General features: G+C 69.5%; 44 protein-coding genes, 1 rRNA gene and 2 pseudogenes (1 of these 47 running past the window's edge). 17 read left to right on the top strand and 30 right to left on the bottom strand.

Annotated elements, in window-relative coordinates:
* Both BMZ83_RS10430 and BMZ83_RS10425 read right to left on the bottom strand, forming a co-directional pair.
* A 16S ribosomal RNA gene (locus BMZ83_RS10430) occupies positions 1–456 on the bottom strand; the annotation flags it as partial.
* A 594-nt stretch (positions 457–1,050) separates the two neighbouring features.
* On the bottom strand, positions 1,051–1,356 hold the full coding sequence (locus BMZ83_RS10425) for a non-histone chromosomal MC1 family protein (protein WP_074878369.1): 306 nt from the start codon (positions 1,354–1,356) through the stop codon (positions 1,051–1,053).
* A 213-nt stretch (positions 1,357–1,569) separates the two neighbouring features.
* Here BMZ83_RS10425 and BMZ83_RS10420 point away from each other — a divergent pair, with 213 nt between their 5' ends.
* Positions 1,570–1,767 carry a SymE family type I addiction module toxin gene (locus BMZ83_RS10420; protein ID WP_049981376.1) on the top strand — a complete coding sequence of 66 codons (198 nt, stop codon included), beginning with the start codon at positions 1,570–1,572 and terminating at the stop codon, positions 1,765–1,767.
* Positions 1,768–1,771: 4 nt separating this feature from the next.
* Complete coding sequence (locus tag BMZ83_RS10415; protein ID WP_074878367.1) at positions 1,772–2,827, top strand: quinone-dependent dihydroorotate dehydrogenase; 1,056 nt, start codon at positions 1,772–1,774, stop codon at positions 2,825–2,827.
* A gap of 17 nt (positions 2,828–2,844) precedes the next feature.
* Here the strand turns inward: BMZ83_RS10415 and BMZ83_RS10410 are convergent, their stop codons facing one another.
* The 7 genes and pseudogenes from BMZ83_RS10410 to BMZ83_RS10385 form a co-directional block, all read right to left on the bottom strand.
* On the bottom strand, positions 2,845–5,523 hold the full coding sequence (locus tag BMZ83_RS10410) for a valine--tRNA ligase (RefSeq protein WP_074878364.1): 2,679 nt from the start codon (positions 5,521–5,523) through the stop codon (positions 2,845–2,847).
* Positions 5,524–5,589: 66 nt separating this feature from the next.
* Positions 5,590–6,858: pseudogene (gene pheT / locus BMZ83_RS10405) on the bottom strand (phenylalanine--tRNA ligase subunit beta); the annotation flags it as partial.
* A 98-nt stretch (positions 6,859–6,956) separates the two neighbouring features.
* Positions 6,957–7,404: pseudogene (locus BMZ83_RS17455) on the bottom strand (phenylalanine--tRNA ligase subunit beta); the annotation flags it as partial.
* Positions 7,404–8,909 (bottom strand): phenylalanine--tRNA ligase subunit alpha, encoded by a 1,506-nt coding sequence (gene pheS / locus BMZ83_RS10400; RefSeq protein ID WP_074878392.1) that lies wholly within the window; start codon positions 8,907–8,909, stop codon positions 7,404–7,406. The gene pheS and the pseudogene BMZ83_RS17455, both read right to left, overlap by 1 nt.
* A gap of 754 nt (positions 8,910–9,663) precedes the next feature.
* Positions 9,664–11,265 carry a tryptophan--tRNA ligase gene (locus tag BMZ83_RS10395; RefSeq protein WP_074878359.1) on the bottom strand — a complete coding sequence of 534 codons (1,602 nt, stop codon included), beginning with the start codon at positions 11,263–11,265 and terminating at the stop codon, positions 9,664–9,666.
* 13 nt (positions 11,266–11,278) lie between these two features.
* Entirely contained in the window at positions 11,279–12,316 is a 1,038-nt protein-coding gene (gene endA / locus BMZ83_RS10390) for a tRNA-intron lyase (protein WP_074878357.1), read from the bottom strand.
* Between the two features lie 89 nt (positions 12,317–12,405).
* On the bottom strand, positions 12,406–13,194 hold the full coding sequence (locus BMZ83_RS10385; RefSeq protein ID WP_074878356.1) for a PDDEXK family nuclease: 789 nt from the start codon (positions 13,192–13,194) through the stop codon (positions 12,406–12,408).
* Positions 13,195–13,254: 60 nt separating this feature from the next.
* Between BMZ83_RS10385 and BMZ83_RS10380 the strand changes: the two genes are divergently transcribed.
* Positions 13,255–13,902, top strand: a complete 648-nt coding sequence (locus tag BMZ83_RS10380; protein ID WP_074878354.1) for an HAD family hydrolase — start codon at positions 13,255–13,257, stop codon at positions 13,900–13,902.
* On the opposite strand, the gene msrA is transcribed toward BMZ83_RS10380, so the two are convergent.
* On the bottom strand, positions 13,903–14,436 hold the full coding sequence (gene msrA, locus BMZ83_RS10375) for a peptide-methionine (S)-S-oxide reductase MsrA (protein WP_074878351.1): 534 nt from the start codon (positions 14,434–14,436) through the stop codon (positions 13,903–13,905).
* 173 nt (positions 14,437–14,609) lie between these two features.
* Between msrA and BMZ83_RS10370 the strand changes: the two genes are divergently transcribed.
* A complete protein-coding gene (locus BMZ83_RS10370) occupies positions 14,610–14,861 on the top strand; it encodes a hypothetical protein (protein ID WP_074878350.1) in 252 nt (83 codons plus the stop codon).
* A gap of 45 nt (positions 14,862–14,906) precedes the next feature.
* Entirely contained in the window at positions 14,907–15,782 is an 876-nt protein-coding gene (locus BMZ83_RS10365; RefSeq protein ID WP_074878348.1) for a homoserine kinase, read from the top strand.
* Positions 15,783–15,785: 3 nt separating this feature from the next.
* Here the strand turns inward: BMZ83_RS10365 and pyrF are convergent, their stop codons facing one another.
* The 3 genes from pyrF to BMZ83_RS10350 are packed head-to-tail and all read right to left on the bottom strand — an operon-like array spanning position 15,786 to position 17,172.
* Positions 15,786–16,646: an orotidine-5'-phosphate decarboxylase gene (pyrF, locus tag BMZ83_RS10360; RefSeq protein ID WP_074878346.1), complete on the bottom strand. Its 861-nt coding sequence runs from the start codon at positions 16,644–16,646 to the stop codon at positions 15,786–15,788.
* Positions 16,647–16,690: 44 nt separating this feature from the next.
* On the bottom strand, positions 16,691–16,930 hold the full coding sequence (locus tag BMZ83_RS10355) for a hypothetical protein (RefSeq protein WP_074878343.1): 240 nt from the start codon (positions 16,928–16,930) through the stop codon (positions 16,691–16,693).
* Positions 16,927–17,172, bottom strand: a complete 246-nt coding sequence (locus BMZ83_RS10350) for a hypothetical protein (RefSeq protein WP_074878340.1) — start codon at positions 17,170–17,172, stop codon at positions 16,927–16,929. Before BMZ83_RS10350 ends, BMZ83_RS10355 begins: the two co-directional genes overlap by 4 nt.
* A gap of 240 nt (positions 17,173–17,412) precedes the next feature.
* Between BMZ83_RS10350 and BMZ83_RS10345 the strand changes: the two genes are divergently transcribed.
* Positions 17,413–17,832: an SHOCT domain-containing protein gene (locus BMZ83_RS10345; protein ID WP_074878338.1), complete on the top strand. Its 420-nt coding sequence runs from the start codon at positions 17,413–17,415 to the stop codon at positions 17,830–17,832.
* Between the two features lie 28 nt (positions 17,833–17,860).
* On the opposite strand, the gene BMZ83_RS10340 is transcribed toward BMZ83_RS10345, so the two are convergent.
* Positions 17,861–19,405: an amidohydrolase gene (locus BMZ83_RS10340; protein WP_074878336.1), complete on the bottom strand. Its 1,545-nt coding sequence runs from the start codon at positions 19,403–19,405 to the stop codon at positions 17,861–17,863.
* Between the two features lie 115 nt (positions 19,406–19,520).
* Between BMZ83_RS10340 and hmgA the strand changes: the two genes are divergently transcribed.
* Positions 19,521–20,753 carry a hydroxymethylglutaryl-CoA reductase (NADPH) gene (gene hmgA, locus BMZ83_RS10335; RefSeq protein WP_074878334.1) on the top strand — a complete coding sequence of 411 codons (1,233 nt, stop codon included), beginning with the start codon at positions 19,521–19,523 and terminating at the stop codon, positions 20,751–20,753.
* Between the two features lie 17 nt (positions 20,754–20,770).
* Here hmgA and BMZ83_RS10330 read toward each other — a convergent pair whose 3' ends face one another.
* Positions 20,771–21,286, bottom strand: a complete 516-nt coding sequence (locus BMZ83_RS10330; RefSeq protein ID WP_074878332.1) for a DUF5817 domain-containing protein — start codon at positions 21,284–21,286, stop codon at positions 20,771–20,773.
* 119 nt (positions 21,287–21,405) lie between these two features.
* On the opposite strand from BMZ83_RS10330, the gene BMZ83_RS10325 reads away from it, so the two are divergent.
* Entirely contained in the window at positions 21,406–22,269 is an 864-nt protein-coding gene (locus tag BMZ83_RS10325; protein WP_074878330.1) for an NAD-dependent epimerase/dehydratase family protein, read from the top strand.
* A gap of 49 nt (positions 22,270–22,318) precedes the next feature.
* Positions 22,319–22,660 carry a cupin domain-containing protein gene (locus tag BMZ83_RS10320; protein WP_074878328.1) on the top strand — a complete coding sequence of 114 codons (342 nt, stop codon included), beginning with the start codon at positions 22,319–22,321 and terminating at the stop codon, positions 22,658–22,660.
* A gap of 111 nt (positions 22,661–22,771) precedes the next feature.
* Here the strand turns inward: BMZ83_RS10320 and icd are convergent, their stop codons facing one another.
* The gene (gene icd / locus BMZ83_RS10315) at positions 22,772–24,043 is read right to left on the bottom strand and encodes an NADP-dependent isocitrate dehydrogenase (protein ID WP_074878326.1); all 1,272 of its coding nucleotides are present in this window, start codon (positions 24,041–24,043) and stop codon (positions 22,772–22,774) included.
* Between the two features lie 129 nt (positions 24,044–24,172).
* Between icd and BMZ83_RS10310 the strand changes: the two genes are divergently transcribed.
* Together BMZ83_RS10310 and map are read left to right on the top strand one after the other, a co-directional pair.
* Positions 24,173–25,021: an isoaspartyl peptidase/L-asparaginase gene (locus BMZ83_RS10310; protein ID WP_074878324.1), complete on the top strand. Its 849-nt coding sequence runs from the start codon at positions 24,173–24,175 to the stop codon at positions 25,019–25,021.
* 129 nt (positions 25,022–25,150) lie between these two features.
* Positions 25,151–26,056: a type II methionyl aminopeptidase gene (gene map / locus BMZ83_RS10305; RefSeq protein ID WP_074878322.1), complete on the top strand. Its 906-nt coding sequence runs from the start codon at positions 25,151–25,153 to the stop codon at positions 26,054–26,056.
* A gap of 109 nt (positions 26,057–26,165) precedes the next feature.
* Here map and BMZ83_RS10300 read toward each other — a convergent pair whose 3' ends face one another.
* The 6 genes from BMZ83_RS10300 to BMZ83_RS10280 all read right to left on the bottom strand — a co-directional run bounded on the left by BMZ83_RS10300 (position 26,166) and on the right by BMZ83_RS10280 (position 32,325).
* The gene (locus BMZ83_RS10300) at positions 26,166–26,366 is read right to left on the bottom strand and encodes a DUF7835 family putative zinc beta-ribbon protein (RefSeq protein WP_074878320.1); all 201 of its coding nucleotides are present in this window, start codon (positions 26,364–26,366) and stop codon (positions 26,166–26,168) included.
* A gap of 201 nt (positions 26,367–26,567) precedes the next feature.
* Positions 26,568–28,757, bottom strand: coding sequence for an ATP-dependent DNA helicase (locus tag BMZ83_RS10295; protein WP_074878318.1), 2,190 nt, complete (start codon positions 28,755–28,757; stop codon positions 26,568–26,570).
* 126 nt (positions 28,758–28,883) lie between these two features.
* Positions 28,884–29,009 carry a hypothetical protein gene (locus BMZ83_RS17360; RefSeq protein ID WP_255458114.1) on the bottom strand — a complete coding sequence of 42 codons (126 nt, stop codon included), beginning with the start codon at positions 29,007–29,009 and terminating at the stop codon, positions 28,884–28,886.
* A gap of 48 nt (positions 29,010–29,057) precedes the next feature.
* Positions 29,058–29,672, bottom strand: coding sequence for a dolichol kinase (locus BMZ83_RS10290; protein WP_074878315.1), 615 nt, complete (start codon positions 29,670–29,672; stop codon positions 29,058–29,060).
* Entirely contained in the window at positions 29,672–31,468 is a 1,797-nt protein-coding gene (gene glyS, locus BMZ83_RS10285; protein WP_074878313.1) for a glycine--tRNA ligase, read from the bottom strand. Before glyS ends, BMZ83_RS10290 begins: the two co-directional genes overlap by 1 nt.
* Positions 31,468–32,325 (bottom strand): CBS domain-containing protein, encoded by an 858-nt coding sequence (locus BMZ83_RS10280; protein WP_074878311.1) that lies wholly within the window; start codon positions 32,323–32,325, stop codon positions 31,468–31,470. Before BMZ83_RS10280 ends, glyS begins: the two co-directional genes overlap by 1 nt.
* Positions 32,326–32,530: 205 nt before the next feature.
* Between BMZ83_RS10280 and BMZ83_RS16880 the strand changes: the two genes are divergently transcribed.
* From BMZ83_RS16880 to BMZ83_RS10270, 3 genes are all read left to right on the top strand, one after another.
* Positions 32,531–32,674 carry a DUF7556 family protein gene (locus BMZ83_RS16880; RefSeq protein ID WP_166623263.1) on the top strand — a complete coding sequence of 48 codons (144 nt, stop codon included), beginning with the start codon at positions 32,531–32,533 and terminating at the stop codon, positions 32,672–32,674.
* Between the two features lie 111 nt (positions 32,675–32,785).
* Positions 32,786–33,205: a PPC domain-containing DNA-binding protein gene (locus BMZ83_RS10275; RefSeq protein ID WP_074878308.1), complete on the top strand. Its 420-nt coding sequence runs from the start codon at positions 32,786–32,788 to the stop codon at positions 33,203–33,205.
* A gap of 25 nt (positions 33,206–33,230) precedes the next feature.
* The gene (locus BMZ83_RS10270; RefSeq protein ID WP_074878306.1) at positions 33,231–36,848 is read left to right on the top strand and encodes a DNA polymerase II large subunit; all 3,618 of its coding nucleotides are present in this window, start codon (positions 33,231–33,233) and stop codon (positions 36,846–36,848) included.
* Between the two features lie 3 nt (positions 36,849–36,851).
* On the opposite strand, the gene BMZ83_RS10265 is transcribed toward BMZ83_RS10270, so the two are convergent.
* From BMZ83_RS10265 to BMZ83_RS10240, 6 genes are all read right to left on the bottom strand, one after another.
* Positions 36,852–37,097, bottom strand: a complete 246-nt coding sequence (locus BMZ83_RS10265) for a hypothetical protein (RefSeq protein ID WP_074878304.1) — start codon at positions 37,095–37,097, stop codon at positions 36,852–36,854.
* A gap of 133 nt (positions 37,098–37,230) precedes the next feature.
* Positions 37,231–38,790, bottom strand: a complete 1,560-nt coding sequence (locus tag BMZ83_RS10260; RefSeq protein ID WP_074878302.1) for a sulfatase — start codon at positions 38,788–38,790, stop codon at positions 37,231–37,233.
* Positions 38,791–38,871: 81 nt separating this feature from the next.
* Complete coding sequence (locus BMZ83_RS10255; protein WP_074878300.1) at positions 38,872–39,996, bottom strand: NAD(P)/FAD-dependent oxidoreductase; 1,125 nt, start codon at positions 39,994–39,996, stop codon at positions 38,872–38,874.
* A gap of 69 nt (positions 39,997–40,065) precedes the next feature.
* Entirely contained in the window at positions 40,066–40,698 is a 633-nt protein-coding gene (locus BMZ83_RS10250) for an IMPACT family protein (RefSeq protein ID WP_074878298.1), read from the bottom strand.
* Positions 40,699–41,199 (bottom strand): amino acid-binding protein, encoded by a 501-nt coding sequence (locus tag BMZ83_RS10245; protein WP_074878296.1) that lies wholly within the window; start codon positions 41,197–41,199, stop codon positions 40,699–40,701.
* Between the two features lie 33 nt (positions 41,200–41,232).
* Positions 41,233–41,601, bottom strand: coding sequence for a hypothetical protein (locus BMZ83_RS10240; RefSeq protein ID WP_074878294.1), 369 nt, complete (start codon positions 41,599–41,601; stop codon positions 41,233–41,235).
* 145 nt (positions 41,602–41,746) lie between these two features.
* On the opposite strand from BMZ83_RS10240, the gene BMZ83_RS10235 reads away from it, so the two are divergent.
* Complete coding sequence (locus BMZ83_RS10235) at positions 41,747–42,289, top strand: hypothetical protein (protein ID WP_074878292.1); 543 nt, start codon at positions 41,747–41,749, stop codon at positions 42,287–42,289.
* On the opposite strand, the gene hisB is transcribed toward BMZ83_RS10235, so the two are convergent.
* The gene (gene hisB, locus BMZ83_RS10230) at positions 42,286–42,873 is read right to left on the bottom strand and encodes an imidazoleglycerol-phosphate dehydratase HisB (RefSeq protein ID WP_074878290.1); all 588 of its coding nucleotides are present in this window, start codon (positions 42,871–42,873) and stop codon (positions 42,286–42,288) included. The two genes, BMZ83_RS10235 and hisB, sit on opposite strands and share 4 nt — an antisense overlap.
* 48 nt (positions 42,874–42,921) lie before the next feature.
* The gene (hisA, locus tag BMZ83_RS10225) at positions 42,922–43,650 is read right to left on the bottom strand and encodes a 1-(5-phosphoribosyl)-5-[(5-phosphoribosylamino)methylideneamino]imidazole-4-carboxamide isomerase (RefSeq protein WP_074878288.1); all 729 of its coding nucleotides are present in this window, start codon (positions 43,648–43,650) and stop codon (positions 42,922–42,924) included.
* Between the two features lie 124 nt (positions 43,651–43,774).
* Between hisA and BMZ83_RS10220 the strand changes: the two genes are divergently transcribed.
* A complete protein-coding gene (locus tag BMZ83_RS10220; RefSeq protein ID WP_074878286.1) occupies positions 43,775–45,493 on the top strand; it encodes a DNA-directed DNA polymerase II small subunit in 1,719 nt (572 codons plus the stop codon).
* 81 nt (positions 45,494–45,574) lie between these two features.
* Positions 45,575–45,974, top strand: the 5' portion of a protein-coding gene (gene upp, locus BMZ83_RS10215; protein WP_074878284.1) for a uracil phosphoribosyltransferase. It continues 281 nt past the right edge of the window; the window shows 400 of its 681 coding nt (coding positions 1–400); its start codon is at positions 45,575–45,577; the stop codon falls past the right edge of the window.

The following is a 45,974-nucleotide window of genomic DNA, read 5'->3' as shown; positions in this document are numbered from 1 at the left end:
GGCACCGGTCTTGCCCAGCTCTTGTTCCTGAACCTCCCTACGGTTCAGAAAAGAAAGGGCGATATGCCCTTTCACTCGGGGTCCCCTTATCGCACTGGCGTGCAGTGTAAAGGTTTCGCGCCTGCTGCGCCCCGTAGGGCCCGGAATCTTGTCTCAGATTCCGTCTCCGGGCTCTTGCTCTCACAACCCGTACCGATTATCGGCACGGTGGGCCGTTACCCCACCGTCTACCTAATCGGCCGCAGCCACATCCTACAGCGCCGGAGCGTTTGAGCGTCGACGTGTTCAAACGGTCAACGCGTATCGAGTGTTAGCCTCAGTTTCCCGAGGTTGTTCTCGTCTGTAGGGTAGTTTGGCCACGTGTTACTGAGCTATACGCCGCGGGTCTAACCCGCGCGACTAGCATGGCTAAATCGGACCCCGATAGCAATGACCTCCGGCAGGATCAACCGGAATGTGTACGTGCATCTGCACGTGGGTGGCGGGTCGGATCACAGTACGTGATCGTTACCATCTGGTCTTGCGTATCGGTTACCGTTCGCTGCCCGCCGGCCGAACCGGGGGACACCGAACTACCAAGGCTCGCATCAGATACCGTCCTGCGGCGGACCACGGGGGCGGAATCCTCATCCGTCGCGGACAGCGGAAATCCGGGTCGTCCCCAGGGTGAATCCCGCTGCCCTCTGCGTATTACTTCCGAACGCCCGTATTCACTTAAGGGCGTCGGATCGTACCGGGCTCGCGCCGAGCGAGTCCGGGTGTCACCGGGGGCGACCGCCCCGGCGACCTTCGCATTCCATTCGATGGGTGTCGAGTACTTAACCCCGTCGGAGTATCGACGCTACGTCATGCGGTTTCACGCGGAGTGTTCACACGGGCACGTCGTCGACGACGCAGCCGCTCTCGAGCGGAAGATACTGCGCGGCAGGAGGGCGGCCGATCATCCCACGCTCGCACTCGGGGTCGGGCCGCGTGGTACCGCGCGTCGGATCGGTCCGACGCGGGGCGTCATACACCTGTCGAATCGACGGACGGCGACGGCGCCGTCGTCTACTCGTCGAGGTGCTCGATCCCCTGCTTGGAGACGTTCGCCTCGGTGATGACCTCGGGCATCCAGTCGGGTTTGTTCTCGGGCGCCTCCTCTTCCCAGGCCCACCCCTCGTAGATGTGCACCTTGTCGGTCCCCTTCTCCCGGAGTTCGATCGGGACGCGCTCGGCCGCACTCTCGGAGTCCGCCGGCTCGAGCCGCCGAGCGGCCTTCAGCGCCGCCTGTCGCGGCGTGTTGCCCGAGAACACGCTGTCCTCGCCATCGTCGTCCCGAAGCGCGAAGTTTCGCTTACCGTCTTCTCGTACCATGGTTTCTCTCCATGCGGGTGGTGAACAGGGTTCGATATAAAAATATCGGGGCAAACGACCCTCCTGAGCGCCAACTTTATATACTGCCGATTTAAGTTCTGTTTAATCATCTCGAAAACTAACCGCAATCCACCCGACAGAGGCTCGGGCGCGCCGCAGCCGGAGACAAACACTTTAGTACCGTCTGAAGCCAAACGGAGATAGACAGACCAGATGGTCCGCAAGAAGAAGCTCAGCCCGAGCGGGGCCAAAGACGAGAACGGCGAGTACCACAACGTCCACGTGAACCTCCACGAGGACGAGCTCGAGGTCGCCGGCATGGAGATCGGCGAGGAGGTGTTCGTACGCGTCCGGGACGGGAAGATCATCATTCAGTCCGCGGACGCCGACGACGTGGAACACGACTTCTAGGACCATGGACCTCTACGCCGCCGGGAAACCGCTCCTGTTCGCGCTGCCGGCGGAGACAGCCCACACGGTCGTGAGCCGCGGGCTCGAAGCCGTCCAGGGAACGCCAGTCGAGGACGCCCTCCGGGACCGCTACGTCGTCGACGACGACCGCCTCGCGACGGAGGCGTTCGGCCTGCGCTTCCCGAACCCCGTCGGCGTCGCCGCCGGGTTCGACAAGAACGCACGGATCCCGCGCAGCCTCGCCGCGCTCGGGTTCGGACACGTCGAGGTCGGCGGCGTCACCGCGGAGGCCCAGCCGGGCAACTCCCGCCCGCGGCTGTTCCGCCTCCGGCCCGACCGCGCGCTGATCAACCGCATGGGATTCAACAACGAGGGGGCCGACGCCGTCGGCGCGCGGCTCGACGACACCGCGCTCCCGCACGTCCCGGTCGGCGTCAACATCGGGAAGTCGAAGTCGACGCCGCTGGACGAGGCACCCGCCGACTACCGCTACACGTACGAGCGCGTCGCGGACGCGGGCGACTACTTCGTCATCAACGTCTCCAGCCCCAACACCCCCGGCCTGCGATCGCTCCAGAACCGCGACTCGCTGGCGGCCATCATCGACGAGCTCCAGGACGCCGGCGCCGCCCCGCTGCTCGTCAAGCTCTCCCCGGACCTCCCCGGCCCGGCGGTCGAGGACTCCCTCGATCTCGTGGCCGAGAAGGGGCTCGACGGCGTCATCGTCACCAACACTACCACCGAGCGCCCGGAGAGCCTCACGTCGCCCAATCAGGCGGAGCCGGGGGGCCTCTCGGGCGACCCCATCGAGGAGCGCTCGACCGGCCTCGTCGGCTTCGTCGCCGAGCGGACCGACGTCCCGGTCGTCGGCGTCGGCGGCGTCAGTGACGCCGAGGGGGCCTACCGGAAGCTCCGCGCGGGCGCGAGCGTCGTCCAACTCTACACGGGCCTCGTCTACGAGGGGCCGTCGCTGGCCCGCGAGATCAACGAGGGGCTGCTCGACCTCTTAGAACGGGACGGCTTCGACGACGTGTCGGAGGCCGTCGGCGCCGACCTGTAGAAACCGGGGTTTCGCGACTACGCCTGCACGATCACGAGCGCGCCGTCGGCCTCGAGCATCTCGCCCTCGCCGGTGTACTGGCGCTCGCGCTCGACGCTGAACTCCTCGGCCGACAGCTCGTGGCCCGCGACGAGGAGTCGGTCGCCCTCGATCTCGTACTCGCCGCTCTCGATGCCGGCCTCGATGTCGGGCACGTCGGCGCCGTACTCCGGCCCGACGACCGAGTAGTCGAGGTCGATCCCCGTAACGACCGACTCGATCTCCGGTTCCTCCTCGAGCGTCTCGAGGGTCCCGACGTGCATCACGTTCCGAACGTCGTTCTCGAACCCGTCGATCTCCCCGTAGACGGCGACCGTGTCGAGTTCGGCGTTCAGCGGGAGCTGGCGCTCGCTCTTGTAGCGCCGGAGCGCGCCGACGACCGCCATCGCCGTCTCGCCGGCGTCGTGGTCGGCGTCGATGCCCGTGGGTTCGGGCCACGAGGTCCGGTGGACGCTCTCGAAGCCGGCGCCCTCGCTGTACATCTCCTGCCAGATCTCCTCGGTGATGTGGGAGAGCACCGGCGCGAACAGCTGCAGGAACCGTCGGTGGGCGACCGTCAGCGTGTACTTCGCGGACTCGTCGTCCTCCTCCCGGACGCGCTGTTTCGCGATCTCGAGGTAGTCGTCACAGAACGTCCCCCAGAAGAAGCTCCGCAGGCTGTCCCGGGCCTTCGAGAACTCCCGGTTCGCGAGCTTCTCCCGGACGAACTCGGCCTCGGCGTCGAGTTCGGCCAGCAGCCAGCGGTCGAGCGCCGAGAGGTCGGACTCGTCGACGTCCGGCGCCGTCTCCGGAGTCAGCGAGTCGACCAGCTTCGAGGCGTTCCAGAGCTTCTGGAGCAGCTTCTCGCCGGCGCGCAGCCCCTTCTCCTGGTACGGCAGGTCGTCGCCGATCGAACTCCCGGCGGCCCAGAACCGCGCGGCGTCGACGGGGAACTGCGATTTGACCTCCTGGGGCGAGACGACGTTCCCCTTCGACTTGGACATCTTCTTGCGGTTCTCGTCGAGCACCATCCCGTTGATCATCACCGAGTCGAAGGGGACCTCGCCGGTGTGCTCGTAGCACTTCACGACCGTGTGGAACAGCCAGAAGCTGATGATGTCGTGGCCCTGGGGCCGGAGGTCCATCGGGAACAGTTCGGGGTTCTCCATCGTGAACTCCCCCGCGTCCTCGTCCCAGTCCCAGCCGGCGTTGATCAGCGGCGTCAGGCTGGAGGTCGCCCACGTGTCGAACACGTCGTCCTCCGGGACGAACTCGCCGTGTCCGCACTCGGGACAGGCGTCGACGGGCGGCTCGTCCGAGAGCGGATCGACCGGCAGGTCGGCCTTCTCGGCCATGACCGCCTCGTCGCAGTCATCGCAGTACCACACCGGGAACGGGATCCCCGAGGAGCGCTGTCGGGAGATACACCAGTCCCACTGGAGCCCCTCGATCCAGTGTTTGTACCGCGAGAACATCTTCTCGGGGTACCAGTCCATCTCCCGGCCGGCCTCGAGGTACTCGTCGGTGCTGTCGAGCATCTCGACGTACCACTGGTCCGCGACGAGGAACTCGACGCCGGTGCCACAGCGCTCGTGGACGTTGACGCTGTGGGTGATCGGCCAGCGATCCAGCAGCGCGCCGGTCTCGTCGAGGTCGGCGACGATCGCCTGCCGGGCGTCCGCCGAGGACATCCCCTCGTACTCGCCGGCCACGTCGGTCATGTGCCCGGACTCGTCGATGGCGACCCGCAGGTCCAGGTCGTGGGCCTGGTACCACTCGATGTCGGTCTGGTCGCCGAACGTACAGGACATCACGATCCCCGATCCGGTCTCCATGTCGACGCGCTCGTCGGCGATGATGGGGACCTCGTGGCCGAACAGCGGGACGCGAGCCTCCTCGCCGACGAGGTTCTGGTTGTCCTCGTCGTCGGGGTGGACGAACACCGCGACACACGCCGGGAGGAGTTCGGGCCGCGTCGTCGAGATGGTGAACTCGTCCTGGCCCGCGGACTCGCCGTCGACGTCGGCGGCTTCGCCGCCTTCGCTCGTCGACGAACCGCCGTCGACGAGTTCGAACGCGATGTCGTGGAAGTGGCTGTCCCGCTCGTCGTCCTCGGTCTCGACCTGCGAGATCGCGGTCTCGCACTCGGGACACCAGATCGCCGGCGCGCGCTTGCGGTACTCCTTGCCCTGCTCGTAGAGGTCGATGAAGGAGAGCTGAGAGATGCGCTGGACCCGCGGCTCGATCGTGCGGTAGGTGTTGTTCCAGTCGATCGAGAAGCCGAAGGACTGCATGTTCTCGGTGAACTCGTCCTCGAACTCCGCACAGACCTCCCGGCACTTCTGCTGGAACTCCCGGCGCTCGAAGTCCTGATGCCGAATGTCGAGTTCCCGCTCGGTCAGCCGCTCGGAGGCGATCCCGTTGTCGTCGTAGCCGAAGGGGTAGAACACCTCCTCGCCCTGCATCCGGGTGAAGCGGGCGACGATGTCCTGCAGCACCGTGCCGTAGACGTGGCCCCAGTGGAGGCTGCCCGACACCGTCGGCGGCGGCGTGTCGATGGCGAAGGCGGTGTTCGGGTCGTCCACCTCCTCCCCCCGGTAGGCGTAGGTGTCCTCGTCGAGCCAGCGCTGCTGCCACTTCTCCTCGACGGCGTCGGCGTCGTACGGGCCACTGGGCATGTTGGCTGAACGTTTCCGTGAACGCCTGTTAAAGAACTCGGTCCGGTGAGGGGCGTTCTCCCCGGTCTACTCCGCCAGCGCGTCCAGCCGGAACTCGAAGGCGGCCACGGGCACCTCCAGATCGCGCTCGACCAGCACGCGCGGGTGGAGCTCCCCGATGACGCCGACCGACTCGCCGTCGATCACGACCTCGGCCGCGCGGCCGTCGATGAAGCTGGGGTGGGTCGTTGCGGGCGTCTCGAGGTCAGCGTCGAACTCCCCGACGAGCGCCTGCAGCCGACCCTTGATGTCCTCGTAGGTCGCGTCGGTACGCGCGATGGCGGCCGCGACCGTGCGGTGCTCGGCGACGTGGGTGTTCTCCCCGTCGTCCTGCTCCGCGACGAAGCCGACCTCCGCCAGTTCCTGCGGGTAGCGCCGGTGGGTGTTGTTCTCCAGGACGTGCATGATGGAGGGCAGCGCCCACGTCCGGAGCTGGGTGTAGTCCTCGCTGTAGGCGCTGGTGACCTCGACGGCCTCGCCGCCGCCGAGGGCGTCGGCGCCCTCCTCGACGCCCATGCGCTCGTAGTTCTCGGCGGGCGAGGAGAGGTGGAAGTTCAGCAGGTCCTCGAACCCGAGGCCGACGAGCGCGGTCCGGGTCGCCCGCTCCAGCCGGCTCCGCTCGTGGCGGCCGCCGATGGTGCCGATGTCGGGGTACTCCGGTTCGAGGTCGCCGAAGCCGTAGGCCCGCCCCACGTCGTCGACGAGGTCCGACGGGTGGAGCACGTCGACCCGGTAGGGCGGGATCTCCACCTCGTACTCGGTCCGCTCGCCGAGGTTGGTCGTCACGTCCAGCCCGGAGCGCTCGAACAGGTCGGTGACGTCCTCCATCCCCAACTCGATCCCGAGCGTGGTCTCGATCCGGTCGTGGGAGACGGTTTTCTGCCGCGTATCGAGTTCGGGGCGGACGAGGTGATCGCCCGCGCGCTCGCCGGCCGCGCCGTCGTCGTACACCACGTCGATCTCCTCGATCGTGGCGCCGCGGGCGTCCAGCGCGTAGCAGATGATCGCGAGCATCCGGTCGATGGTCCACTGGTCGGTGCCGGTGAGTTCGACCAGCAGCTCCCGGGAGTCGGTCGTGACCTCGGTCCGCTGGCCGTTGATCACCGGCGGGAACGAGAACAGCCCCAGCTCGTCGTAGATCGCGGGGTAGCGCCCGTACTCGCCCACGAGGTCGGCGTACTCCTCGCCGGTCGGGTGGTCGGTGAGCACCTCGGCGGGCGTCATCCCGGCGTCGGCGTCCAGCGGGACGAACTCGTCGCCCGCGGGGTCGATCCCGCGATAGGTGATCGTCGGGCCGCCCACGTCGGTCGGCCCCTCGTCGCCGCCGACGGGGGTGAGGTCCTCCGGCGGTTCGAGGTCGTTCCCCTCGCCGATCTCGCGTTGCTCGACGCGCTCACCCTTGAGCATCGCGAGGTCGTGGATGCCGATGGCGCCCTTCGCGCGCTTGCGGCCCATCGTCGCGTGGAGCTTCTCCTGCAGCTGGATCAGCGAGTCCAGCGCGTCCTCGTCCAAGTCCACCCCGCGCACGACCGCGCCCGCCACGTACGGGCGCTCGTCGGGCACCGACTCGTCGACCTGGATCGTCCACTCGGCGTCGTTGGTGTCGGGGACGTCCACCCCGCGGTCGTCGCCGTAGTGGTAGCGCAGTGAGCGGGCGACGCCCTCGACCGAGAGCCGGTCGAGCCGGTCCGGCGCGAACTCGAACTGGAGGTCCCCGTCCTCGGTCTCGCCCTCGAACTCCAGGCCGAGGCCGAACAGCTCCTCCTTCAGTTGGTCGTCCTCCTTCTCCTCGTGGCCGGTCAGTCGGCGCAGTTCGTCGGTGTCGATATCGACGACGGGCATCAGTAGATCACCTCCGCGTTCCGCAGGAACTCAAGGTCCGCGAGCGTGCCGTGCAGGTCGCGGATGTCTTCGGCGCCGGTGTACAGCATCGCGAGTCGCTCCAGCGCGAGCCCCCAGGCCATCACGTCACAGTCGACGCCCAGCGGCGACAGCACCTCCTCGCGGAAGATCCCGCTGTTGCCGATCTCGATCAGTTCGCCGGTCTCGGGGTGGCGACCGAACAGCTCGAAGCTCGGCTCCGTGTACGGGTTGTAGTGGGGTTTGAACTGCACGTCCGTGATCCCGAACTGGCGGTAGAACTCCTCGAAGGTGCCCATCAGGTCACGCACCGAGAGGTCCTCCGCCATCACCCAGCCCTCGATCTGGAAGAACTCCAGCAGGTGGGTGGCGTCGATGGTGTCGTTCCGGTAGGCCTTCTCCACGGAGAAGTACCGCTGGGGCGGTTCGAGGTCGCCCTCGGCGGCCCCCGAGAGGTACCGCATCGAGAGCGAGGTCGTGTGCCCCCGCAGCGCGACCTCCCGGGCGAAGTCCTCGCTCCAGGGCGAGTGGTAGCCGTCGCCGTCCGGGCCGACGCCCTCGCGGTGGGCGTTCTCGACGGCCCGCAGGAGGTCCTCCGGCAGGTCCTCGATCGGGTCCACGTCCAGCGCGAACCGGTCCCAGTGGGTCCGCGCGGGGTGGTCCTGGGGCATGAACAGCGCGTCGTTGATCCAGAAGTCGGCGTCGGCGTGGGGGCCGTCCATCTCCTGGAACCCCATCCCGACGAGCACGTCCTTCACGCGCTCGGCGGCCTGCCGGAGCACGTGGACCTTCCCCGCGCCGGCCTCGGTCGCGTCGGCCTCGACGTTGTAGTCGGTGAACTCCACGTCCTCCCACTCCCCGGAGATGAGCATCTCCGGGGTGAGTCGGTCGGCGGTCTCGGCGGCCTCGACGCCGGCCATCAGCGCGTCGACGCCCGCGTCGGTCAGCAGCACCGACCGGACGGTTCGTTTCTCGCGCTCGATCAACCCGCGCTCCGCGAGTCGGTCGAGGAGCGAGTCGTCGTCGACGGCCTCGCCGGCGTCGAGGGCTTCGAGCGCCGTGATCTCCGCGTCGGAATCGGGATCGGCGTCCGGGTCCGCCGAGATCTCGCCGCCGTCGATCTCGCCGTACCCCTTGCGGGCGAAGTTCGACAGCGCGATGTCGACCTGCGGGCCCTCCAGCCCCGAGGCGCCGATGACCTGGCCCATCGACACGGGGGTCTCGTCGGCGCCGGCCTCGACGGCCGCGCGGTAGAGCCGGACCTCGGGCAGTTCGGCGTCGAGGTACTCGCGGGCCTCGTCGGTGAGCGAGACTGTCTCCTCAGTCTCAGTCTCGACCGCGACGAGGCCGTCCTCCTCCAGTTCGAAGACGGAAGTCGTGGCTGCCGCCTCGTCGATCCCCGCCTCGGCGGCGAGGTCGGGGATCGGCTGTGCGTCGGTCGCGCTCGCGGCCTCGAGGGCCGCGACCTGTCGTTCGGGAAGTCGCATGTGGTGAGTGAGTGTTGGGTCGGTCGCCCCGGCGTCGTCGCTCCGGGCACGGTACTGCCCGCTCGGTCGGTTTCGCCCGGTCCGCACCGCTCCCGGGCTCCGCCGACCGACTCAGGCGAAGAAGAACCCGACCCCGCGACCGGCGGCTGCGAGGCGATTCGTGCGGGCGGCGGTGTCGGGCGCCATACGCGGGAAAATTCCCCGAGCGCGCAAAAAGCTTCCGTGAGTGGTTCGCCTGGGGAGGGTGGTGTGGCGGGTGAAGTTCTTCAGTTAGGAAGTGACGGGGTCGCTGCGTCGACGCCCCAGCTTCCAGCTACTCGGCGACCGCAACACCGACAGCGTCTCGTTCGTAGCACACTTGTGACCGCGAAGTGCCGGGCACGAGGCCCGGCACAGCACGGGGTCCCCATTCCTCCCCCCTGCGCTCGCCGTCAGTGGCGAGCGCGAGGCGTCCACCGCCGTCGTGGTGGCGCGTGACGTGAGCGCGTCCCTGCGCGAACGAGCGCGAGGGATGAGCGAACGAAGTGAGCGGATCGGCTGGGGAGGCACGAGGGCGGTGCTGTCGAGTGGGACTGAAAGGGGCCGGGCGCTGCGGGAAGGCAGACGAAGTAAGCACGTGAACGAGCGAAGCGAGTGAACGCGCACAGCGAGGCCACCGAGCGCAGCGCCCGGGGGCTTTCGCGGTGTTACTGACTGACCGAGCAGCGCGAACGGAGAATCGGCTAGAACTGCCAACGAAAAGCGAGTAGGCCGACTAAACCGCGTCTTCCTCTTCCTGCCCGCCGAGCCCGCGCCGATCGCTGTCCAGGTCGATATCCACGCCGTCCAGGACCTCTTTCGCCTCCTCACGTTTCTCCTGGTGCTCCGCGAGGAACTCCTGCATCAGTTCCGCGGCCTGCTCCTTGCACCCGCCACAGAGTCGCTCGCCCCCGGCGCACTCCTCGTACACCCGGGCCGCGAACTCGTCGTCGCTCTCCGCGAGCAGGTAGGCGTACAGCTCGTACACCGGGCACTCGTCCGGTTTCCCGCCGAGCTCCCGCTGCTCCTCGGCGGTGGCGCGCCCGCCCGTCGCGGCGGACTTCACCTTGTCGTAGCCGTCCTCGGGGTCGTCGAGCAGCGAGATGTGGGAGGCCGGGATCGAGGAGGACATCTTCCCGCCGGTCAGCCCGGTCATGAACCGGTGGTAGATCGACGACGGCGCCTGGAACCCGTAGCCGTCGTGTTCGATCTCGACCTCGCGGGCGATCTCCTCGGCCGCCGCAGGGTCGAGGTCGAAGCTGTCGATGTGGGCGTCGTACCGGCGCTTCTCGCCCGGGATCGCCTCGATCAGCGCGTCGAACGCCGCCTCGTTGGCGTTGCGGTCGAGGAAGCGCACGCGGGGGCGGATCGGTTCCTTCCCGCCGTTCTCGAGTTTCTCGACCAGCGAGTCGCGGGTCGCCGGATCGGCGTCGATGGCCGTCGAGGGATCGTTGACGAACGCCAGGAGACGCTCGGCGGCGTCCTCACACCGCAGGTCGTCGGTGTCGACGCCGTCATCCGCGGCCAGCGCGTCGTACAGCTCCCGGAACAGCGCGCGCTCCTCGTCGTCGAGTTCGAAGGAGGCGAACGCCTCGGTCACCTTGAAGTAGCGCATCCGTGCCGCGGCGTCGCGGGCGAATCGGACGTGCGGGTCCTGATCCGGCCCGACAGGAATCACCGTCGGCATCGGCTCGTCGAGCTGTGGGTAGAGGATGTCCGCCAACTGCGTGACCACCGACTGCATGTGGCTGACGTTCGTCTCGCCGCCGAAGCCGTAGATGGCCTCGAACTCCGAGAAGTTCGTCGTCGAGCCGATCTCGAAGGCGAGGTCCTGCAGCACGCGGTTGTCCGACTGGCGGTAGAGTTCCCCGTCCTCCACGTCGAACCCCAGCGCGATCAGCGAGAGCAGGTAGCTCCGGGCGTGCTCGTCGATCTCGTCCCACGACATCCCGCGGGCCGAGTGGGCCTCCAGGTCCGCGATCAGGCCGTACACCTCGCCGCCCTGCTCCTGGTGCCAGATGAGCTCGTCGAACACCAGCTTGTGCCCGATGTGGGGGTCGCCCGTCGGCATGAACCCCGAGAGCGCCGCGAACGGCTCGTCGTCGGCCATCGCCTCGACGACGCGCCCGTACTCGCGGTGGCCGAAGATGGCCCCGCGGCGCATCAGGTAGTGGGGGTCGGGGACCTCCTCGGCGTCGAACTCCTCGATGCCGAACTGCTCGAACAGTTTGCGGTAGTCCTCGATCGTCGAGGATCCCCACGGGTCGAGGGCGACGTCGTCGCTCGATACGCTGTCGGTGCCCCCGTCGGTCTTCGGTGTGGGTTGGTCCTCGGTCATCGGTAATCTCGCCTCACGGCGTGATTCGCTCGACGCAGAGCCAATCTATCTCACCGGTCGGCTCGGTCAGCGCAAAAACCATTCGTTTGCGAACCCCGCCGGCCAGCCGCACGTCCAGCGACAGCTCCCGGGGGAGGAACTCGTGGTCCGGCTCGACGACCCGGACCAGCTTGTCGGAGTGGCCGAGATCGGCGACGCCGTCGAAGGACTCGTACACCCGGAAGTCGGCGCCGAACTTGAACCCGGACTTGGGGACGGCGCCTGCCGCCCGCAGCGCCTCGTAGGCCGCGTAGCGCCGGCGGAACCGCTCGCCCTCGACGGCCTCGGCGTGGCCCTGCACGGTCGCGGCGTCGACGTCGAGGCAGTCGTGATGGGCGAGGTAGGCGGCCTCGAGCAGCGAGAGTTGGAGCGGCCCGGAGTCGGCGTTCCGGCCCGCGAGCCGCTGGCCGAAGAAGCCGTCCGCGTACAGTTCCGCGGGCGGCTCCCACACCAGCAGCCGATCGTGCGTCAGCGTCGCGTCCAGCGAATCGGGGAGCGGCGGATCGGCGGTGCCCGAGGGCGAGAGCCACTCGGTGCCGAGGTAGGTGAGTTCGCCGTCCTCGTCGACGACCGCGAGCACGTGCTCGTCGATGCTCGCGGCCGGCAGCGGCGCGCGCTCGCCGACGACCCGGAGCCGGTGGGCGATCTCGTCGTCGCTCGGACCCTTCCCGCGCGGGTAGACCACGAAGTCCGTCGCGTCGTCGACGGCCGGGGCGACCCAGCCGTCCCGAGCGGGCGAGAGGTAGAAGCCGCGGTCGCGGAGATCCTTGTACACCACGAAATCGAGCACCGCGTCGGTCCGGGTCAGGAACTCGCGGAAGCCCATCGACACGTCGGATTCAGGATCAGTGATCGCGTCGAGGTCACCCCGGTAGAGCAGGTGGGCGGCCTCGACCGGCGCGAGTTCGAGGTCGCTCCCGCCGGCCGGGCGGCCGTACCCCCCGGAGTCGTAGAACCGCTGTCTGGCGTTGCCCGAGAGGTGGACGACGCCGTCGCGAAGGGTCCCGTTCATGGCCCTACCTCCCGGGGCGGCAGGTATAGGGACTGTGATAGGCCGCGGCGTCGACGCGCGGCAGGCCCCGAGGCGACGGAGACCGTCGGTCAGGGGCCGGTCGCCGTCCCGACCCCCGACTCGTAGTACTGGTCGCAGGTGCCGTCCAGGCACCGCCGCCCGGTCGCGGTCTCGAACACCGGGAGCCCGCAGGGGCACTTCCCGACCACCTCCCCCGCCGGGATCGAGAACGTCGTCTCGCAGTCCGGATACGCCTCGCAGCCGAGGAACGGTCGGTTCCCGCGGGACACCACGCCCAGCGGCTCGCCGCAGTCCGGGCAGTCCCACCGACCGTCGAGCGCGTCGGCGACGGCGTCGGCCAGCGAGTCACACTGCCAGTCGACGCAGAGTTCGAAGCTCTCGCCGCGCGCCACCCGCATCGTCGGCAGTCCGCAGTCGTCGCACGGCTCGTCGAGCACGGTCGCGCCGGCGGGGAGCCCGTAGGCGGCGTCACAGCCCAGGCAGGTCACCTCCCCGCCCGCGCGGACGAGCGCGTCGCCGCAGTCGGGGCAGCTACCCACCGGCACGCCCGCCCCCGTCGCGGGGTACTCCCGGCGTCCAGTGGGCGCCTCGGAGACCACGCGGAGTTCCTGCTCGCCGCTCCGGGCGACGATCGAGAAGGAGTCGCCCTCGGTCTCGGTCGTGAGCTCGTCCGCGCGGGTGAGCCACGCGACCGGCTGGTAGCCATCGGCGTCGTGGACCAGCACGGTGCGGTCGGGTTTCACCACGACCACCACGTATCCTCGCTGCGTGCGCTCGCGTTCGCCCTCGAACTCGACGGTGCAGTCGCCCGCGAACAGTCGGATCGTCTCGGTCACGCGCGGGAGTGGTCCCGGCATCACCCTTGAGCGTCGGCCCGAAACCCCAAACGCGATGACGGGGGCAACGGTACGGCGACCATGGACGCGCTGCTGTTCGACATGGACGGGGTCGTCGTCGACTCCGAGGACCACTGGCACCCCGCCGAGCGCGAGGACCTGCTGCCGGCGGTGCTCGCCGGCGAGGTGCCGGATGTAGGCGAGATCACGGGGATGCCCTACCGGGAGATCTACGCGTACCTCGACGCCAACTACGAGACGACCGTCTCGGAAGCCGAGTTCGTCGACCGGTACGACGAGACGGCTGCGGGGATCTATCAGGAACGGGTCGAACTGCTCGACGGCCTCTCGGGGATCCGGGAGCGAGCCCGCGAGGCTGGGGTTCCCGTGGGGCTCGTCTCCTCGTCGCCGCCGACGTGGATGGGGTACGTGCTGGACCGGTTCGGACTGGCGTTCGACCTCACCCTCTCGAACGACCAGGTCCCGGGGCCGGGGAAGCCCGAACCCGACATCTACGAGGCGGCCGCGGACCGCCTCGGCGTCGAGCCGTCGGCGTGCGTTGCCGTCGAGGACTCCCGGAACGGGTCGCTGGCGGCTCAGCGGGCCGGGATGGTCGTCGTCGGCTACCGCGTCGACCACAACGCCGAGACCGACCTCTCGGCGTGTGACGTGGTCTGTGCGGGGAGCGAGGAACTGCGGGAAGAACTACTGGGGCGGCTGACGGGCTGATCAGGCCCGGGCCTTCTGCTCGAACTTCTCGCGGACCTTCTCGACTTTCGGCTGGGCGTGCATCGTGCAGTAGGCGTCGTCGGGGTTCTTCTCGAAGTAGTTCTGGTGTTTCTCCTCGGCGCGGTAGAACGTCTCCAGGGGTTCGATCTCGGTGACGACCGCGTCGTCGTAGCCGCCCTCCTCGTCGAGCGCCTCGACGTAGGCCTCGGCGAGTTGCTGCTGCTCCTCGTCGTGGGAGAGGACGATCGAGCGGTACTGGCTGCCCACGTCCGGCCCCTGTCGGTTCAGCTGGGTCGGGTCGTGGATCGTGAAGAACACCTCCAGCACGTCCTCGTAGCCCAGCACGCTTTCGTCGTACTCGATCTGGACCACTTCGGCGTGGCCGGTGTTGCCGGAACAGACCTCGCGGTAGGTCGGGTCCTCGGCGTGGCCGCCCGCGTAGCCGGAGGTCACGTCCTCGACGCCCGCGAGTTCCGCGAACGCGGCCTCGACACACCAGAAGCAGCCGCCGCCGAGTGTCGCCGTTTGAGTCATATCCACCGGTAGGGCACGGGAGCGTATGTATGTGGCGCGAACGGCCGTCGTCGACGGCCCGCCCGGGACGACCCGAGCCAGTCTCGGGTGGCGTGGAGGACGCCTCGCCGCCCCGCGGGTCCGGGCGGAGAACAGAACTTTAAAGCGCCGTTCGGACTGAGGAGTCACAAGAGATGCTCCCGCTCCAGGTCATCGACAGTTTCCTGCTCAACTACGAGATCGGGCAGGTGCTGTTACTCGTGTTCGCCCTGGGAACGATCGGCCTGCTCGGCCTCGGGTCGAAGAAGGTGCTCGGCCTACATTTCGGTGCGTTCGGCCTGATCTTCCTGCTGACGCCACAGGCAGTCAACTCCCGGATCTACCTGTTCCTCGGGCTGGCGCTGGTCATCATCGCGCCGATGATCTTCTCCGTCGCCGACGAGTAGCGACCGAGCGCCAGTTTTTTCGCGCGAACCGCGGTACGACTTCCCATGCGAACAGTCCGGGCGCCGGCCACGAGCGCGAACCTCGGCAGCGGGTACGACACGTTCGGCGTCGCGCTCTCGCGCCCGGCCGACGTCGTCAGCGTCGAACGCGCCGATCGCACCACCATCGAGGTGACCGGCGCGGGCGCGCAGTTCATCCCCGAGGACCCCGAGAAGAACACCGTCGGCGCCGTCGCGCGGGCGCTCGACGCCCCGGCCCACATCAAGATCGACAAGGGCGTCAGGCCCGCTTCCGGGCTGGGCTCCTCCGCCGCCTCCGCCGCGGGCGCGGCGCTCGCGCTCAACGACCTCTACGACCGCGGGCTCTCCCGCGAGGAACTGGTCCCCATCGCCGCCGAGGGTGAGGCCGTCGTCTCCGGCGCCGCCCACGCCGACAACGTCGCCCCCGCGCTGCTCGGCGGGTTCACGATCGCGACTGCGGACGGCGTCCGCTCGATCGAGACGAACGTCCCGCTGGTCGCCTGCCTCCCCGAGGAGCCCATCTCCACCCGCGACGCCCGCGAGGTGGTGCCGACCCACGTCTCGATCGAGGAACTCGTGGCGACCGTGGGGAACGCCGCGACGCTCTCGGTGGGGATGTGTCGCTCGGACCCCGAACTGGTCGGGGCGGGGATGGCCGACGAGGTGGTCACCCCCCACCGCGCGGCGCTGATCACCGGCTACGACGCCGCCGCCGACGCCGCCCGCGAGGCCGGCGCCCACGGCGTCACGGTCAGCGGCTCCGGTCCGGGCGTGCTCGCGGTCTGCCCGCCGGACCGTCGCCGCGCGGTCGCGGCCGCGATGGTCGAGGCGTTCGCGGACAACGGCGAGAACGCCCGGGCCTACCGCACCTGGACCGGCGGCGGCGCGGAGCTCGTCTGATCCTCAGCGGTGCTGGTTCAGCCGTTTTTTCAGTCGCTCGGCCGCGTCGCCCGCCGCCCCGAAGTACGCGTCCTCGTCGGGGTCGTGGCCGCCTGACGGCCCCGAAACCGTGTTCCGGCCGACGTCCTCGCCGGCGAAGATGATCCCGCGGGAGGAGTTGACGAGCCCCACGTCGACGCTCGGTCCCTCGCGCTCGGCGAGGCCGTACGCCACCGCGGCTTCGGCGTCGCCGCCCTGCGCGCCGACGCCCGGAACGAGAAACGGGAGCTCGGGGACGATCTCCCGCACCGTCTCCAGCTCCTCGGGCGCGGTGGCGCCGACGACGAGCCCGACGTTGCCGTGTTCGTTCCACGTGTCCGCGAGCGCGGCGACGCGCTCGTAGAGCGGCTCGCCCGTGGCGAGTTCGAGGTCCTGCAGGTCCGCGCCGCCGGGGTTGGAAGTGCGACAGAGCACGAACACGCCCGCATCCGTCTCCGAGAGGAACGGCTGGAGCGAGTCCCCCCCCATGTAGGGGTTGACGGTGATCGCGTCGACCTCGTCGAGCACCCGCGCGTACTGGCGCGCGGTGTTGCCGATGTCGCCCCGTTTCGCGTCGAGCAGGACGGGAACCCCCTTCCCGTGAGCGTACGCGACAGTCTCCCGGAGCGCGCGCCAGCCGTCGGCGTCCTCGTAGAACGCGGCGTTCGGCTTGTAGCAGGCGGCGTGTTCGTGCGTGGCGTCGATGATTCGGCGGTTGAACGCCCAGCGCGGCAGGTCGCGGTCGTCGAGGAACGACGGGATGCGGTCGGGGTCGGCGTCCAGCCCCACGGAGACGACGCTGTCGACGGCGTCGATGCGGGCGGCGAGGTCGTCGAAGAAGGACATTACCGGGGAGCCGCGCCGCCGGAGTAAGAACCCTGCCGTTTCGGTCAGCGGTCGTCGTCGAGGGCGGTGTCACTCTCGGCGTCGATCCGGGCCTCGAGCTTCGCGACGCGGTCCCGGAGCGCGTCGAGATCGGCCTGGTCCGCGGCGCCGTCGCCGCGCACCCGGCGGTAGAGGAAGACCGCGGCGGTCACCAGGAGGGCGACCACGGCGAGGTTGAACAGCACCACGAGCAGGAAGACCGCCAGTTCGATCCCGCCCGGGATCGGGATCTGCAGCGGGCTCACTCCTCATCACCCCGCTCGTCCTCGACGGAGACCTCGTTGCCGGCCGCCTCACTGCCGGCCGCGACCTCCGCTTCGAGTTCCTCGATCCGGCCTTTGAGCTCGGCGATATCGTCGTTCTCGTCGCCGCCGACGGTCCGGACGACCAGGAACAGTCCCAGGAGGACCACCGGGACGCCGACGAGCAGCGCCATCACGAGCAGGATGATCAGCAGTTCCGGGCCGCCGGGGAGCTGGAGGAGCATGGCTCGGCGTTGGGCCGCTCGGCGCATGGGCTTTTCCCCCGAACGCCTTACGCGGTTCGCGCCCAGCCGCCGAGCGAACCCCGACGCGTCGCCGCGGGCGTCGTGGTCGCGTTCTGTGTGCGTTTACTGGTTCGTGCTGGTACTCGACGGAGTCACGACGACGCTGGCCACGGCGCGCCGGACTGCCCGAGCCACGACGAGGTGGGAAACTATTTCGGCCGAGAGCGACAGCGACCCGACATGATCGATCTGGTCCACCGCGTCGCCCCCTCCAGCCCACGAGCCCGGATGGTCCTGACCGGCGCCCTGCTCGTCGCCTCGATGATCGGCGTCCTCTCGACGACGATGGCCGGCTCGACGCCCGCGATCGTGCTCGCGGTGCTGTTCACCGTCGCGGCGGCCGGACTGGCCGTCTCGCTGGGTTCCGGGCTCGTCGAGCAAGCCGCGGCCGCGCCCGACGACGAAAACCCCGCCGCGAGTGGGTCGTCGGCATCCACAGCGGCGAGCGACCCGATCGCGACGCTCCAGCAGCGCTACGCGGCGGGCGAGCTCACCGACGCGGAGTTCGAAGAACGGATGGATCGACTGCTCGAGAGCGGTGCCCGGACCGACGAGGGGCGCGGCAGCGATCGGGAACGCGAGCCGGCGTTCGAGCGGTAGCGCGCGGCACGGGAACCGGCGACTGTCACTACCGAGCGTCGTGGACGACCTCGCCGTCGACGACCGTCATCGCCACGTCGATCTCGCGGATCTCCTCGGCGTGCTCCCACGGCGACCGCTCCAGCACCGTGAAGTCGGCGAGCTTCCCGGGTTCGACGGTGCCCAGTCGCTCCTCGTCGAAGCCGGCGTAGGCCGCGCCGAGCGTGTAGGCCCGCAGCGCCTCGGTGACAGAGAGTCGCTGGGCGTCGACGTCGGTAGTGACGGCGTGGTGGATCCCCAGCAGCGGATCGAGCGGCATGCAGTCCGAACCGAACGTGAGGGGAGCCCCCGCCCCGTCGAGCAGCGCGTAGCGGTTGGTCTCCGCGCGGCGCGGGCCCAGTCGGGACTCGTAGAGCCCGCCGTCTTTCGCCCACTTGAGGAAGTTCGGCTGGACGGAGGCGACGACGTCCATGTCCGCGAAGCGCTGGATGGCCTCGTCCGAGGCGAGTTCGACGTGCTCGACGCGGTGGCGCATCCCGCCCGGGTCGTCGGTCGCCGCGAAGGCGTCGAGCACCGCGTCGATGGCCACGTCGCCGATGGCGTGGGCGGTGACCTGGAAGCCGGCGTCGTCGGCCCGCTGGACGATCTCGTTCAGTTCATCGGGATCGACGACCCACGAGCCGTGCTCCTCGGGGGCGTCGTCGTAGGGCTCGGAGACGCGGGCCGTTCGGCCGCCGAAGGAGCCGTCGCTGTAGGTCTTGATCGCACCGGTTCGGACCATCTCGGAGCCGTGGTTGGTTCTGAGCCCGGTTTCGATCAGCGCGTCGAGGTGGTCGGCCCAGTAGTTCAGCCGGACGCGCAGCGAGAGGTCGCCCGCGAGCTCCATCTCGCGGTACACCTCGGGCGCGTAGGAGCCCCGGACCATGTCGTGGATCCCGGTGACGCCGCGCTCGTTGGCGTGGGCCTGCGCGGCCGCGACGAGGCGGCCGGTCTCCTCGGCGTCGGGCGCGACAGCCTCGTAGAGCACGTCGACGGCCTCCTCGACGAGCACGCCGGTCAGTTCGCCCCCCTCGTCGTGGAGGTTCGCCGAAGCCATCTCCTCGGCGTAGCGATCGAGGACGACGCTGTTGACGGAGGCGACGTGCATGTCCTCGCGGAACGCGACGACCGGTCGCGTCTCGCTCACGGCGTCGAGGTCCTCGCGGTCGAGGTAGCGGTCCTCGGGCCAGGTGCTCTCGTCGTAGCCGTAGCCGCGCACCCACGCCGAGTCCTCGGGGGCGTCGGTTTCCGCGGCGTGCTCGCGGAGGGTCGAGACCGCCGAGTCGAGGTCGTCGGCCGCCGAGAGGTCGGCGTGGACGAGGTACTTCCCGACGGTCGTGAGGTGGGTGTGGGCGTCGATGAAGCCCGGGAGGAGCACGCGGCCGTCGAGGTCGACGACCTCGGTCCCGGTGCCCGCGAGGAACTCCACGTCGTAGGTGGCGCCCAGCCGGACGATCTCGCCGTCCCGGACGGCGACGGCCTCGTGGGTCTCGTCGGGGTCGGTCAGCGTGTGGATCTCGCCGTCGACGAAGACGGTATCGGCGGCCTCGGTCATTGGCGGAAGACGGGAGCGGATCGGGCAAAACCGTTCGGGAAGCGGGCGCCCGGGCGAGCTGGCACGTCCGTCGCGGATCGGTAACGGTTTGCCGGCGCCGTCGGAACCCGGGGGCATGACCGACCGCGTCGACGTCGACGCCGCCGAGGAGCTCGCCGAACGCGTCCGGAGCGGCGACCTCCGCCTGTACGAGCTCGAGGACCACGCCGACGCCGACACCGCCGCCGCGGCCCGGCGCCGGGTCGTCGAGGCCCACTCCGGCGCCGACCTGGAGACGACGGGCGAGTACAGCTTCCCCGCCGACCGCGCGGCGGGGAGCAACATCGAGAACATGGTCGGCGCCGCCCAGATCCCGATGGGCGTCGCCGGCCCCGTCGAGATCGACGGCGGCGCGTACGACGGCGAGACGTACCTCCCGCTGGCGACCACCGAGGGCGCGCTGCTCGCCTCCGTCAACCGCGGCTGCTCGGTCATCGGCGACGCCGGCGGCGCGACCGCCCGCGTGACCAAGCAGGGGATGACCCGCGCGCCGGTGTTCCGCACGAGCGGGATCGCCGAGTCACAGGCGCTCGCGGAGTGGGTCCGGGACAACACCGACCAGCTCCGCGAGGCCGCGGAGTCGACGACCAGCCACGGGAAGCTGCTGGACGTGACGCCCTACGTCGTCGGTGACAACGTCTTCCTGCGGTTCCGCTACGACACCGCAGACGCGATGGGGATGAACATGGCCACCATTGCCACCGGCGAGGCCTGCGACGTGATCGAGGCCGGGACCGACGCCTCCCTCGTGGCGCTCTCGGGGAACCTCTGTACGGACAAGAAGCCCGCCGCGATCAACGCCGTCGAGGGGCGCGGACGCAGCGTGACCGCGGAGGTGCTCGTCCCCCGAGAGACCGTCGAGGAGACGCTGAAGACCACGCCCGAGGCCGTCGCCGAGGTCAACACGCGGAAGAACCTGATCGGCAGCGCGAAAGCGGGCAGTCTGGGGTTCAACGCGCAGGCCGCGAACGTCGTCGCCGCGATGTACCTCGCGACCGGGCAGGACGCCGCACAGGTCGTCGAGGGGAGCAACGGGATCGTCTCCGTCGAAGCCCGCGAGAACGGGCTCTACGCCGCGATTTCGCTGGCGTCGATCGAGGTCGGCACCGTCGGCGGCGGGACGAAACTGCCGACGCAGTCCGAGGGGCTGGACGTGCTGGGGATCCGCGGCGGCGGCGACCCGGCGGGCTCGAACGCCGACGCGCTGGCGGAGTGTGTGGCGACGGGTGCGCTGGCGGGCGAGCTGTCGCTGCTCTCGGCGCTGGCGTCGCGGAACCTCTCGAGCGCGCACGCGGAACTGGGCCGGTAGACAGCGGAACGAAGGACTCAGACCAACCGCAACTCCCCGCCGGACTGGATCACTTCCCCCTGCCGTCGCAGCTGCTCTAAGAGTTTCTCGGCCGCGCCGCGCGGCACGCCGTCGTCGACGGCCCGCGAGACGATCTCCTCCTCGGTTCCGCCCTGCCGAACTGCGTCACGAACCTTCTCGTCGCGACTGCGGGAGGACTCCGTGGACACGTCGCCCGCCTCCTGCACCTGGTCGGGGTCGAGTCCGGACTGTTCGAGGTACGCTTCCTCGGACATGCCGCTGTCCTCGACCTCCGCTTCGAGTTCGGAGACGTGTGCCACCTCGTCGAACGCCGCGCTGTCGCCGTGTTTCTTCGCCAGCAGCGCGGCGCGGGCCTCGCGGGCGGCCTCGCGGTCGTCGGTCTCGTAGAAGCGTTTGAGCTTCTTCGTCCGGTGGCGGCGGCCACACTTGGGGCAGGTGGCCGAGTCGCTCTCCTGGGGATCCGTGAGCAGCCAGTAGGTGCCACACTCGGTGCAGCCGACGACCGCGTACATGGACGGGAGTGGTGCGCTTTCGGCCATGAATCCTCCGCTCGCCGCGGCGGGCGTCGACGCCCCGCCGCGGGCCCCGCGCGCATCCCGAGGCTTATCCCCGCCTCCACCGACTTCCGAGTATGCGCGTGCTGGTCACCGGATCGGAGGGTCGCGTCGCCTCGGGAATCAAGCAACACCTGGATGGATCGCTCGCCGGCGCGCAGTCGGCCGGCGAGGGAGACGAGGACCACGAGTTCGTCTACCTCGACCGCGAGGACGCGCCGGACGTGGACTACGTCGCCGACGTGGCGGAGTACGAGGCCATCCGCCCGGCGTTCGACGGCGTCGACGCGGTGGTCCATCTCGCCGCGAACCCGACGACGGAGGCGTCCTGGGAGTCGGTGCAGGAGAGCAACATCGCCGGCACCCGCAACGTGCTCGAGGCCGCGTCGGACGCCGAGGTCGAGCGCGTCCTCTTCGCCTCCTCGATCCACGCCGCCGGGATGTGGGAGGAGGAGGGGAAACCCGACGTGTACGACCTCGACGACGACACCGACGTCACCGTCGACGACGACGAGCGGCCGGACTCGTACTACGGCGTCTCCAAGGCCTACGGCGAGGACATCGGTCGGTTCTACGTGGAGACGCGGGAGTACCCCAAGCGGTTCTACGCGGCCCGGATCGCCAGCGTTCGCGGCGGGAACTACGACAACCCCTACGGCGACGCCGAGCGGGGCGTCGAGAACGGCGACTGGGAGCGCGGGAGCGAGCAGTACACCGAGCAGGTGAAGCGGCTGAAGGGGACGTGGCTCTCGCTGCGGGACTGGGCCCAGTTGGTGGATCTCTGTCTGGAAGACGAGGAGACGGAGTTCGGCATCTTCTTCGCGACCAGCGACAACCAGCGGAGTTGGTTCGACCTGGAGCACACGAAGGAGCTGTTGGGGTACGAGCCGCAGGACTCCGCGAGCGACTGGCAGTCGCCGCCGCCGGAGCTGTTGGAGTAACTTCGCCGGAAGCTGAGGAACTATACGGCTGCCCCCGCCACACACCCACATGGATCACTACCAACCCACCGAAGCCGACTTCGTCGAGGCCGTCGACGACGTCCACCTGAAAGTCGGCGCCAGCGGCGAGGAAACGAGCGTCCAGCACTTCGAGATCGAACCCGGCGCGGAGGTCCCCTCCCACAGCCACCACCACGAACAGGCGGGCCTGATCACGCAGGGCGAACTCACGTTCGTCCTCGAGGACGGGGAGGAGGTCACCGTCGGCGCCGGCGAGTCCTACACCCTCCTCGGCGACGAGGTCCACGCCGCCGAGAACCGGGGGGACGAGACCGTCGTCGGCGTCGACGTGTTCGCGCCGCCGCGGACGAACCCCGACTGGGCGGAGTAGGGACTGGCTGGCGAACGGCAAAAGAAAGCGGAACGGAGAGCCGCAGACGCTGGCCGAGGCCAGCTTCTCGATCTTCCCGGAAATCGAAGGTTTCCGGGCGCACGAACTCGCCTAGACGAGTTCGTGAATGTTGTCGATGACCGTCTCGGCGTACTCCGTCGTGGAGACTTCCTCGGCGTCCTCGCGCTGCCGTGCGAGGTCGTAGGTCACCGTCCCCTCGTCGATCGTCTTCTCGACGGCGTCGCGGATCAGCTTCCCGGTGTCCTCCCAGCCGAGGTACTCGAACATGAGTCGGCCCGAGAGGATCAGCGCGGTCGGGTTGGCCTTGTCCTGGCCGGCGCGCTTGGGCGCGGAGCCGTGGACGGGCTCGGCGAGACAGCGGCCGAAGCCGAAGTTGGCGCCCGGCGCGATCCCGAGACCGCCGATCTGGGCGCCGGCGGCGTCGGAGAGGTAGTCGCCGTTGAGGTTCGGCATCGCCAGCACGTCGAACTCGTCGGTGCGGAGCTGCATCCACTGGAGCATCGCGTCGGCGAGGCGCTCCTCGACCATGACGGCGTCCTCCGGGATGTCGACCTCGTCCTGCTCCTCCCAGAGCGAGTCGGGCGCGGCGAAGACCTCGTCGTCGGGGTACTCCTCCTCGGCGACCTCCATCCCCCAGTCGCCGAACTGGCCCTCGGTGAACTTCATGATGTTCCCCTTGTGGACCAGCGTGACCGTGTCGCGGTCGTTCTCGATGGCGTAGTCGATCGCCTCGCGGACGAGGCGCTTGGAGCCCTTCTCGGAGATCGGCTTGAGACCGAGGCCGATGTCGCCCTCGTGCATCACGTCGTCGAAGCCCATCTCCTCCTCGACGAACTCGCGGACCTGCTCGGCCTCGTCGGTGCCGGCCTCCCACTCGATGCCGGCGTAGACGTCCTCGGTGTTCTCCCGGAACGTGACCATGTCCATCTCCTCGGGCGCCTTCATCGGCGACGGGACGCCGTCGAGGTAGTAGGTCGGGCGGACGTTCGCGTAGAGGTCGAGCGTCTGGCGCAGCGCGACGTTGAGGCTGCGGAAGCCGGCGCCGACGGGCGTCGTCAGCGGGCCCTTGATCGCGACGCGGTGCTCGCGGATGGCGTCGACGGTCTCCTCGGGGAGGTTCTCGTCGTACATGTCGCGGGCCGACTGGCCGGCGTAGACCTCCATCCAGCTCACGTCACGGCCCGTCGCCTCGGCGGCGGCGGTCAGCACGTCCTGTGCGGCCGGGCCCACGTCCTTGCCGATGCCGTCGCCGTGGATGATCGGGATGATCGGGTTCTGCGGTACGTCGAGCTCGCCGGTCTCCTCGTCGGCGAGCGTGATCTTCGACCCCGACTCGGGGGGTTCGATGTGCTCGTAGCTCATGGCACTGAAAACGTCTCACAGCGGGACCAAATGCTTGCCGTTCTTCCGGCCGCGGCGGCCCGAGGGACGAACCCGGCGCGGGCGACCGTTTCCCGTGGATTGATGGGCGCTGGCAACACCCACACGAGCATGCGCATCATCGTCCACGGCGGCGCCGGCGGCACCCCCGACGAACCCGAACCGCGACAGGCAGTGCTCGACGAGGCGGCCGCGGCGGGAGCCGCGGAGGAGACCCCCGTCGACGCCGTCGAGGCCGCGGTGAACGCCCTCGAAGCGTCCGACCGATTCAACGCCGGCTACGGCGGGGCGGTCCAGTCCGACGGCGCGGTCCGGACCGACGCCGGCCTGATGACCTCAGACCGCGAGACCGGCGCCGTCGCCAGCATGGACGGCGTGCAGGAAGCGGTCTCCGCGGCGCGGGTCGTGATGGAGGAGACCCCGCACGTCTTCGTCGCCGGCGAACACGCCGTCGATCTCGCCGACGAGTTCGGCGTCGGGACGGGCGTCGACCTGCTCACCCCCGAGAAGCGCGAGGAGTACGAGGACGAGGCCCCGCCGACGGCGGGACCGAAAGCCCACCTGGAGTGGCTCGAGGAGCGGTTCGGCGGCCACGACACCGTCGGCGCCGTCGCGTTCCACGAGGGCGAGTTCGCCGCCGCCACCTCCACGGGCGGTCGATCGTGGGCGCTCGCGGGGCGCGTGGGCGACGTGCCACAGGTCGGCTCCGGGTTCTACTGTACGCCCGCCGGCGGCGCCTCGGCGACCGGCGCGGGCGAGGACATCGCAAAGGTGACGCTGAGCCAGCGCGCGGTGGACAAGCTGGAGAACGGCGCCGACGCCCAGAGCGCGGCCGACGACGCCATCGCCGAGTTCGACGAGCTCACGGGCTCCTCGGCGGGCGTCATCGTCTGCGGCGAGGACGGCACCGGCGCCGCGTTCAACTCCGAGGGGATGCAGACCAGCACGGCGACGCGGTAGGGTCGCTTCGCGGCCCGGCGCGGCTGGCCGTCGCCGCACACGGCCCCTCGTCCCGATGCGGCTGGCAGTGGCCGCACACGGCCCCTCGTCCCGGAACCTCTTTCCCCGACACAGGCCAACCCAACAGCCATGAGCTACGGCGATCTGAGCGAGGACGCAGTCGAGAAGCACCACGAGGCCGGCGAGATTCTGGTCGAGGTGATGGAGGAGGCTCGGGAACTGGTCGAGCCCGGCGTGACCCACCTCGAAGTCGCCGAGAGCGCGGAGGAGCGCATCGTCGAACTCGGCGGCGAGCCGGCGTTCCCGGTCAACATCAGCATCGACCACGAGGCCTCCCACGCCACCCCCGAGGCCGACGACGAGACGGTGTTCGGCGAGGACGACATGGTCTGTCTCGACGTCGGCGTCCACGTCGACGGCTACATCGCCGACTCGGCGGTCACCGTCGACTTCTCGGGCAACGACGAACTGGTCGAGGCCGCCGAGCAGGCGCTCGACGCCGCGCTCGACGAGGTCGAAGCCGGCGCCGAGGTCGGCGTCGTCGGGGAGGCCATCGAGGACGTGATCGACGGCTACGGCTACTCGCCCGTGCTCAACCTCTCCGGGCACGGTCTGCAGCACTACGACGCCCACACCGGGCCGTCGATCCCGAACCGCGGCGTCGACCGCTCCGTCGAACTGGAGGCCGGGCAGGTCGTCGCCATCGAGCCGTTCGCCACCGACGGCAGCGGGAAGGTGGGCGAGGGGAGCCACGAGCAGATCTTCGAGCTGCAGGAGGAGCGCTCCGTGCGCGACCGCGCCGCCCGGCAGGCGATGGACCAGATCACCGCCGAGTTCGACGGGCTCCCCTTCGCGGAGCGCTGGCTCGACACGCCGCGGCCGTCGATGGCGCTGCGCCGGCTGAAAGCCGACGGCGCCGTCAAGGGCTACCCCGTGCTCCAGGAGGACGAAGGGAACCTGGTCTCGCAGGCCGAGCACACGCTGATCGTCACCGAGGACGGCTACGAACTGACGACCGCAGGGCTGTTCGAGTAGCTGGTCGGTCTCGATCCTCGAAAAACGACGGCGCCGAAGCGCCGTTCCGACGCATAGCCGGCATCGCTCGTCGTCGGGCCCCCACACCCGCGACGGCCACTGCCGGGGGTTACGCGTTGTTCATCCGCGTCGCCGTCTCCGAGTCGCACGTCCGGCAGACGGAGACGCGGTACGGCTCCCTGGAGAACTCGGAGTTCTCCTGTTGATCGCTCTCGGTCCGGATCTCGACCCGGACGTCGTGGATCGTCTCCCCGTCACACTCCGGACAGTTCTCTCGAACGTTGTCGGGATCGGAGGGTTGAGTGGCCATGCGCCAATCCCTTCTCGGAGGAGTCTGATAAAGGCGGCGCTAACCGGACCGACGGCACGGCACCGGAACGGGCGAGATCGACGCCGAAACGCCCGTTATCGCCCGTTCGTCGGTGGAGCCGCCGATCCGCCGTCGTCTGGCGGGTGTCGGATACGCGTCAGACGTACGGGAGGGGATACATAGACGTTACGGCGAACCGGTTCAGGGCCGCGGCGGGTCGCCGCCGTAGGCGTCGAGGTCGCCGTAGAAGTTCAACATCCCGAACTTCACCTTCTCGGGGTTCATGTCGATGAGTTCGTCGCGCTCACCCTCGGGGAACGTGTCGCGGACCGAGAACCGACCCATGTCCGCGCGGGTGTACCGCTTGTCCGCGAGCACGCGCACCCCGAAGTCGTCGGGCGAGCGGATCACCCGACCCAGCGCCTGCCGGGTCTTGCGGACGGTCGGGATCTCGACGGCGTAGCGCCACCCGGCGTTCTTCCGGTCGCCGTAGGCACGGTCGTAGGCGTCCTGGACGGCCTCCAGTCGGTCGTCGATGTGGGGGTACGGGACGCCGACGACGGCGACCGTCCGGGCGTCGTCGCCGTCGAAGCTCACGCCCTCCGCGAGCGTCCCCCACAGGGAGGTGAACAGCGCGGCGTTCTCGCTCCCGACGAACTGCTCGCGCAGCTCCTCGGTGTCCACGTCCGAACTGTCGAGCATGAGATCGGCGTCGCCGCCGTCGGCGTCGCCCACGGGCCGGCCGTCGCCGCCGCCGAGACGCTGGTGGTAGCGCTCGGCCTCGGCGTAGGAGGGGAAAAAGAGGAGGGTGTTGCCGGGCGTGAACTCGGCGAGGTCGGAGACGAGCCCGGAGACCGACTCCTGCACCTCCGGGTCGCCGCGGTCGCTGGCGAACAGCGCCGGCGTGCCGGCGGCGTAGGTCCGGCGGCGGTCCTCGGGGTACTCCAACCCGTAGGCCATCGTCACGGGGTCGTCCAGCCCCAGCACGTCACTGGCCACGTCGAAGGGGCGGAGCGTCGCCGACATCAGGACGCTCGCGTACACCTCGTCGAACAGCGCCTCGGTCACCCGGCGGGGGATGCAGGTGTACAGCTCCGCGCGGCCGTAGACCTCGTCGGTGCCCTCGTTCCGGCGCACCGAGACCACGGGGTACTGCCCGAGTTCGGCGTTCTCGTCCATCCAGACCGAGAGGAACCGGGCGGTCGCGAGCGTCGAACTCTCGGCGCGGGAGGTCGCCTCGCCGCTCTTGTACGCCTCCTCGTACTCCTCGTCGATGGCCTCGCCCAACTGGATCGCGAGTTCGATCTCGGTGTCTATCCCCCGCCCTTCGTAGTTCCGGAGGAAGGCGAGCGTCAGGTCGTCGCGGGCGTCGTCGTTCGCGATGGGGATGTCGTGCCAGTGCTCGTCGATCCCCTCTCGTTCGCCGTACTCGAAGCCGTCCTCGTAGGCGTCGACCAGCGCGTCCCGGAACGCGCCGACGACGTTCTCGGCAGCCTCGGCCCGGGAGTCGTCCCGGTCGTCGAGTTCGTCCAGCGCGCTGTCGAGGGTGTTCTCGGTGAGGCTCCGACTCGCGTGGTCGCGGGCGGCGGACTCGATGTTGTGGGCCTCGTCGAACACGGTCACGACGCGCTCGGGCTCCCGGTCCAGCCACCGGAAGAACTGCTCGCGGATGGTGGGGTCGAGCAGGTGGTGGTAGTTACAGACCACCAGGTCGACCGCCTCCATCCCCTCCTTCAGCAGTTCGTAGCCACAGAGGTTCTCCCGCTCGGCGTACTCGTAGATCTCCTCGGGCGTCCGGACGCCGTCGTAGAGCCACTCGTAGAACTCGTCGTTGTCGCCCAGCAGGTTGTTCCGGTAGTGCTCACAGACGTTCGCCCCCTCCACGTCCTCGATGCGCTCCTCGACCTCCTCCAACTCCTCCATCACCGCCTCGCGGCGCTGGGCGGCGGCGGCGTCGCCCTCGCGGCTGGCGTCGAGGAGTTCGCGCTGTTGCTGTTCGAGTTCGCGCTTCTCGGCTTCGTCCTCGACGAGTTCGCGAGTGGTGTCACGGAGCGTCTGGCACTCCTGGTAGTCGACGCCGATGTGACACATCGACGACTTCCCCTTGAACACCACCGCGCGGATGTCCTCCTCGTCGTCGATGGCGCGGGCCTCCTCCACGAACTGGCGCATCTGCTGGTGGACGTTGGTCGTGATGACGACGGTGCGGTCCTCCTCGCGGGCGTGCTCCAGGGCGGGCACCAGCGCGGAAAGCGTCTTGCCAGTCCCGGGCGCGCCCTCGAACAGCACGTCGTCGCCGTCGTCGAGGGCGGCGGCGATGCGGGTCATCGCCTCGCCCTGGTTGGGGTAGGGGCTGTCGTACGGGAAGAACCGGCGTGTCGTCTCTGCCACTACCGGGGGTGGGGCGTTCTCGGCCAAAAGTTCTCGGTCGCGAGGCCGGAAACTCCGAACGGAAAAATGACTGGCAGGAAACCACCCGCAAGCGAACCGTCTACACCCCTTCGTTTCGATTGGAGATCAGTCCGCCAGCTCCAGCAGGAGTTCCAGGGACTCGCCCTCGCGCTGGAACAGGGCGTAGAGGACCCCCAGCACTACGAACAGTACGATCGCGGCGATCAGGATCTCGATCAGTCCGATCTCCATCGGCGTGGCGCGGGTTCGCCGTCGCGACGGAAGGGCGTGGTGGCCGACTCAGACGCCCAGCGCCGCGTTGAGGCCCGTGCCGCCCACGGCGAAGGTGAGCGCGATCCCCAGCGCCGCCGCCGGCGGGATGGAGGCGTTGTCGTCGACGACGTAGCCCGCGACCACCGGCGTCAGGCCGTCGGCCAGCGTCGCGCCCGCGGCGCCCGCGGCGGCGGCCGAGAGCCCAACCGGGAGGGGAGTGATCACGGTCGTGAACGGCGCCGCGAGCGCGAAGCAGACCAGGAACATCACGCCGAGGACGCCCGCCTGCTTGGCGGTCCCGGCGTCGTTCGAGCCGAGGTAGCCCGAGACGGGGTCGCCGATGATGAGCATCAGCATCGCCGGGAGCGCGACCGCGGGGGCGAAGACGAACGCCACCGCCGTCTGGGAGTAGGCGTACAGCGCGTAGCCCGCGACGTTCTCGCGCTCGTACTCGCGGGCCAGCGTGTCGAACAGCGGCCACTGGTAGTCGAGCACCAGCCGGACGAACTCGAGCACCGAGACGGCCACGGAGAGGGCGACCAGCAGCAGGCGGACCTGCGGCCAGTCGACCAGTCCGAGCAGGTACAGCGCCGGGATCCCGATCCCGGAGGCGTGCACGCCGCGGCGCCCGAGTTCGCTCATCAGTCCGCGGTCTCGACGGTCTCGTACTGGGCCAGTACCGTCTCGAAGTCGGTCTCGCCCTCGTGGAGCGCCTCGAGTTGCCCCACGAGTTCGTCAGTCGGGATGCGGGCCTGCGCGCCCGTGTCACGGTCCCGCAGCGTCACGGACTCGGGGTCGTCCTCGAGGCCGTCGCGGTCGACGGTGACACAGAACGGCGTGCCGACCTCGTCCTGCCGGCGGTAGCGACGGCCGATCGAGCCCGAGTCGTCCCGGGTGGCGTCGAAGCCCGCCGCCCGGAGCGTCGAGACCACCTCGCTCGCGGTCTCCAGGAGCGGCTCGTGGTTGCTGACCAGCGGGAACACCGCCACGTCCGTCGGCGCCATCTCGGGCGCGAAGGAGAGGTAGTCCCGGGGGTCGCCGCCGAGGTCGTCGCGCTGGAGCCCGTGGTCGATCAGGGTGTAGACGGTTCGGTCCACGCCGAAGGACGGCTCGATCACGTGGGGGACGATGTGTTCGCCCGCCTCGGTCTCCTCGACGACCTCGAAGTTCGCCACGTCGGTGTCGACCGTGTACGCCTCGCCGTCGACGTCGACGGTTACCTCGTCGTCCTCGAACGCGTCGGGGTCGCGCTCGGCCAAGTCCTCGAGCGCCGCGGCGACCGCGCCGGCGTCGCCGCCGAACTCGGGGCCGAGCGTCGCCATGTCGGGGTCGACGCTGGGGCGCTCGACCGTCCGGGGCTCGTCGTACTGCTTGAACACGGTGAAGTTCTCGCCGCTGCCCGCGGCGTGTTTCGAGAGGTCGTAGTCGCTGCGGGTGGAGAAGCCCGCGATCTCGATCCAGTCGCCGCCGGCGCTCTCGACCTTGGCCTCGGCGTCCCAGCAGTCCGCCGCGTAGTGGGCGCGCTCGCCCGGGAGGTGCTGGCGGAACCGGAGCTGCTCGGTGTCGACGCCGATGCGCTCGTACCACTCCTGGGCGACGCCGAGGTAGTAGGCGATCCAGTCCGAGGCGACGACGCCCTCGTCGACGGCCTCGCGGACGCTCAGCTCCTGATAGCCCTCGGTCGCGGGGGCGTCAGTCTGCTGCTCGGGCGCCGCGTAGAGCCGGAGCCCCACGTCCGCGACCTTCTCGAGGTCGGGCTCGTCGGTCTCGGGGTCGATGAACGTCTCCAGTTCGGCCTGGGTGAGTTCGCGGACCCGGATCAGGCCGCGGCGTGGCGAGATCTCGTTGCGGTAGGCCGGACCGATCTGGGTGACGCCGAAGGGGAGCTTCCCGCGGGCGTACTCCTTCAGCCGCGGGAACTCGACGAAGATGCCCTGGGCGGTCTCGGGCCGGAGGTAGCCCGGCTGGCCCGAGCCGGGGCCGATGCTCGTCTCGAACATGAGGTTGAACTCATCGACCTCCTGCCCGCCGAGGGCGGCGCCGCAGGACGGACAGGTGAGGTCGTGGTCGGCGATGAGGTCGGCGACCGCCTCGGGCTCCAGGGCCTCGGCGTCCTCGAGGTCGGTCGCGTCCTCGACGAGGTGGTCCGCGCGGTGGGACTCGCCGCACTCCGGACACTCGACGAGCATGTCGTCGAACGTGTCGAGGTGGCCCGAGGCCTCGAAGACGGGCTCGGGCATGATCGTCGGCGCCGCGATCTCCTCGTTGTCCTCCTTGAGCGCGAACCGGTCGCGCCAGGCGGCCTCGACGTTGCGCTTCAGCGCCGCGCCCTCCGGGCCGAACGTGTAGAAGCCGGCGGCGCCGCCGTACGCCTCCGCGGCCGCGAAGAAGAAGCCGCGGCGTTTCGCGAGCTCGGTAACGTCGGCGTCCTCGTTCATCAGACGGCCTCCAGCAGGTGCACGTCCCGGAGCACGCCGGCGAGCTCGCCGCCGCTGACGACCGGGATCTGCTCGATGTCGTTGGTGATCATCAGCCGTGCGGCCTCGACGGCGGACTTGCCCTTCGAGACTGTCACGACGTCCTCGGTCATGAACTCCGAGACCGGCTCGGCCGGGATCTCGACGTTCCGCGTCGGCACGTAGCGGTTGCCGACCGACTTGATGCTCTCCCACTTCCAGTGCTCGTCGTCGCCGGCCATCGAGGCGCCGGCGTCCTCCTCCCCCTCGACGACCTCCGCGACGGCGACGATGTCGGGTTCGGTGAGCACGCCGGCCATCTCGGTGTCGTCGTCGAGCGCGATCGTGTAGGGCACGTCCGCCAGTCCGATCTCCCGCTCGGCGACCGGGAGCGGCGTCCCGGTGTAGGTGGTGTTGACGCTGCCGTTACAGAGGTCGCCCACCCCGGCGTCGGTGGCGACGTCCTCGCGAGCCAGCGCGCGCATCACGTCGGTGATGGTGACGATGCCGACGAGCGTCCCGCCGTCGTCGGCCTCGACGACCGGCACCCGGCGCGTGCCCGCCTCGAGCATCAGTTCCGCGAGCTCGTGGAGGGTGGCGTCGGCGGTCGTCGTCGGCACCTCCCGCATCAGGAGCGCGAGGTCGTCCTCGTCGGGGTGTTCGATCAGGTCGTCGCGGGAGACCAGCCCGCGGTACCGCTCGCCCTCGTCGGTCGCGCGGACGACGGGGACCGAGGAGAACTCCCGTTCCTGCAGGTACTCGAGGGCGTCGTCGCGCGAGCCCGGCAGCGAGACGGTCACGAGGTCGGACTCGGGCGTCATGGCGTCGGCTACCTTCATGGGGTCGTGTTCTCTTGGGCCCCTCTTGTACTCTGCGAAGGTGTGCGCAGGCCGATCACACCGAGCGTCGACGGGGACGGGACTCCGAAGTGATGTGACGCCTGGGTCCGCAACCGCCGGCAGGGAGGGCCGGTCGTCGTCTGTCCATGTGAACCATGGTCAATGTTTCGACGGGTTTATGTCTCTCTGCGTGGGAGGTTGTAGCATGGCACCGGGCACGGTTCACGGCGGTGACGACGTGATGGGCTCGCTGGACGACGCCGAGTTCGTTATCGCGGATCTCGGCCGGGAGGAGGCCTGGATCTCGGTCGCGGAGGCCGACGCGCCAGTCGTCGCGGAGTGGGCGTAGCGCACTCGACCACCGCATTCTTCTGCCCGACCCGTTCGCGCCGAGCCGTCGCTGCCGAGCGACCGCGGCGGGAGTCAAGGTTTTTGTCCTCGTCGCCGCTTGGATACGCGTATGGATTACCGCGAACTCTCCCCTGACCGCGAGTTCCTCGCCCGCCTCGAGACCGGCGCCGACTGGCGCGAGGAGATCGAGTCGCTGGCGGTCGAGGAGGACGTCGACGCCGCCTGGTTCAACGCCATGGGCGCGGTGCAGGACGCCGTCGTCTGGTTCTACGACCAGCAGGAGGGGGAGTACGAGTCCGTGGAGTTCGAGGAACCCCTCGAGGTGGCGGCCTGTCTGGGCAACGTCTCCTACCTCGACGGCGAGCGGTTCGCGCACACGCACGCGGTGCTCTCGCGACCGAGCGGGCAGGCGCTCGCGGGGCACCTCGATGCCGCCACGGTGTTCGCCGGCGAGGTGTACATGCGGACGTTCGAGGAACCGCTGGAGCGAGACCACGACGAGGAGACCGATCTGGACCTCTGGCTGTGAGCCCGACGCCCGGAGGTGAGTACCGGTGAGAGACGACGACGAGCGCTACTTCGAGCGCATCGAGAGCCAACTCGACGACGCGTTCGACCGCGCCGAAGCCGCTCGCTCGCAGGGGTACGACCCCCAGACGGAGATCGAGATCCCGGTCGCGCGGGACATGGCCGACCGCGTCGAGAACATCCTCGGCATCCCCGGCGTCGCCGAGCGCGTCCGGGAGCTCGAAGGCGAGATGAGCCGCGAGGAGGCCGCCCTCGAGCTCGTGGAGGACTTCGTCGACGGCAACGTCGGCGACTACGACAGCCGCGAGGGGAAGATCGAGGGCGCGGTCCGAACTGCGGTCGCCCTGCTCACTGAGGGCGTCGTCGCCGCGCCGATCGAGGGGATCGACCGCGCGGAGCTGCTCCAGAACGACGACGGGACGGAGTTCGTGAACGTCTACTACGCCGGCCCGATCCGCTCGGCGGGCGGGACCGCACAGGCGCTCTCGGTGCTCGTCGCCGACTACGCGCGCTCGCTGCTGGGTATCGAGGAGTTCCACGCCCGCGACGACGAGGTCGAGCGCTACGCCGAGGAGATCGCCCTCTACGAGAAGGAGACCGGCCTCCAGTACACGCCGAAGGACGAGGAGACGAAGTTCATCGCCGAGCACATGCCGATCATGCTCGATGGCGAGGCCACCGGCGACGAGGAGGTCTCGGGCTTCCGCGACCTCGAGCGCGTCGACACCAACTCCGCCCGCGGCGGGATGTGTCTCGTCATGGCCGAGGGGATCGCCCTGAAGGCGCCGAAGATCCAGCGTTACACGCGCCAACTCGACGAGGTCGACTGGCCGTGGCTACAGGACCTCATCGACGGCACGTACTACGACGGCGACGCGGACGACGCCGAGGAGGCCGACGACGAACCGGACGACGCCGACGGCGACGGGGCCGCCGACGAACCGGACGAGCCCGAAGGGCCGGTCCGGGCCGAACCCGCGACCAAGTACCTCCGGGACCTGATCGCCGGCCGGCCGGTGTTCGGCCACCCCTCCGAGTCCGGCGGGTTCCGCCTGCGCTACGGCCGCGCGCGGAACCACGGGTTCGCGACCGCGGGCGTCCACCCCGCGACGATGCATCTCGTCGACGACTTCCTCGCAACGGGGACCCAGATCAAGACTGAGCGCCCGGGGAAGGCCGCCGGCGTCGTGCCGGTCGACTCGATCGAGGGACCGACGGTCAAGCTGGCGAACGGCGACGTGCGCCGGATCGACGACCCCCAGGAGGCGCTCGAAGTGCGAAACGGCGTCGACGAGATCCTCGACCTCGGCGAGTACCTCGTGAACTACGGCGAGTTCGTCGAGAACAACCACCCGCTCGTCCCGGCGTCGTACAGCGTCGAGTGGTGGGAGCAGGAGTTCGACGACGCCGGCGCCGACGTGCAGGCGCTCCGGGACGACCCCCACGTCGACCTCGACGCCCCCGACCCCCGGACCGCGCTGGACTGGGCCGGCCGGTACGACTGCCCGATCCACCCCGAGTACACCTACCTCTGGCACGACGTGACCGTCGCCGAGTTCGACGCGCTGGCGGCGGCCGCCGCCGACGGGGAGATCGACGACGACGGCCTGCTGATCGAGCGGAGCGACGACGCCCAGCGCGCGCTCGAACGCCTGCTCGTCGAGCACACCGCGACCGAGGGGACGCTCCGAGTGCCCGAGTACCGCCCGCTCCTTCGGTCGCTGGGCGTGACCACGGAACTGGAGCGGGAGTGGGAGCCCACGGACCTGAGCGAGCGCGCGCGGACCTGGGGCGCCGAGAGCGAAGACGCGGTCGCGGACGGTGGGGTGGCAGTTTCCGACGACACCGACGGGACGGCCGTCGGCGACGCGTCGGACGCCGACACGGCCCCGCTGCCCGGCACGAACGCGATCGAGGCGGTGAACGAGGTCGCGCCCTTCGCGATCCGGGAGCGTGCGCCCACGCGGATCGGCAACCGGATGGGCCGGCCCGAGAAGTCCGAGAGCCGCGACCTCTCGCCGGCGGTCCACACGATGTTCCCCATCGGCGAGGCCGGCGGCAGCCAGCGCGACGTGGCCAAGGCCGCGAAGGACCGCACCGACCGCGGCCGCGGGAAGATCGAGGTCAGCCTCGGCGAGCGCGAGTGCCCCGACTGCGGCGAGCACACCTACAAGAACCGGTGTCCGGAGTGTGAGTCCCACACCGAGCCGTACTACGAGTGCGACGACTGCGGGATCGCGGTCGAACCGGACGAGTCCGGGCGCGTCGTCTGCCCGCGGTGCGAGTGGGAGGTCGAGAGCCCCGAGGAGCGCGTGATCGACCTCAACGCGGTCTACCACGACGCGCTCGACTCGATCGGCGAGCGCGAGGGGAGCTTCTCCATCCTGAAGGGCGTGCAGGGGCTGATGTCCGCCAACGAGACCCCGGAGCCGATGGAGAAGGGGATCCTCCGGGCGAAACACGGGGTGTCGTCGTTCAAGGACGGCACGGTGCGCTACGACATGACCGACCTGCCGGTCACTTCGGTCCGGCCCGCGGAGCTGGACACCACCGCCGCGGAGTTCCGGCGGCTCGGCTACGAGACCGACATCGACGGCGAGCGGCTGCGGCACGACGACCAGTTGGTCGAACTGAAGGTGCAGGACATCGTCCTCCCCGACGGCGCCGCCGAGCACATGATGCGGACGGCGGACTTCGTCGACGACCTGCTGGAGGAGTTCTACGGGCTGGAGCCGTTCTACGGGGTCGAGGAGCGCGAGGACCTCGTGGGCGAACTCGTGTTCGGGATGGCGCCCCACACCTCCGCGGCGGTGGTCGGTCGGGTGGTGGGGTTCACGAGCGCCGCCGTCGGGTACGCCCATCCGTACTTCCACGCGGCGAAGCGGCGGAACTGCGACGGCGACGAGGACTGCGTCATGCTCCTGCTGGACGGCCTGCTCAACTTCTCGAAGGAGTTCCTCCCCGACCAGCGCGGGGGCCGGATGGACGCCCCGCTCGTCATGTCCTCCCGGATCGACCCTTCGGAGATCGACGACGAGGCCCACAACATGGACATCGTCCGGCAGTACCCCACGGAGTTCTACGAGGCCACGCTGGAGATGGCAGACCCCGGTGAGGTCGAGGACCTGATCCGGATCGGCGAGGACACGCTCGGTACCGAGGACGAGTACCACGGCTTCGACCACACCCACGACACCGGCGACCTCGCGCTCGGGCCGGACCTCTCGGCGTACAAGACCCTGGGCGACATGGAGACGAAGATGGACGCCCAACTCGAGCTCTCCCGGAAGCTCCGGGCCGTCGACCAGACCGACGTGGCCGAGCGGGTGATCGAGAACCACTTCCTCCCGGACCTGATCGGGAACCTCCGGGCGTTCTCCCGGCAGGAGACGCGCTGTCTCGACTGCGGCGAGAAGTACCGCCGGGTGCCCCTGACCGGCGACTGCCGGGAGTGTGGGGGCCGGATGACGCTGACGGTCCACCGCGGCTCCGTGAACAAGTACATGGACGTGGCCATCGAGGTCGCCGAGGAGTACGGCTGTCGGGACTACACCAAACAGCGGTTAGAGGTGCTGGAGCGCTCGCTGGAGTCGATCTTCGAGAACGACAAGAACAAACAGAGCGGGATCGCGGACTTCATGTAGTGCTCAGTCGAGTGCGAGGTCTTCGATACGGTAGCTGCCGTCGTCGTCTAGGAACGTGAGTTCATCACGCTCGCGGAGTTCCTGTAGCTGTTGGCGCATCTTGTCGCGGACGTGGTTGTTCTCCGGAAATGCCGCCGCGAGCGAGGACTCGGAGAAGCGGTAGAACTCTTGGAGCGTCAGCACCTCGTCGCCCGTCTCGATCCGGTAGCGGTGGAGTTCCTCGCGAGTGGCGTCGAGCCAGGTGCCCATAGCGCAACAAGTGGTCGTTCGAACAAAAACAGTGGGGCACAGTAGAACGGTTTCCCCAGTACGATGCCGACGAGCCACACCGTGGGGTCGACTTCACGTTGCGGGATCGGCGCGATTACTCCCCGCCGTCACCTTACTCCATATACCCGAGGTCCTGTAGCCGGTCCTGGATCTCCTCGTCCATCTCCTCGACGGCCTCGTCGGTGACCTCGCCCGCGGCGGCGCTGGTCCACGCGCCGCCGACAGCGTTCTCGAACACTGCGAGTTCGGCCTCGACCTCGTCGATCGCCTCGTCGTCGGCGCCAACGAGGTTCTCGGTCTCCTCGGCGTCCTCGTCCAGCCGGTACGCCTCGTCCTCGATGCGGTCGATCCGGACGTACTTCGCGTCGGCCCGGCGGGCGGCGCGCATCCGTGCGTAGAACCGGGAGTCCTCGTCGAGTTCGATCCCCGCGTCGGCGGCCTTCTCCTCCAACTGCTTGAGTTCGACCACCGGGCGCGAGTACTCGACGAACCCGGTTTCGCCGTCGGGTGCGGCCTCCTGTGCGGGGTCGGCGTCGTCGACGCCGTCGAACTCGCGGTACTCGTCGGCGAGCAGCGAGCGCGTGGCGTCGAACCGGACCGCCTCCTCGTCGGCCGCGGCCGCGGTCGCGTCGGCGTCGAACGTGTCGAGGACGGTGTGGTAGAGGTCGATCAGTTCGACCGTGTCCGCGCGCCGGCCGGCGCCGAGTTCGGGGTGTTTCACCAGCAGCGGGACGTTGACGAGCGGGTCGTAGAGCCCGAACTCGTGGCCGTAGAGGCCGTGCTCGCCGTGGAGTTCGCCGTGGTCCGCACAGACCACGACCGCGGTGTCGTCCCAGCGGTCCGTCTCCTTCAGCCAGTCGAACAGCCGGGTGAGTTGGCTGTCGATGTGGGCGATCTCCGCGTCGTAGAGCCCGCGGATGTCGTCCCACTCCGCGTCGTCGATGTCGCGGGCGCCGGAGTTGTACAGCTTCGAGTTCTGGCAGACCTCGGTGGAGTCGACGCCCGGCGCGAACTCCTCGCGGAACTCCTCGGGCGGGTGGTACGGGAGGTGGGCGTCCATGAGGTTGATGAAGGAGAACCAGCCGTCGTCGCCCTCGGCCTCGGCGTCCTCGACGAACGCCTTCGTGCGGTCGATGACCCTAGGGGTCTTCGAGTCGGCGCCCTCGCCCGAACTCAGGTACTCGTGGGCGGTGTTGCCCGCGCTGACGATCATGTCCGCGAGCTTGCGGAGCCGGGGGTTGTCGTTGAGGACCTGCCACATCCGCGCCAGCGGGCCCGAGAGCAGGTCACCCGGCATCACCTCGAAGAAGTTGTCCTGATCGTCGAACCCGTCGGTGAGGTGGGTGTACGGCGTGATCCAGGCGTTCGAGGAGTAGCAGGCGGTCTCGTGGCCCGCGGCCGAGAGCGACTGGGCGAGCGTCGTCGCGCCCTCGAGGTACGGGTTCTCCTGGTCGGCGCCGTGGCGCGAGGGGTACATCCCGGTGAACATCGACGCGTGGACCGGGAGCGTCCACGGCGCCGGCGCGACGGCGTTGTCGAAGACGGTCCCCTCCTCGGCGAACGCGTCGAGCCCGGGCGTCGTGTCCCGCTCGTAGCCGTACGGGCCGAGGTGGTCCTTGCGGACCGTGTCCATCACCACGAAGAGGACGTTCGAGGGCGAACCGCTGGTCATACCCCGAGTAGTGGCTGTAGGGCGGATAAGTTTCCTGTTCCGTGGCGACCGCAGGGTGAGCGGCCGCCCGGAGCGATCGCGCTAGAACCGCGCCGGGTCGAACGCCGAGAGGTCGGCCGCCGGCGCCTCGCCGTCGAGCAACTGCGCGATCACCGCGCCGGAGTACGGGCCGAGCGTGAGTCCGGTCGGCCCGTGGCCCGTCGCGACGTAGGCGCCGTCGACGCCCGGCACGCCGCCGAGGATCGGCAGGCCGTCAGGGCTCCCCGGGCGCAGTCCCACGCGGACCTCCTCGAACGTGGCGTCGGCGAGGCCGGGCGCGAGTCGGAGCCCCGAGTCGAGTACTTCCCGCACGCCGTCGGCGGTGATCCGGGGGTCGAAGCCGGCGTCGTCCTCGCGGGTGGCGCCGACGACGATGCGGCCGTCCGGCCACGGCACGATGTAGTTGTCGGCGACGCTCCCGACGATCGGGAGGTCGGCCGCGTCGTCGAACAGGTCGCTCCCGTCGAGGTGGATGATCTGCCCCCGGATGGGATTCACGGGCAGCGAGCAGCCCAGATCGTCGCCGAACCCGCCCGACCACGCGCCCCCCGCGACCACGACTCGGTCGGCGTCGATGCGGTCGTTCCCGTCGACGACGACACCCGAGACGGCGCCGTCCCCGGTCAGGATCTCCCCGACGCGCCCGTCGACCGTTGTGAGCCCGGTCTCGTGAGCCGCCCGCCGGAGCGCGGCCGTGAGCATCGCGCCGTCGACCCGGCCGGCGCCGGGGAACCGCAGGGCGCGCTCGACGCCCGAGAGCGCGGGGAACGCCGCCTCGGCCTCGACGGGCGATATCTCCTCGACCGACGCGTCACGCCGCCGGGCGCGCTCGCGGTCGGTCCCGATCGTCTCGGCCTCCGCGGGCGTGAGCGCGACCGAGAGCATGTCGCCCTGCTTGTAGCCGTGGTCGTCGATCCCCGCCGCTTCGAGGCTACTGATCAGCTCCGGGTAGTGGGCCGCGGCCAACTCGGCGAACGCGAACCAGTCGTCGTTCTCGCGTCGGCTGCTGGTCGGCGGGGAGACGATCCCCGCGCCAGCGGCGGTCGCGCTCCCCTCCCGGTCGTCGTCGACCAGAACCGTCTCGACACCGCGCTCGGAGAGGTGGTACGCGGCCGCCGTGCCGACGACGCCCCCGCCGACGACGACCACGTCCGTTCGTTCGATCATGGGCGTCGGTTCGCCGGCGGGAGCAAAATGGTTGCGCCCGTCGGGGGGTGGGCGGATTGACGGCCCGGGCTACTCGATCCGCGCGCGACCGCTGGTCGCCGACTGGATCCGGTCGCGCAACTCGTCGCTCTCGGTGACCGGCGTCGACACGTCGAAGACGACCTCCGCCTCGTAGGCGGCGTCGAACTCGCAGTCCGCGCCGTCCAGGATTCCCCGGACGGTGCCGGAGTCGTCGTACTCGACGGTGACGGTGAAGCGGTGGCGCGGCCGGACTTCCTCGACCCCGGCGTCGTCGACGGCCTCCTTCACCGCCCGGGAGTACGCCCGGGCGAGCCCGCCCACGCCGAGGTTCGTGCCGCCGTAGTAGCGCGTCACGACCGCGACCACGTTGCGCAGGTCGCGCTGCTGGAGCACGTTCAGCGCGGGCTTGCCCGAGGACCCCGTGGGTTCGCCGTCGTCGCTCTGGTACTCGCGGATCATGACCTCGTTCACGCGGTCCGGCGACGCCTCGCCCGCGGGAACGCGGTAGGCCGGGACGTTGTGGGTGGCGTCGTCGAACCGCTCGCGGACGGCGTCGACGAACGATTCGGCCGCGTCGACGGTGTCCGCGCGGTCGACGTGGCCGAGGAACTCCGAGCCGCGGATCTCGAAGCGGGCCTCGCCGCGGCCGGCGACGGTGCGGAACGGCTCGGGGTCGGCCATTCAGAAGCTCACTTCCCGGACGTGGGGGAGGTCGTGGATCGCCTTCAGCAGTTCGCCGGAGGGTTCACTGTCGAGGATGAGGTAGAGCATCGGTTCGTCCGCGAACTCCGGATCGTCCGAGAGCACCTGGCGGATCGAGAGCCCCTCCTCGGCGACGATCTCGGTGACCCGGGCGACGATGCCCGCGGCGTCGGCGTCGGTGGGTTTGACCCGGACGACCGTGAAGTCGAGCACGGGTGCGAGATCCATCAGGCTCGGCACCGCCGAGATGTTCCGGAAGATGTCCCGGAGCTCGTCGTCGTCGAGCAGCGCCCCCGTGGTGGAGTCGACGACGCGCCGGTCGACGCCGATCTCGCGGGCGATCTGGGTGTTGGGGATCTCGATCCCGCCGGAGACGACCCGGCCCTCGTCGTTGATCGAGAAGCCGCGTTCGAGCAGCAGTCGCACCACCGCCTGCTGGGAGGGCGACCCCTCGAACTTCTCCATGATCTCGTCGAACACGTTACCGGGAGAAAACGGGCGGCGGTGTTAAAGTCACTCGCCTCGCCCGACGGGCGACTCGTCACTCACGTTCCCCGCCGCGCGGTCGATCTGGCAGTCGATACAGCGGTCGTCCTCGTAGCAGTACTCGACGCCGTGGGGACAGTCCCACGCCGACTCCTCGGCGGAGAGGCGGCGCTTCTCGTGTTCCCACGCGCGCTCCCAGTCCTCGATTGCGCCGTTGCGCTCGGTGTAGTAGACCACCTCGTCGTCCTGCAGGATCTTGGCCTCGTCGGCGGTCTCGGCTTTCACCGTCGCGATGGCGTCGTCGATGGACTGCACGTCGACACGCTCGACGGACCGGCGGCGGAACAGTTTCACGACGATCTTTCGGCCCGTCCGCTCGGTTGGTTGGATATCCATAGTGGGGTCAGCTTCTCCGGGCAGAACTACCGGCCACCCGTCCAGTGTTCAGTACCGGTAGATGTGCTTCGTGAGTGAAGAGTCTCACGCCGGGCGCGAGCTGCCACGACACAGCTTTTTGCCCACCCGGGGCCACCGGACAGCCATGGCCGACCTCCAGTCGTGTTACTTCTGTGCGAGTCCCGAAGACCTGGGTGAGTACGCCGTGGTCCCCCCGCGCCTGGGCGGCGGCGACCGCTCGGTCGTGCTCTGTCCGGACTGTAAGACCAAACTGCTGCGGGTGATGGACCCGCTGATCGAGCGCGCGGAGCAGGGTGCCGCGAACGCCGACGCTTCTAGGCCGGGATCCAACGGGGACGCCGGCTCAGGATCCGACGGCGGCGGCATCACGATGGGCACGGCGGACGCGAGTAGTGGCGGCGAGACGGGGTCCGGTCCCGCGGATCCGACACCCGCAAGCGACACGCCGTCGACCCCCGCAACCGGCGACGACGCCGACTCGCCGCCGCAGTACGATCGAGCGATGCGAATGCTGTCGAACCGGCCGTTCCCGGTCGACCGGAGCGAGGTGGAGTCGATGCTCGCGAACGCCTACGACCTCGAACGCGAGGAGATCGACGCGATACTCGACCACGCCGTCGACGAGGGGCGGCTGGTCGCGGAGAACGGCCAGCTCCGGGAGCCCTAGAGCGTCTCCTTCGTGCTCGGCGTGTCGCTCCGACGATCGTCCAGTCGGGTGGCGTCGTCGAGCGCGCGGGCGAGGCCCTTGAACAGCGCCTCCACCTCGTGGTGGGCGTTCTCCCCCTCGACTTCGCAGTGGAGCGTGAGCCCGGCGTGCTGCCCCAGCGAGCGCGCGAAGTGCCGGGCGAGCACGCTGGTGAACCCCCCGACCCGTTCCTGGGAGAACTCGCCGTCGAACCGGAAGTACGGGCGCCCGGACACGTCGACGACGACGCTAGCCTGCGCCTCGTCCATCGGGACCCGGCGGTCGGCGAAGCGGCGGATGCCCGCGCGGTCGCCCAGCGCCTCGTCGAACGCCTGCCCGAGGACGATCCCCACGTCCTCGACGGTGTGGTGGTCGTCGGTCTCGAGGTCGCCGTCGCAGGCCAGTTCGAGGTCGAACAGACCATGCCGGGCGAAGGCATCGAGCATGTGGTCGAGGAAGCCGATACCCGTGTCGACGTCGCTCTCCCCGTCGCCGTCGACGACGAGCGTGCAGTCGATTTCGGTCTCGGCGGTCTCCCGGGTGACGGTCGCGTGCCGGTCGCTCATGGGCGGACACGCGGGCGCGGGGAGGAAAGCGATTGTGCTTGGCCGGACTCAGCGATCCATCGCCTCGCGCAGCGAGAACCGACCCTCGTACAGCGCCGTCCCGACCACCACGGCGGCCGCACCCGCGTCCCGGAGCGCCGCCACGTCGTCCAGATCGGTCACGCCGCCGCTCGCGACGACCGGGATGTCGACCGCGTCGACGACGCGCTCGACGGCCTCGCGGTCGATCCCCGACAGTTGCCCCTCCACGTCGACGTTGGTGAACAGGACCGAGCCGGCGCCCAGTTCCTCGTAGCGCGCCGCGGCCTCGGCGGGGTCGAGGCCGGTCCCCTCGGTCCAACCGGAGACGACGACCTCCCCCTCCTTCGCGTCGAGACTGACCATCACGCTGCCGGGGTGTTCGGCGCTGACCTCCTCGACGATCTCGGGGGTCTCGACCGCCGCGGTGCCGAGGATCACGCGATCGACGCCGGCGTCGAGCAGGGAGGTCGCGTCCGCGACGGTCCGGATGCCGCCGCCGACCTGTACGTCCACGTCGTCGCCGGTGGCGTCGACGATGGCCGCGATGGCGTCGGCGTTCGCGCGCTCGCCCTCGAAGGCGCCGTCGAGGTCCACGAGATGCAGCGTCTCCGCCCCCTCGTCCAGCCAGCGCTCCGCGGCGGCGACGGGGTCGCCGTAGCGTTTCCCGGAGTCGCGCTCGCCCGCCACCAACTGGACCGCCTCGCCGTCCTGTACGTCGACCGCGGGGATCACCTCGAACGTCGGGAACTGGCTCACGCTGGAGGCTGGGGCCGCCGCTCGCTTAGCCGTGCCGAACCCGGAACGGGCGTCACGCGAGCTTCGGCGACGCGACCGCGCACGCGTCGTCACGCTTTTGCCCGGGCCTCGCCGAGAGAGTGTCGTGCCACAGGAGTCCCACCGACGGCTCGTGCAGGAACTCACGAGCCGGGGGTACAACGCCGAGCGCGAGGCGGTCACCCTCCTCGCGAACGCCGGCAACCCCGAACTCGCCGCGGAGGCGGCCGCCGACGCCGCCGGCGACGCGTTCGTGGTGACCGTCGACCACGCCCGCACGGCACTCGAGGACGACCTGCTCGGCGGCGACCCCGACAGCGAGGCGACTCCGGACGAGCTCTCCCACCCCGAAACGCCCGAGGGCGCGCCGGACCTCGCGGAGAAGGTGCCGACGGACATGGGCGGGGAGAACGACCCCACTCCCGCCGAGGAACTGCTGACCGACGACGGTGACTCGTCGCCGGAGTCCGCCGAGGCGGGCCGCGACGGGAGCGTCGTTTCGACTGGAGCGAAAAATTCTGAAAATCGGTCGAAGGAGGCGGGTAGCGGAGTCGAAACGGAGGGGTCCACTAATTCGTCATCGCCGACCGCGACCGCCGACGCCGTGGGCAACCGTTCGCCGCCCGCACCCGAGATCGCCAACGACGTGACCGGCCGCTCGACCGGGACCGGCCAGTACGAGGAGTTCGTCGGGACCTTTCAGGACCGCTACGAGCGGCTCTCGGGGCTCCTGCGCGGTCGCGTGAACCACCGACCCGCCGAGGCGATCCAGTCGATGCCCGGCGGGAGCGACGCCGAGATGATCGGGCTCGTCGACGACATCCGCTCGACTGCGTCGGGTCACTGGATCGTCGAACTGGAGGACACGACCGGGACCTTCCCCTGCCTGATCATGAAGGACCGCGCGTTCGCGCCGCTCGTCGACGACCTGCTGCTCGACGAGTGTCTCGCGGTACAGGGGACCCTGGCCGACGACGGCGGGATCATGTTCGTCGACTCGCTGCACTTCCCCGACGTCCCCCGGACCCACAAGCCCAACACCGCCGACAGACACGTCCAGGCGGCGCTGATCTCCGACGTCCACGTCGGCAGCCAGGAGTTCGCGCAGGGGGCGTGGGACCGCTTCGCCGAGTGGCTCCACACCCCCGAGGCCAAGTCCGTCGAGTACCTCCTCATCGGCGGCGACATGGTCGAGGGCGTCGGCGTCTATCCGGACCAGGACGAGGAACTCGACATCGTCGACATCTACGAGCAGTACGAGGCGTTCGCGGAGGAGCTCAAGAAGGTGCCCGGCGACATGGAGATCGTGATGATCCCCGGGAACCACGACGCGGTGCGGCTCGCCGAACCCCAACCGGCCTTCACCGAGGAACTCCGGGACATCATGAGCGCCCACGACGCCCGGTTTACGGGCAACCCGTCGACGGTCACCGTCGAGGGCGTCTCGGTGCTGATGTACCACGGCGTCTCGCTGGACGAGGTGATCGCCGAACTCCCGGAGGAGAAAGCGAGCTACGACGAGCCGCACAAGGCGATGTACCAACTCCTGAAGAAGCGCCACGTCGCCCCGCAGTACGGCGGCCACACCCGCGTCGCGCCCGAGGAGACGGACTACCTCGTGATCGACGAGGTGCCGGACGTGTTCCACACCGGCCACGTCCACAAGCTCGGGTGGGGGAAGTACCACAACGTCCTCGCGGTCAACTCCGGCTGCTGGCAGGAGCAGACCGACTTCCAGAAGTCCGTCAACATCGACCCCGACTACGGCTACGCGCCGATCCTCGACCTGGACACGCTGGACATGACCGTCCGGAAGTTCGTGTAGTCCGGGCGGTCGTTCGTGCCGCGTCCACACGGAGGGAGTGAACCGCCCGAGTTTATGCCGCTCGCAGACCCAGAGTCGATAATGCCCATCGAGGACCGCGACCAGGCGTCCCTGGTCACGCACGCGCTGGCGAAGGACACCCTCTCGAAGATCCGCGACGTGGAGACCGAACAGGTGGCGTTCCGCAAGGGACTCGTGAAACTGGGCCGCATCTGTGGCTACGAGATCATCGACGGCGCGATGGAGACGGAGTACGTCCCCGTCCAGACCCCCCTGACCGAGACCACCGGCGAGCGCGTCAAGGGGCTCGACGACGTGGTGATCATCAACGTCCTCCGGGCGGCGACCCCGTTCGTCGAGGGGCTGCTGAAGGCGTTCCCCCGCGCGAAGCAGGGCGTCATCTCCGCCGGCCGCGACGAGGAGGCCGGGATGGACGACGACGGCACCTTCCCCATCAGCGTCGACTACGAGAAGCTCCCCC

It is taken from the genome of Halolamina pelagica, from assembly GCF_900115675.1.
In the GTDB taxonomy this organism is placed as follows: Archaea; Halobacteriota; Halobacteria; order Halobacteriales; family Haloferacaceae; genus Halolamina; species Halolamina pelagica.
Note: the sequence above shows the minus strand (reverse complement) of the source record. Positions and strands in the feature narration are given on the sequence as shown.

Bases quoted from the DNA above. Each gene is read 5' to 3' on its own strand.
- BMZ83_RS10425 (WP_074878369.1), bottom strand. From the start codon at position 1,356: ATGGTACGAGAAGACGGTAAGCGAAACTTCGCGCTTCGGGACGACGAT.
- BMZ83_RS10420 (WP_049981376.1), top strand. From the start codon at position 1,570: ATGGTCCGCAAGAAGAAGCTCAGCCCGAGCGGGGCCAAAGACGAGAAC.
- BMZ83_RS10415 (WP_074878367.1), top strand. From the start codon at position 1,772: ATGGACCTCTACGCCGCCGGGAAACCGCTCCTGTTCGCGCTGCCGGCG.
- BMZ83_RS10410 (WP_074878364.1), bottom strand. From the start codon at position 5,523: ATGCCCAGTGGCCCGTACGACGCCGACGCCGTCGAGGAGAAGTGGCAG.
- pheS (WP_074878392.1), bottom strand. From the start codon at position 8,909: ATGCGACTTCCCGAACGACAGGTCGCGGCCCTCGAGGCCGCGAGCGCG.
- BMZ83_RS10395 (WP_074878359.1), bottom strand. From the start codon at position 11,265: ATGACCGAGGACCAACCCACACCGAAGACCGACGGGGGCACCGACAGC.
- endA (WP_074878357.1), bottom strand. From the start codon at position 12,316: ATGAACGGGACCCTTCGCGACGGCGTCGTCCACCTCTCGGGCAACGCC.
- BMZ83_RS10385 (WP_074878356.1), bottom strand. From the start codon at position 13,194: ATGCCGGGACCACTCCCGCGCGTGACCGAGACGATCCGACTGTTCGCG.
- BMZ83_RS10380 (WP_074878354.1), top strand. From the start codon at position 13,255: ATGGACGCGCTGCTGTTCGACATGGACGGGGTCGTCGTCGACTCCGAG.
- msrA (WP_074878351.1), bottom strand. From the start codon at position 14,436: ATGACTCAAACGGCGACACTCGGCGGCGGCTGCTTCTGGTGTGTCGAG.
- BMZ83_RS10370 (WP_074878350.1), top strand. From the start codon at position 14,610: ATGCTCCCGCTCCAGGTCATCGACAGTTTCCTGCTCAACTACGAGATC.
- BMZ83_RS10365 (WP_074878348.1), top strand. From the start codon at position 14,907: ATGCGAACAGTCCGGGCGCCGGCCACGAGCGCGAACCTCGGCAGCGGG.
- pyrF (WP_074878346.1), bottom strand. From the start codon at position 16,646: ATGTCCTTCTTCGACGACCTCGCCGCCCGCATCGACGCCGTCGACAGC.
- BMZ83_RS10350 (WP_074878340.1), bottom strand. From the start codon at position 17,172: ATGCTCCTCCAGCTCCCCGGCGGCCCGGAACTGCTGATCATCCTGCTC.
- BMZ83_RS10345 (WP_074878338.1), top strand. From the start codon at position 17,413: ATGATCGATCTGGTCCACCGCGTCGCCCCCTCCAGCCCACGAGCCCGG.
- BMZ83_RS10340 (WP_074878336.1), bottom strand. From the start codon at position 19,405: ATGACCGAGGCCGCCGATACCGTCTTCGTCGACGGCGAGATCCACACG.
- hmgA (WP_074878334.1), top strand. From the start codon at position 19,521: ATGACCGACCGCGTCGACGTCGACGCCGCCGAGGAGCTCGCCGAACGC.
- BMZ83_RS10330 (WP_074878332.1), bottom strand. From the start codon at position 21,286: ATGTACGCGGTCGTCGGCTGCACCGAGTGTGGCACCTACTGGCTGCTC.
- BMZ83_RS10325 (WP_074878330.1), top strand. From the start codon at position 21,406: ATGCGCGTGCTGGTCACCGGATCGGAGGGTCGCGTCGCCTCGGGAATC.
- BMZ83_RS10320 (WP_074878328.1), top strand. From the start codon at position 22,319: ATGGATCACTACCAACCCACCGAAGCCGACTTCGTCGAGGCCGTCGAC.
- icd (WP_074878326.1), bottom strand. From the start codon at position 24,043: ATGAGCTACGAGCACATCGAACCCCCCGAGTCGGGGTCGAAGATCACG.
- BMZ83_RS10310 (WP_074878324.1), top strand. From the start codon at position 24,173: ATGCGCATCATCGTCCACGGCGGCGCCGGCGGCACCCCCGACGAACCC.
- map (WP_074878322.1), top strand. From the start codon at position 25,151: ATGAGCTACGGCGATCTGAGCGAGGACGCAGTCGAGAAGCACCACGAG.
- BMZ83_RS10300 (WP_074878320.1), bottom strand. From the start codon at position 26,366: ATGGCCACTCAACCCTCCGATCCCGACAACGTTCGAGAGAACTGTCCG.
- BMZ83_RS17360 (WP_255458114.1), bottom strand. From the start codon at position 29,009: ATGGAGATCGGACTGATCGAGATCCTGATCGCCGCGATCGTACTGTTC.
- BMZ83_RS10290 (WP_074878315.1), bottom strand. From the start codon at position 29,672: ATGAGCGAACTCGGGCGCCGCGGCGTGCACGCCTCCGGGATCGGGATC.
- glyS (WP_074878313.1), bottom strand. From the start codon at position 31,468: ATGAACGAGGACGCCGACGTTACCGAGCTCGCGAAACGCCGCGGCTTC.
- BMZ83_RS10280 (WP_074878311.1), bottom strand. From the start codon at position 32,325: ATGAAGGTAGCCGACGCCATGACGCCCGAGTCCGACCTCGTGACCGTC.
- BMZ83_RS16880 (WP_166623263.1), top strand. From the start codon at position 32,531: ATGGCACCGGGCACGGTTCACGGCGGTGACGACGTGATGGGCTCGCTG.
- BMZ83_RS10275 (WP_074878308.1), top strand. From the start codon at position 32,786: ATGGATTACCGCGAACTCTCCCCTGACCGCGAGTTCCTCGCCCGCCTC.
- BMZ83_RS10265 (WP_074878304.1), bottom strand. From the start codon at position 37,097: ATGGGCACCTGGCTCGACGCCACTCGCGAGGAACTCCACCGCTACCGG.
- BMZ83_RS10260 (WP_074878302.1), bottom strand. From the start codon at position 38,790: ATGACCAGCGGTTCGCCCTCGAACGTCCTCTTCGTGGTGATGGACACG.
- BMZ83_RS10255 (WP_074878300.1), bottom strand. From the start codon at position 39,996: ATGATCGAACGAACGGACGTGGTCGTCGTCGGCGGGGGCGTCGTCGGC.
- BMZ83_RS10250 (WP_074878298.1), bottom strand. From the start codon at position 40,698: ATGGCCGACCCCGAGCCGTTCCGCACCGTCGCCGGCCGCGGCGAGGCC.
- BMZ83_RS10240 (WP_074878294.1), bottom strand. From the start codon at position 41,601: ATGGATATCCAACCAACCGAGCGGACGGGCCGAAAGATCGTCGTGAAA.
- BMZ83_RS10235 (WP_074878292.1), top strand. From the start codon at position 41,747: ATGGCCGACCTCCAGTCGTGTTACTTCTGTGCGAGTCCCGAAGACCTG.
- hisB (WP_074878290.1), bottom strand. From the start codon at position 42,873: ATGAGCGACCGGCACGCGACCGTCACCCGGGAGACCGCCGAGACCGAA.